The organism is Zymomonas mobilis (genome assembly GCF_006715975.1).
Lineage (GTDB): Bacteria > Pseudomonadota > Alphaproteobacteria > Sphingomonadales > Sphingomonadaceae > Zymomonas > Zymomonas mobilis_B.
Genome location: NZ_VFOF01000001.1, coordinates 183,014 through 240,684 on the forward strand (window position 1 = coordinate 183,014; position 57,671 = coordinate 240,684).

Sequence of the window (57,671 nt, forward strand, 5' to 3'; positions counted from 1 at the left end):
ACTGGAGCAACCTGCTGACCAGATGCGGACGCGGCCACCAGATTCCAGTTTCTTTTTGAGCGCTGGCCAGACTTGATTGACCAGATGTTCGAAATGATGCTTTTCCCGAAAAAAGCTGGTGTGGTTTGTGGTCAGTGCCGTAACCGCACGCGTTCTTTCTTCCTCATCCTGTTCAAGATAGGCGAGATAGTCTTTGAAACTCTGCATCCCGCAAGCGCGGACGCGTTTTGAAAGACGGGAATAGACCAGATTAGTTTTACTGGATTGTAGGGTAATACCAGCATTTTGATAAACAAGATCCCGAACATGCTCGAAATCTTTTTGCGTGTATTCGAATTCCCGTCTTTCTGGTGGCATAACGTTTTTAGTGTCTATTGATAATGTCACGCGGCCACCCCGAGAGAAGATGAGTGGAGGTCGTGGCGCCAACGGGCAACCAAGCTATCGACGTCCAAAATGAGGGCGACCCGTCCGTCACCCAGTATTGTTGCACCTGCCAGACCGGAAATTGCCTGATAATTGGCTTCCAGACTTTTTACGACGACTTGGCGTTGATCCAGAATTTGATCGACCATCAACACGGCTTGTCCGCCATCGGATTCGACCACGATCAGAACTGATTTGAAGGGATCACTTTCGGCTTTATCAACCGATAATTCCCGACCAATCGATTGAATCGGCACATAGGCACCGCGAACATTCAGCAGTTTTTCACGGGTACCAATGCCGCTGATCTCACCTTCATTGGGTTGAAGGCTCTCAACAATATGACCCAGTGGAATGACAAAGGTTTGGTCGCCGACTTTGACAATCATGCCATCCAGCACCGCCAAGGTAAGCGGCAAGCTGAGTGTGAAAATAGAGCCGAAACCCGGACGGGAGTTAATGCTGATCCGTCCGCCCAACGCCTGAACATTTTTACGGACAACATCCATACCGACACCACGACCGGAAACATTGGTCACCTTGGCAGCGGTTGAAAATCCCGGAGCAAAAATCAGATTGTCGATATCATCATCCGACAACGTTTGGTCAGCGGCGACGATGCCTTTTTCAATAGCTTTTTCTAAGATACGCGTCCGGTTCATCCCTCTACCATCGTCAGAAATACGGATGATGATCCGGCCTGAACGATGTTCAGCTGCCAAGGTGACAACACCTTCTTCGGATTTGCCTGCGGCAATACGTTCTTCGGGTGTTTCGAGACCGTGATCGACGGCGTTTCTGATCAAATGGGTTAACGGTTCACCGATGCGTTCGACCACCGTTTTGTCGACTTCGGTCATTTCACCTTCGACATCAAGGCGAACCTTTTTACCGGTTTCACCTTCCAATTCGCGAATAATTCGCGGTACTCGACTGAAAACAGTTTTCATCGGTTGGGCGCGAATGGACATGGCGCTGTCTTGCAATTCCCGCGTCAGATGATCGAGATCTGTCAATTCGGAAGAACTGGAAAGACCTTGATCTGTCAAACGCTGGGCAAGCATCGCCTGTGTGATAACCAACTCACCTACGAGATTCACAAGGCGATCGAGTTTATCAAGATCAACGCGAATGGTTTGCGCCATTGAGGGCGCGGCCGAACGAGGCGCTTGTGCTTTGGTAGGCGCTGCCTGTGGTATCGGCGCAGCGGGCTTTTTGGGTTCCGTCTGCGGCTTTACCGCTTCGACAGGCTTTTGAATTTTGGGTGCAGGCGCGGCTTTCGGCGCAGCTTTTGCTGCGGGCGCGGCCTTTTCACCTTTCGGATTTTCTATTTTGGCGAGCGCGTCTTTTTCAGACTGATCTGTAACCGGCTTTAGCACTGCCTTTTCAGGCATAGACGGCATTTTTTTGTTTTTGCCGCCTTCGCGGATGAGGACGACTTCTGAAATGTCACCCACAAATTCGAAAACAGAACGGATGTCTTCTTCTTCGACATCAGCAGGTAATCTTACCCACCAACCGAGATAGGATATCTCTGGCTCGATTTCTTCGAGAACAGGCAGCTTTTCATAATCGGTGGCCAGAATTTCAGCCCCGAGAGAATCCAATTCGCGCAGAAGCAATAACGGATCGCTACCATTATCGAAGGCATGACGGTCTGGTCTGAACCATAAGATCCATGCCTTTGGCTCGTCATCATTCGCGTCAGCGCTTTCCTTTGCCTCTGCGTCAGGCGCTGGAGCTTCTTTGGCTTCTTCAGGTTCTTTGCTGTCTTCGGATTCGGTTGGAGCATCCAATGAAGTCAGAAGATCATCAAAGTCGAAATCATCACTGCCGAGATCGGAAGAGACTTCTTCATTCGAGGCTTCTGGGGTTTCTTCTCCGGCAGCGGGTTCTTCGGCGGCTACGCTTTCTTGTCCACCACCATCTTCTCCCATGGCAGCAGTCAGGCGCGCCATTACGCCGGAATCGTCGGGCGTATCCCGTTCGCCACTGGCCGCCATGACATGATCGCTTAACATGTCGAAGGCTGCCATCAGAGTAGACAGCAAATCGGAGGTCAGGGTGAGCGCGCCATTTCTTAATTTATCAAGAAGCGTTTCATAATGATGCGCAAAACCGCGCAGCTGTTCAAAACCAAAAGCGCCGGCGCCGCCTTTGATGGAATGGACAGCCCGAAAAATTGTATTGATTGTTTCGTCATCTTGCACGCCTTCGCGGCAGAGTCCGAAACATGCTTCCATATTAGCGAGGCCTTCCTCGCATTCCTGAAAGAAAATATTTTGAATTTCGTCGAAACTCACGGTCTTATCCTCAGGTTAATGGTACGAAAAGCAAGGATTCGATGCCCAAAAGTCGAGCACCGTAACGAAGGGCTTCGCTAGGATTTTCTATCAGAAAAGGCAAACCTGCCTTTTCTGCGGTGAGACGGGCGCTTAGAAGAATTTGCAAACAAGCCTGTCCTACCATCTCAACAGGTTCACCATTGAGGTGAACCCATTTGTTTTGCTCCAGATCGGCTTTAATCTCGGTTGCGAGAGAAACGGCCTGTGCTGTATCAAGCTTTGTAGGCAATGCCTGCATTTCTTCTTCCTTACACTTTCGGTCTATCCGGAAATAACAGAAGACGGAATGTTGATAAATATTACGACAATAATGGTTTAAATTTTATTTAAAAACCAAAGGAATTTCCTGTAAGTCATAGCAGACGAGCAGAAAGAAAACCTTTTTTATCGCGCTAAGTATAACTTTCTGAATTACGCATGCGCCAACTGTCTTGCCGTGGCAGAAGAGCGCGCTACTTTTGATGAATCCAGCTCAAAACGGGCAACCTGATTAGAAAGATTATCTGATTCTTCCGCAAGACTACGGGCAGCGGCGGTGGCCTCTTCGACCATGGCAGCGTTCTGTTGCGTTACGGAATCCATCTCGCCGATGGCGATATTAATCTGTTGCAAGCGCTCTGATTGAGCATGGGCGGCTTCCGATATATTCTGGATCGACCGGCTGATTTCGGAAATACGAGAAATGATGCGCCCCAGTAAATCCCCAGCTTCCATGACAAGATGAACGCCTTCAGTGATCTGCTTGGCATTCGTCGTAATCAGGCCTTTCACATTATTGGCTGCGTCGGCAGAACGCTGAGCCAATGCCCGAACCTCGGCAGCAACCACCGAGAAGCCTTTACCGGCATCACCTGCGCGTGCAGCTTCGACACCGGCATTGAGGGCAAGAAGGTTGGTCTGGAATGAAATACCGTCAATCAATCCGATAATGGAAGCAATTTCATGGGCTTGCTTTTCAATGCCGCCCATGGCTTCGGTCGTGTTTTTGATGACGACGCCACCCTGTTCCGCATCCCGATTGATTTCGGTCATCAATTTATTGACATGGGCTGCGCTGGTTGCGGTTTCATTAATGCCTTTGGTGACATCATCCATCGTCCGTGAGGTTTCTTCTATGCTGGCCGCATGTTGTTCCGTCCGCTGTGCCAGATCATGGGAAGCGTCGCTGATTTCACGAGCGCCGGTGTTGATGCTGTTGCTGGATTCTGCAACCGTTCTAGTCATGTCCGCAAGAGAGTCTAAAGCCGAGTTGTAATTATTACGCAGGGCTTCATAAATAGACGGGAAGGCCGTCGTGATACGGGTAGCCAAATCGCCCCGTGCTAATCCGTTCAGGCGAGCCGCCAAAGTATCGGTGACGATACTCTGTCCCTTGGTGACTTCTTCAAGATTGATGGCGTTATTGCGGAACACATCCATTGCACGGGTGATGCGTCCGACGCAGTCCTTGTTATTGCGGTATAAGATCGGGCTGTTCAGATCGCCGGCAGCCAGTTGTTCCATACGGACAACGGTTTGCACATAGGGTTCGCTGATCGCTTTTCCGGTGAAATAAGAGAAAGCAACCGAAAGTAAGATACCCGCAGCAGCTGAGGCTATAGCGGCCGGATAGCTTGATAAGGTGACGAAACTGCCCAAAACAGCCAGTGCCATCAACAAAGAAATAAGCAGATGCCCTAAAACGATAAATTGGAATTTCACCTTGATAGGGGCTTGGGTAGAAAACCAATGCAGCATGGTATTTTATCCTGACCTTATTATGTAAGCAGCACCGGTCTCGGGGAATTTCAGAGCAAAATGGAATTTAATGCAGCGGAAACCGGACTAACTAGAACTTTCTGTATCTTGTAACGACTAAAATGGAGTAAAATTCATCTACCCATGAAAAATAAAATGTCTTATAACAATTTATTACTTTTTCTATTTTTGTAGATTGGCGTTAAGCACAGCCAATTGTGCTATTTTTATTTAAAATGAAATATTATATTAAATTTTGTAATAAAAAATGGGCAATTTTTGCTTCTAGCACAAAAGTATTTCGAAATACTTTCTAAATTTCTATCACAGACATTGATAATTTTAGTCGTTCAAAAAGTTTTATAAAAACAACGACCTGGAAGTATATTGCGTATTATGCGCAATAACGAACGTTTTTTGAGAAGGACTTAGGCCTGATAATGAGGAAGTTGTTCTCTTTCAGCCTGAACAACGCCATCAGCCGCGCGTAAAGCCGCCAAAATCCGCATCAAATGCTGAAGATCGCGCACTTCGAGTGTGACGTTGAAAACGTGGAAATTTTCATCTCTGTTCGCGAGAACCAGATTGATGATATTGGCTTTATGGGCACCGAAAATAGTTGCCACCACGCCCAAGGCACCTGCCTGATTTCGGACAATGACTTTGAGGCGAACCGTTGCCCCTTCTGCTTTGTCATTCCAGCGAAGATCCACCCAGTCTTCAGGGTTTGTTTCTGCCAGATGTGGGCAGTCGATAACATGGACTTCGATAGCGGCATGTGGCCGTCTTAAACCCACAATGCGATCCCCTGGGACAGGGTGACAGCATTCGGCCAGATCATAGGCCGCACCCGGAGTGAGACCTTGAATAGAAATGGCATGATTAACCAAGGGCGGAAGCGGTGCCATTTCGTCATGGATAGCCATGCCCGGCATTAAGGCTTCCATGACCTCGTTATCGGTAATGTTGCGAAGCGCAATGGCTTCGAAAAGATCGTCGGCTTCTTTCAAATTTAAGCGTGGTAATGCCGATTCCAAAGCATTTTCGGAAAGAGGAGAGGGTAATCTTCTGATAATGGTTTCGTAAAGTTGGCGACCCAATGTTAAGGTATCGCTGCGCTCTTTATGGCGGACAAACCGTCGGATAGAGGCGCGTGCTTTGCCGGTCGTGATAAAGTTGAGCCAGCCTATTTGCGGTGTTTGAGCCGCCGAGCGGAGAATTTCTACTTGGTCACCATTTTCGATGCGGGTGCCTAAAGGCACTACGCGGCCATTGATTTTAGCGCCAACGGTTTGGTCACCTAAATCAGTATGGACAGCATAAGCAAAATCAACAGGGGTCGCACCCAACGGAAGCTGAATCAGTTCGCCTGTCGGTGTGAAGGCGAAGATGCGATCTTTATACATCGCCATCTTAGTATGTTCGAGCAGTTCTTCCGGACTTTCGGCATTGTCCAAAATTTCTACAAGATCGCGAATCCAGCCGCTTTGCTGGAATTTATCCGGCACAGTTTTTTGTTTATACGCCCAATGTGCCGCAAGCCCATATTCGGCTTGTTCATGCATTCGTTGTGAGCGAATTTGAATCTCGATACGTAGATTTTCGTTATGGATAACCGCGGTATGGAGTGAGCTGTATCCGTTCCGTCGAGGTGTTGAAATATAGTCTTTGAAACGCCCCGGCACCATTGGCCATTTGCTATGTAATAAGCCTAAAGCGCGATAGCAGTCTTCGGTATTATCGACGATGACCCGAAAAGCCATAACATCCGATAATTGGTCGAAGCTGATATGGCGTTCTTCCAGTTTCTTCCAAATTGAATAGGGGTGTTTTTGGCGGCCTGATACTTTTGCTTTGATGCCCGCATTTGCGAGCACCTCTTGTATGCCATCTATGATGCGTTTGATCTGGCCGGTATCGCCCTTGTTTAGCTGTTCCAGCCTTTTGGTGATTGAGGCATAGGCTTCCGGTTCCAAAAACTGGAAGGAAAGGGTCTGCATTTCCCGCATGAATTCATACATGCCGATCCGTTCTGCCAACGGGGCATAGATATCCATGGTTTCACGCGCGATGCGACGCCGTTTTTCCTCTTTCGGAATGAAATGCAATGTCCGCATATTATGCAGACGGTCGGCCAATTTGACCAAAAGCACGCGAATATCATCCGACATGGCGAGCAAAAATTTACGTAAATTTTCGGCTGCCCGTTCGGTGACGGATTGTGCTTCTATTCGGGATAATTTGGTAACGCCATCGACAAGGCGGGCAACGGCTGAACCGAAAAGTTTTTCTAGTTCTTCGCTAGTAGCGACGGTGTCTTCGACAGTATCATGCAAGATAGCCGTGATGATGGTTTCCGCATCCATATGGATGTCGGTCAGGATTCCGGCCACCTCCAGAGGGTGACTCAAATAGGGATCGCCACTTGCACGCTTTTGGTTGCCATGAGCTTTCATGGCAAAAACATATGCACGGTTTATCAGCGCTTCATCAGCGTTAGGATCGTAGCTTAAAACCCGATCGACTAATTCATATTGTCTCAACACAAAGACAAAATTGCGGAGGATTTCAACATATTGCAAGCCTTCATTCGCATGAGAGGCATAATTTTTTTTAGGCTATCGGGATTTATGGCGTTTGGGCATCCCGCCAAGGCTTTCACCTTGGCAGGCGAATTATAACTTGTGCCTCAGAGGCAGAGTGAATGCCTCTGAGACGTGATCGTTATTACCGTTCAGCGTTGCGCCGCTGTGCATCAAATTTGATGCCTGCCATGGTTTCAGGCAGTTTCGTTTGAGCTAATTTGCTATTGTAATAAACGAAATATTTTTTCAGGGCTGGAGCATATTCCTGTCCGGCTGCTCCTAAGCGTTGGTCAGCTAAGGCTGCCACAGCTTCTACTTTCGCCGGATCAACCGAGGCCGGGTCAGCATTGCTTTTCAGGATTTCCAGCAATTCAGGTGCAATATCGACTGGACTATGCATCTCTGCGGTCTGTGTTTTTACCACTTTTGAATCATGGCTCCATTTCAGCATCTGAACGCCGACTACCGCGCATAACAGCACCACAGAAATAGCGATATGCATTAACGCTTTTTTCAGGCTGCCTTTACGGAAATAGAGCCAGTAAAAAAACATCAGCATGGCGATGATGAAATAAATGGCAAGAGCGCCCGCAATTATATTAGATACTTGTTCCACGAAAAGTACAACTCCTGCAAGAAAGAGGCCTGATCGATGAGATGTCTGGCCTGCGTTAAGAAACACTTGGAAAAAGATGGAGCCGGAAAGTTGGCTTTAATTCAGATCAATAAAATTTAGACCGAAAAATATGTCAGTTTTTACTGACGAAAATAAGAGAAGAGATTTTTACGGTGGCATACTATCGAGTATCGATATCCGTAAACTATATTCCGAGTCAATATGGTGAAAACACCCCGCCATTGGGGGATTATCTTAAAAATAGCCAAGAATTAGGGGTGGAAATATAATATTACGAAAAAGACATATTTTGATAAAGTGTTAATTTATCATTTTGGAAGAAGGTTGTTAAATAATGGCAAGAGAAAAAGGGAAAAGGCCTCCTTGTCGAAAGCCTTTTCCTTTGAAAGATTATAAATAATTCAGAATGCCACCTTCAACGCGCAAGGCTGCGCCAGTTGTAGCAGAGGCCAAAGGTGATGCCGCGTAAAGCACCATATTGGCAACTTCTTCGACGCTGGCAGCGCGTTCGATGATGGAAGACGACCGCACTTTTTTCGTGAAGGCGGCGGCGGCTTCTTCGTAAGAACAGCCCGTCTTTTTAACTTCGGGTTCCAGCATTTTTTTCAGACCATCGGAGAGGGTCGGCCCTGGTAAGACAGAGTTGACGGTCACGCCGGTGCCAGCCAAGGTTTTAGCAAGTCCACGAGCGATAGCGATCTGTGCGGCTTTGCTGAAGCCGTAATGCACCATTTCTGCTGGAATGTTGAAGCCAGATTCCGAGGAAATGAACAGCACCCGACCCCAGCCTTTTTTAGCCATGCCCTTGGCATAGGCGCGGGATAAACGGACACCCGACATCACATTAACGTCGAAGAAATTCTGCCAGCAGTCATCTTCGACATCGAAAAAGCCCCCTTGTGGGCTGAAGATACCGACATTGTTAACTAGAATATCGCAAGCTGGATGGGCTTTGATCAGGGCATCGCAGCCTTCTGCCTGTCCTAGGTCGCAGACAAAGCCGGTGACTTCGGCATCAGGGGCAGCTTTTTTGACTTCGGCAATCGCGTTATTAAGCTTTTCCTGATGACGGCCATTGACGATGACTTTTGCGCCCGCTTCGGCAAGGCGGATTGCAATGCCAAGACCGATACCTTCTGATGAGCCGGTGACGATGGCGGTTTTGCCTGAAAGGTCTATTTTAACCATGCATGTTATTCCTTTTATTTGAGGCCATTACGTCCAAAATCAAAAGAGGATCATGGGATGGAATGCCCCTCTTTTGTCATTTTTGGGCTGTCTTGAAATAGCAAAGGCATTTGATAAGGAAACGATTGGTCCGCAAAGGGTTTCCTTGGCTGGGTCGGTGATTATTCAGATGAAAAAAACGTTACATATCGGTTTTTTCGATTAGGGATGCTGTGACATCTTGTTCTTTACGCTGTTTTCTGTGGTTTTGCAGGGAAGGATGCAAAGCTGTGATCTGTTTTACCAAAAGGGAAATGCCGCATGGGTTTTGGCTAGATGCTTGTGCGATCAAAGCGGTTTCATTTGCCTGATAAGAAGCCTTGTTTTATAGGCTTTGACTATGATCCCGATACATGCACAACCGCCGATCCGTGACGATAGTTTTGCGGCTTTAATCACCCATGCTGCCAGCTTTTTCTATGGCGAAAGAATTGCGGTCGATTTCATTTATAGCCTGTCACGTATTTGCGAGTTTAAAACCTATTTTCGTGATTTCCTGACCAATGCGATCCAATTGGATGCCGCCGGTATTTTGTTGCTGTATCCGAAAGCGACAGAAGATAAGGAATTTGATCGGGCGTTCTCTTCTTTTATTGAAAAGGGGATATTGGTTCCTGCAGCAACAACCGATGGTTGGATTTTGCCGAAGCAAGCGAAATCAAGTGATGTGTTTGAGGCAATCGCTGCGCTGTTTGCTGTGAAAAAGAAATTCAGAAAGCGAGTAAAGTATTTTTTCAGCTTTGAGCTTCTTTTTTGCGAAGCCTATCGGGATAAAATTTTCTTTGCTTTGTTATTGCTGACAATCGAGCATGTTGACCGCAGCCGGAATGTTCAATTCATTGAAGAGATCGGTGATATTTTTAATAAAGACCTGAAAAATACCTTGCTGATTTTGGCTGAAAATCGCTCCTTCGGTTTTGAAAAACTGGCCGTTCCGGCAAAAATTATCTCTGCTTTTCCAGAGGTAATAGATAGCGCTGTTTTTGTTGCCGAAGATAAGGGCGAAAAATCTGTGGACGGCGGAGAAGATCAGGTCTTTTCAATTAAAAGTCGTAATATCAACCAGATATTGTTGACGATTGCCGGTTTGATATTGAGTGATATTCCGATAAAAATTATCTAGCTTTTAGCCTGATGATTTTGGGTCGCAATATTTAGAAAAACAGTCTGCAATCGGAAAAGATGGGTAGTGTCATCAGGAAATATCATTGGCTATTTGGTCGATTATTTTTATGGCTTCTCTCTATTTTAGGTTTTTCGGGTGATCGCTTTCCCGTTCTGGGCATGGCTATTCATTGTTGAAAATTACTGGCATTAAAAGCGATTATTCGCTGCGAAAAGGGTTTTTAAAATATGGTATCGGTCGGAACACAGTCCCATAATAGCGCCGGAAAGGCCGATAAGGATCAGTCCGCTGATAATATCCGCCATGACTGGCAATTGGATGAGGCCTTGGCGCTTTATAATCTGCCTCTTTTGGAATTGATCGGGCAGGCTAATGCTGTGCATCGCCGTTATCATGATGCTGGACGTCTCCAGAAAAATAGCCTTTTGAGCATTAAAACCGGTGGCTGTCCGGAAGATTGTGGCTATTGTTCGCAATCCGCCCATCACGATGTTGAATTGACCCGTGAAAAGCTGATGAATCCTACCGCTGTGGTGGCTTTGGCGGCCAAAGCCAAAAAAGCCGGTGCCGAGCGTTTTTGCATGGGTGCCGCATGGCGTAAGGTGCACGATGGCAAGGAATTTGATGCTGTTTTAGAAATGATCCGTGGTGTGCGGGCTTTGGATATGGAAGCCTGCGTTACCTTGGGTATGGTGAATGAAGATCAGGCCAAACGTTTGGCCGAAGCCGGATTAACGGCCTATAACCATAATTTGGATACGGGCCCTGAATATTATCCGAAGATTGTTTCGACCCATAGCTATCAAGACCGATTGGATACTCTGGCAAAAATCAGAGATGCAGGGATCGCCTTATGCACCGGCGGTATTATTGGTTTGGGAGAATCTGCCCGTGACCGTGTTGAAATGCTGATGGTTTTGGCCGCAATGGATCCTCATCCTGAAAGTGTGCCGGTGAATATGTTGGTACCGATTGAAGGCACACCTTTAGCCAAGGCTGAACCGGTAGATTCTTTGGAAATTGTCAGGATGATTGCAACTGCCCGCCTGATGATGCCACGTTCCATGGTGCGTTTGTCGGCTGGTCGGTCGGCATTAAGCCGCGAGACCCAGATATTATGTCTGGTAGCGGGAGCTAATTCGATTTTCTACGGGAATGTCCTGTTGACCACGCCCAATGCCGATATGGCAGCAGATGATGCTTTGTTAGAAGCTTTGGGCGTGACCGCAGAGTAATCTTGCCGCTTCTTTAAAAATAACCTCATGTCTTTTGACATGAGGTTAGGCATTCTGGCGGTTTAGGGTGCGAATTAAGCCTTGCTTACAGCATGGTGTCGTAAAGTAATTCACCGATATGGCTCAGCATAAAGGCCGAGATTGCAAAATAGGCGAATGAACCGATTGCAATACGGACAGTCGGGAATTCCGGATGATAGTTATCTTTCCGGTTAGCTATATAAAAAGCCAGCGTCAGGGCTGCTGATAAAAGCAGGATAACGGGCAGTAAAAGCGACAGAGAAAAGGCAGAAAGATTCAACATGATTCTCTCCTTTTTATTTTATAAGAAATAAACTAACATAATTTCAGCAAAAATAAATATAAAAAATTACTTTTTTACAAATATAAAAAATAATAAATTATATTGTGGTTCTATCGTTTTTTTTTGCGACCCTCCGCGCCTTAACAGTATGAAAAAACAGTGTTTCATATCTGTGTCCGATGGAGAGGTTACATCCAGTCAGGACGAAACTCTGGCGCGGGCCGAAGAAATCGAGATAGAAAAAGGTATTTTGCGGAATTTAAACGGCGATCAGCGGATGCTGATAATCAGGAAATCAAGCTATGCCAGATTTGTCATAGCCTGACGAAAAAGCCGTTTTGCAGTTACGGATAGAAACAGGTTTTAGTAAAAACAGAAATGGCAAATTGTAGATCCGTTTATAGTGATAAGAGACGGTTTAATTTCCGGATTAGAATAGAGAGGAAGGCCGTCAGGCATCAATCCATATGTTTGATGCCGATGCGCAGATAATCCCATCCGGTAAGTAAAGTTAAGGTAGCGGCTATCCAGAGGGACGTCAAGCCGAGGATGCTGACTAGCGGGGTGGTAGCCGTGGCACCGCTGAGAATGATTGCTCCAAAAGCGATGAGCTGGAAGGTCGTTTTCCATTTTGCTAGTTGGCTGACCGGTAAAGAAACATGCAGTTCGGCCAGAAATTCACGTAAGCCAGAAACCGCAATTTCCCTCAGCAAAATAATCAAGGCCGCCAATATGTGAAAACCGGCAATCAGTGGATGGCGAGAAATCAGCATCACGATAACCGAGGCAACCATGATTTTATCCGCAATCGGATCGAGAAAAACGCCGAGCTTTGAAACGGTGCCTTGCGCACGGGCAAGATAGCCATCGAAATAATCGGTAATCGCCATCAGGCAATATAATAGGAACGCGCAAACATAGCCCATCCAGCCCGGATTCCAGAGCAAAGCAACCAAAACCGGAACCGTAAAAATACGGGAAAGGGTCAGGACATTCGGCAATGTCAGCATGTCACGATCAGTTCCTGTAATAATGTAGCGGATATTTTTTTGCCGTCGGAAAAAATCCGGTGGCAAAGAACATCTGCTCATTTATGACATTCAATAGGGAAAAACAGACTTCAACGATCGGAGATTCCCGACATTTAGAGACTTATTTTCTCTTTCTCCCTGTTATTAGAATAACGCTTTTCAATAACCAAGGGGTAAACGCCGCTTTTCTTTTGTTAAGTTGAAAAAACAGGGCAGAAATAATTTTTCCCTGTAATCGGCCTAGCTGCCCCTTGGCTCTATTGGTGGCTTTCGTTATGAAAGGCAGCTTCTAGGACAACATGAGTTTTTTCCGGCATGAAAGCTTCTATCCGGCTTCTGAATAAACGCCGGTTCCTGCCGCTTTTCGTTACCCAGACTTTGGGAGCTTTTAACGATAACCTGTTCAGGACGGTGGTTGTTCTGGTTGCGACTTATGGGATTTATTCCAATCCCCAGATGGAAACCCGTTTTTCAGCGATCGCAACCGGCATTTTTATTATACCTTTTTTTCTGTTTTCGGCTTTGGCTGGTCAATTGGCCGATACCCATGACAAAGCGCGTATTATTCGTATCGTTAAAATAGCTGAAATCGGTATCATGATAACCGGTGCTATTGGTCTTTGGGGGCATTCTATCCCGTTAATGTTGATCGCTGTTTTTGCGATGGGGATTCATTCCACCTTTTCTGGCCCGATTAAATATGCGATTTTGCCGCAGCATCTGAAAGAAGACGAAGTATTGGGTGGCACCGGTCTTGTTGAGGCGGGTAGCTATCTGGCTATTTTGGGCGGAACTGTGGTTGCCGGTTTCGTGAATAGTGAAACCGCCGGTCTGGTTATTTTGTCGATGGCATTATTGGGGTGTTACGCATCGAAGCATATTCCCGAGGCGCAAGCCGAAAAAGAAGGGGAGCCGATCGATCATCATATCTTTCGTGCCTCTTTCCGTTTGATATCGGCAACGATGCATATTCCGCGTTTGTTTTTGGCGATTTGTTCGATCAGCTTTTTCTGGGCTATCGGATCGGTGCTGATTATCCAATTTCCGCCCTTGGTGAAAAATCTGTTTTATGCAGATAAGCAGGTTGCCAGTTTGTTTTTGGCGATTTTCTCCGTTGGGGTAGCTATTGGCTCCCTGCTGATTAACCGTCTGCTATGCGGTAAGGTATCTGCCCGTTATGCGCCCGGTTCGGTTCTTGCCATGGGCGCTTCGGTCTTGTGGTTTGATTGGGTTATCCAGCGTTGGCATAATATTCCCGTCCATCGTTTCTTCTCGGTTCCTGAATTTATTCACCAGCCCGGCGTAGAATTAGTTTTTATCGCCTTGTTAGCGGTGGCTATTACCGGCGGGATGTTTGTTGTGCCGTTATATGCTTTTTTGACGACGACGGTTGAGAAGGATCATACCGCCCGAACGGTTGCAGCCAATAATATTATGACTTCTGGTGCTATGGTTTTGGGTGGCTTTTCGGCGGCCGTTGCCAGTAATATCGGTTTTTCTACCTCCCAGATATTATGGGCTGTTGCGACGATGTGCTGTGTCGCCGCATGGTTGTCATGGAAGCTGCATTGCAGTTGTGATTAAGATTGAAGAGGATGTTTTAAGGATCGTGTTATTTTGATCCTGCGATATCGTGAAGCGTTATAAGGCAGAGGAAAGGATGAGGTTGATTATCATTCTTTCCTCTGCCTTTTTTATTCGGGCTCGGCTGAATTGGGCAGGGCGATATCAACTTCTTTTTTATGGGTAATACCCCATTGATACAGCATTTCGATTGGCTCGATAAAAATCTGTCCTAATTCGGTTAATCGATATTCAACGATCGGCGGCATCACCTGTTCGATATCACGTTGCACCCATTGACGTTGTTCCAGCTCTTTGAGTGTCTGGGTCATCATTTTTTTGGATAATCCCGGAATACTCCGCATCAATTGGGTTGGTCGGGCATGGCCACCGAGCAAATGAATAGTATGCAAAATCATAGTGATCCATTTCCCGCTGAATAATCGCAATAACCGTCGCGGCGCGCAGTCTTCTTCAAAAGGGGGCGTGCGATATTCTTCGGGAAGCGGCGACATCAACAGGGTAACCTTTTAGTGACCAAGGCACAAAATAGTGCCGGATTGCGGATATTTTCCAGAATAGACATCTTCCTGACAGAAGCTTGTTGAAAAGGAAATATCAATATGTCTCTTAAAGCTCTGGTCGTGGGATCAACGGGGGTTGTTGGTCAGAATTTAGCCAATCGATTGGTGGCAGAAGGCTGGACGGTTTATGGTTTGGCGCGGCATCCTTTTGATGCGGTGAGTGGCGTTTTGCCTGTTGCCGCCGATCTTTTGGATAAGGATGCTTTGAAAACGGCTTTGGCCGATATTTCGGTTTCCCATGTGTTTTTCTGCACATGGTCACGTCGTCCGACAGAAAAAGAGAATTGCATCGTCAACAGCCAGATGATGGCCAATGTCTTTCAGTCTTTACCGCATCCTGAAAATATCGAGCATAGCGCCCTTGTTACCGGCATGAAGCATTATCTCGGTTCTTTTGAAAGCTATGCCAAGGGGGCATTACCCGAGACGCCTTTCCGTGAAACCATGCCGCGTCTCGATGTCGAAAATTTTTATTATAATCAGGAAGATTTACTGTTCGACGCGGCCAAGCAATATGGATTTTCGTGGAGCGTTCACCGTCCCCATACCATTGTTGGCTATGCGGTCGGCAATGTCATGAACATTGCGACGACATTAGCGGTTTATGCCAGCATTTGTCGTGAGACCGGCCGTCCTTTTGTTTTTCCGGGGTCGCCTATGCAATGGCACGGTTTGACTGACGTAACGGATGCGCGTCAATTGGCGTCTCAGGTGCTTTGGGCATCGACCAGTGCTGCTGGACGCAATCAGGCCTTTAATGTGGTCAATGGCGATGTGTTCCGCTGGAAATGGTTATGGCCACAATTGGCAAAATGGTTCGGGATTGAGGCGGCGCCTTATCCTGAAAGAAGATCTTCCCTTGAGCAGGCATTATCGGGTGATGATGATTTGTGGCAGACCATAACCCGTCGTTACAATCTTCAAAATATCGGTTTTGGAAAATTGGTTTCAGCTTGGCATACTGATGCCGATTTGGGGCGTCCCATTGAATCGGTTACCGACATGAGCAAAAGTCGCCGCGCCGGATTTTTGGATTACCAATATACGCCGGATTCTTTCTTTGATGTGTTCGAGCGTTTGCGGGCTGAACATATTATTCCGTGATCAGGTCGTTTTGAATAGGCAGTCTTGTTTTTGCTTTAAGGGTGAAAGCAAGGCTGCCTTTTTTTGGCAAGGCATAGGGTTGTCGGAAAGGGCAAGGTAGTTTTTTGAATGGCCTTAATTCGATTTTTGCATGACGTTAATTTTATAACCTTTCGATGTATTTATCTTATTCCAAAGAAGGCTTTTTCTGCAAAAAGGCTGGAAGTCTTGGGTAGTTTTATGCCTTTTTTCTTTGATGAATAAATTTTGATGCGCTTTGATTATCTAAAATGAAGCACTGGTGGTCTAATCGCTCTTTTATCCTGATAAAACCGACCTATTTTGTCTAAAATCTCCTGTCTTTTTATGAAAAAACGCTATCGAAGAAGGAATGACGACTTTGATCAGGGATTGATTCGTCTCTTTTTGCGCCAATCATTTTAATGACGGTCTGTTTTTATTCACTGTCCGCTTTTTGGACAGAAAGCTAAAGGGTATGGCATGAAGTGTCGGACGATCATGACGGCTGTTAAAAATATGCGCTGTAATAAAAGAGATTATTTGAAAAAAAAGATCGCCTCTCTTCATAAAACTGCGTTGAAAACCGGCACGCTTTTAACTGCGTTTTCCTGTCTTGTGCCTTCCGTTGTTCAGGCAATCGAACCCGTGAATAATACGGTTGTGCAGACTTTGGCTCCGCCTGAAGAAGGCACATCGGTTATTGATTACCAAAAAATTGACCAGCGTTTGAATCGTTTGATGTCGTCCCAGACGATGGTTGGTTTGGGCGTTGTGATTATCGAAAATGGTAGAATCCGTTTTGTCCGTGGCTATGGCGTGAGAAAATCCGGTGGCCATGAGGTCGTTACCCCGAATACTGTTTTTAGATGGGCTTCTTTATCCAAAGGGGTCGCTTCAACTATGGTCAATTTATTGGCCGATCAGAAGCGTCTATCTTTGGATGACATTATTTCTCGTTATGGTACTACGCTCCGTTTACCCGATCATGCCGAACAGCAGGCCACTATCCGTATGTTATTATCCCAGCGATTGGGCTTGGTTCATAATGCCTATGATGATCGGTTAGAGCATGGTGAAGATCCGGCCAGTTTGCGGCAGATGTTGGATCAGTTGCATCTGAGTTGTTCTGTTGGGCAATGCTATGGCTATCAAAATGTTGCCTTTGATACTGCGCATGAAATTGTCGAGCGTGTAACGGGTATGAGTTATGCCCAAGCCGTTCGCCGTTATCTGTTTTTGCCATTGGGCATGTATTCGGCATCAATTGGCAGAAGTGCTTTAGTTAATTCGCTTGATTGGGCGGAACCGCATACGGGACAACATACCCGTGAGGTGAAAGAGAATTATTACCGTATCCCTGCCGCCGGTGGTGTGAATAGTTCCATTATCGATTTGGGTCGATGGGTTCGGGCGCAGATGGGTATGGAGCCGGAAACTTTGTCCCATTCATTATTGAACCGGATTCATCAGCCGCAGATCAATACCGGCACATGGAAAGGGGGCCCTGTTGATCACGCTATGGACGATGCCGCCTATGCCATGGCTTTTCGTGTTTACCACTATCGAGGACATTTGATGGTTGGGCATCGTGGGGCTGTTAGTGGATACCGTTCTTTGTTATTATTTGACCCTAAATTGAAATCTGGGGTCGCAGCTTTGTGGAATAGTGAAAGCCCACGCCCGACAGGGTTGCAATTGGAAGTTATGGATATGCTGTATCACCAGCCCTTCCATGATTGGATGGAGCTGGATACGCCAGATCTACCGCCCGTTGAGCATCACGTTTCGCGCCCTATATCAAAAGCAGAGCGGCTACGGATGGAACGCCATAACGCCAATGGGCATCATCCCGTTGTGGCAAAGAAAGCTGTTGGTAAAGACGCCCATAGCAAAAACGCGCATGCGGTCGCAGCAAAGTCAAAGCCGACAAAAGCGCCAGCCCATCCGGCGGCCGCACATAAAGCGGCAGCTAGCGACAAGAAAGCACATCCTGCCGTTGTGAAAAAAGCGGCGCCGAAACCGGCTGCAAAAGAGAAGGCTGCTCATAAAAAATAGGGGCGGTTAGATGGCTTTTGTGAGGGCAGATAGTCTGTGACCATGAGGGCGGCGATATTGCAATTATAACGAATAGCGTTAAAAAACGCCGCCAAAGGAATAATTATGACAAAAAATCCGCGCACTCTTTATGAAAAAATATGGGACGCTCATATTGTTGAGCGTCGTGAGGATGGTTCCGCCCTTGTTTATATCGACCGGCATCTCGTCCATGAGGTGACCAGTCCGCAAGCTTTTGAAGCTTTGCGTCAGGCTGGACGTCCGTTGCGTCGCCCAGATCGGACTTTGGCGGTGCCGGATCACAATGTTCCGACAACGGCGCGTGTTGATGGTGAAGGGCATTTGTTACCGATTGCTGATCCGCAATCCGCCAAGCAGTTAGAAGCACTGGCTAAAAATGCGCCGGAATTTGGTGTGCGTTATATTAGCGCTACCGATCCAGAGCAGGGCATTGTCCATGTGGTGGGCCCTGAGCAGGGATTTACCTTGCCTGGCACGACGTTGGTTTGTGGTGACAGCCATACGGCAGCGCATGGTGCTTTGGGAGCTTTGGCTTTTGGTATCGGAACCTCCGAAGTCGAACATGTCATGGCAACCCAGACTTTGATCCTGAATCCGGCAAAGACCATGGAAGTTCGGGTTGAAGGCAAGCTGTCCCCTGATGTGTCTGCAAAAGATCTGATCCTTCACATTATTCATGTTTTGGGCACCGCAGGCGGTACCGGATATGCCATTGAATATACCGGCGAAGCCATTCGCAATCTGTCGATTGAAGAGCGTCTGACCGTTTCCAATATGTCGATCGAAGCGGGCGCTCGCACAGGATTGATTGCGCCTGATGAGAAGACCTTTGCTTATCTGTTCGCGCGTCCCATGTCCCCCAAGGGAGATGATTGGGAAAAAGCGGTGCGTTGGTGGAAGTCTTTGGCAACTGATGAGGGGGCTGTCTATGACAAGACCGTCGTCATTCATGCCGATGAGGTTCAGCCTTCTGTGACATGGGGTACTAGCCCTGAAGATGTTGTGCCGATAACTGGCGTTGTGCCTGATCCGGCTTCTTTCCCTGATCCGGCCAAACAGGCTGCTGCCCGTCGTTCTTTGGAATATATGGGTTTGGAACCTGGCCAAAAAATGGATGGTTTGGCTGTTGAAAATGTTTTCATCGGTAGTTGCACCAACAGCCGGATTGAAGATTTGAGAGCGGCTGCTTCGGTTGTCTGGGGACGGCATGTTGCCGATAACGTCAAGCAGGCTTTGGTTGTGCCTGGTTCTGGTTTGGTAAAACGTCAGGCCGAGGCTGAAGGCTTGGATGAAGTCTTTAAAGCGGCTGGTTTTGAATGGCGTGAGCCGGGCTGTTCCATGTGTTTGGCCATGAACCCCGATAAGGTGCCCGCTGGTGAGCGCTGTGCCTCGACGTCGAACCGTAACTTTGTTGGGCGGCAAGGCCCCGGTGCCAGAACCCATCTGGTTTCACCCGCTATGGCGGCGGCCGCCGCCGTTACCGGACATCTGACTGACCTGCGTCATCTTGCGCCGGTTAAAATGGGAGAAACGGCATGAAAGCTGTCAAAATAGTCGAAGGCCGTGCCTATCCGTTAGGCGAAAGCAATATTGATACGGATATCATTATTCCGGCTCATTATCTGAAAACGACTGACCGTAAAGGTTTGGCAAAGGGTGCGTTTGAAAGCATTCGGGCAAAAGAAGGCAATGTCTTTGATGATCCCGAATATAAAGGCGCGCCAATCCTGATCGCGGGTGATAATTTCGGTTGTGGTTCCAGTCGTGAACATGCTGCTTGGGCGATCAATGAAATGGGCATTGAAGCGGTTATTGCGCCGCGTTTTTCGGATATTTTTTCCGGTAATGCCTTCAAAAATGGTTTGTTGACGGTTGTTTTGCCGGAAGCCGATGTCGAGCGTTTATTAGAAGTTGCAAAAACCGACCCGATTACGCTTGATCTCGAAAATCAGGTAGTGACGACCCCTTTTCAGGATCGTTTTCATTTTGAGATTGATCCTTTCCGCAAGCGTTGCTTGTTGGAAGGCTTGGATGAAATCGGTTTGACCCTGAAAGATCAGGATAAGATCAGCCAATATGAAGATGTATTGGCGAGTGATCGCCCTTGGGTCTAAGCATCTGGCGAATTTAGTTTCGATGATTTTTTAAGAAACAGCCCGTTTTTTAGCGGGCTGTTTCTTTGTGGATAAAGCCACTGCGCAAGGATGGTTTTCTTTTGCTTCGGAGCAAAATTAGATTTGCTTGCGGTTTTTTAGAATTCTTTCGGCAAGCTGGTAATCGGAGAGTTTATCGACGTCGATTCCGGCTTCTGGCTGGGAGAGAACAACTGGATTGATGGTAAGGCCAAGTTTGTTGCCAACTTGGTTGAGCGCTTTTTTGAAGCTGATGCTGCGCGTGATGGCTCTGATCGCGAGGCAAAGACCGAAATGGCGGATGAGCTGCCATGCTTTTTTACGGTTTTGTTCGATTTCTGCCCATTGCTGTAAAGCGGCTTTAACTTTGTCATTGGCCATCGCGAAGAGATTGGCGCCGCTATAGGCATCGTCTGAAAAGCAGAGCCATGTTCTACGGTTTTCAGGATAGCTTTTTAACAGATTGCTACGGGAGACGACCCCGACGCTTAAGTCGCTTTCTTGGGCTTTTGATAGAAATTCAGCCACCATTTCTTTAGTCAATAATGGATGGTCGGCGGTGGTTACCAAAAGCGGCCATGTAATGTTTTTCTTATCGATCAGGCTAATAATGCTGTTAGCGATGCCGCTACCGGAGACAGCGGTTGTTATCCGGTCCTCCTTGGCCATCCATGTGCAGTCGCCCGTCAGCAAAGCATTCGGGTCTTGCGCCATGACCACGATATGGCCGATCGTCGGTGCTTGAGTATTTTCTTCTGGTGAAAGCGCCAGAAGCGTTTTGGCAACCCGTGAAAGCATGGCTTCACCATCAATCGGGGTTAGTGCTTTCCATTCCTGTTGAAACTGTGCCGCAAGCGGATCAATGCCGGGGCGTTGTCCTGCCAGAATGAGTGCTGTCCATGCTTGTCCGGTCATATGATTTTCAGCTTTTATCTAAGGAATGGAAAAGAGCGTTGCACCGAGAGAGTGAAAAACGCCAATCTAGGCCGGTGAAATCAGGTTGAGGCCGATAACCCCGATTAAAATCAGCGCGATACATCCGATCTGTCTGATATCAAGCGTTTCGTGAAAAATCCATTGGCTGATGATTGTCATCACTGCCAATCCGCCGCCTGCCCAGACGGCATAAACGATGCCCATCGGAAGAGTTTTAAAGACGAAGGAAACGATCGTAAAGCAGATGAAATAACCAACGCAGGCCGTTACCAGCCACCATGGTTTATCAATACCATTTGCCAATCGTAAAGCTGTGGTGGCGGCTACTTCGAAAAAGACAGCAATAGCCAGCCCTGTCCAGCCTGTGAACATGATAGTCTCCTGAGAATATGGGCGGAAAGAATAGCGGGAAATGAGGTTTGAGTAAGCTGTTTTGTTAAACAAGCATTTTGTTTTTGATGATGGCTTGGAATGGAATAGTCGCTTTTTTGATCCTGTGTGAAGAAAAAACAGCCATTGTAAAGTTGATCGGATTTCTTTCTCTTTGAAAAATTATAGTAAATGAAGCAAAGCCTTCACCGGCAGCGGAAAGCGCTTGTTTTATTTTTGAATGTATAAATAAAGCATTTTTATAGAATAGCTTTGTAAAGATTGGCAGCTACTTGTGACCCGTGATGATATTCGAAAAGAGATCCCTTCTTTGGCGATTGTGGTGCCATGTTATAATGAAAGTGAAGCCTTTTCTTATTGCTTATCTCAATTGGGGCAATGCCTGTCTGATTTGATAGAAGAGAAGAAAATACAGCCGAACAGTTCTATTTTGTTTGTGGATGACGGTAGCCGTGACGATACATGGGATCAGATAAAGGCCGCAGTGCATGAAATTTCTTTTGTGCGTGGATTGAAATTATCCCGCAACAGAGGTCATCAAATCGCTTTAATGGCGGGGTTATCCCATGCAAAAACAGATATTACCGTCAGTATAGATGCCGATCTACAGGATGATATTCGCTGCATTCCGGTGATGGTCGAAAAATATATGCAAGGCAATGATATTGTTTATGGCGTGAGGAATGACCGCTCTAGCGATAGTTTCTTTAAACGAATGACGGCCAATAGCTTTTATTGGTTTATGGCTAAAATGGGCGTGCAACAGGTCGCTAATCATGCAGATTTTCGCCTTCTTAGCCGCCGTGCTTTGCAGGGGCTTTTGGCTTACAATGAGCAGAATTTATATATTCGCGGCATTGTTCCCCTTGTTGGCTATCCTTCTGATAAAGTTTTCTATTCGCGCAGTAGTCGCATTGCTGGTGAATCGAAATATCCATTTCGCAAGATGCTGGCCTTGGCGATTGAAGGTATTACTTCGTTAACGGTTGCCCCATTGCGGTTGATTTCTGTCTTGGGCTTTGCGGCTTGTTTTCTTTCCCTTTTGGGAAGCGTTTATGCTGTTTTTAGAAAATTTTGTGGTGAAGCTATCGAAGGATGGGCTTCGGTTGAAATTTCAATCTTTTTCTTAGGAGGCGTGCAGTTGCTTTGCCTTGGGGTGATTGGCGAATATATCGGTAAAATCTATATGGAAGTGAAACGGCGACCCAAATTTTTAATTCAGGAAGAAATTGGAAATTCTGACAAATCATAGCGCCTGTGACTGGGGCTATTGTTTTTTGAATGTTAGGGTGAAGGAAAAAGCCTTTGATGAGGCAAAAATCGAGAGTTTATTTTCTCTTATTGATCATTTTTGCATTGGGAAGTTTTGATGCGGTTGTTTTATGGATCGCTATCCATCCCCGCGTTTCCTCGGCATATCGTGGTTATTATCTTGAAAATACTTTGAGTGAAGAAGATTTTATCCGTCAGATGACAAAGGCGCATCCCGAAGGTTCTTCGCCAACAGATACACCCGATTCCAAACTGTGAAATCGGGTGTTTTTTTTGATTATATGAGCAGATGGGTATGGTGAAGCCAAAGCCCCATGCCCAAGAAATTGAATATCGCACAGAGAATCAAGACCAAAGTCAGTTTTTTTCTTTCGAGTTGCATAGCTTGGAAGGCTAAAAATTCGATAACCAGTGGATTAGAGAAAATATAACGCTCTACTGAAGTGAGGCCTGAACAGCATACAAGGATCAAAGTGCCTGCTGTTACCAGCATATTGAGCCGCCATTTTCTTGCACGCATCTTCCACAAGAGAAAAAGCGACATGAAGAAATAAAACAGAAAAATAATCTTGTTTTTATGGTGAATGTAATAGCTGATATTAAAGCTAGAGAATATGCCTGTTTTACCCCATGCTTTTTCAGCATGTGCAAAGGCAAGGCCATCTCCGGTGAGATGATATAAATAGAGAATAAAAAGAGATAAGCCTGCGCCGCCAGCGACAATAGTCAAAGGGCATAGTATATTTTCATTTGAGAAAATGTCTTTTTTCGACAGCAGGTTATTTTTCACATTGTCGAAAAATTTTGACAGCGACATGATGCAAGTAACAATAAAGCCTGTCGGTCGGCTAAAGCTAAGTAAAAATGATGAAATAGACGATAATAATAAATTATTATTGTAAGATCCTATTATTAATAAAATAAGAAAAAATCCATATGTGGATTCTGAATATTGAGAATGATACCATATGTTAAAAGGGTAAATCAGAAAAAATAGAGAAAATAAGAACGGGCTTATGCTGCCTATTCTTTGTAAAATATCTTTGTAGCTTAACGTTATTACAGCAGGCCACAAGAAAAGATTGATGATTAAGCCAGACCATTCAAAACTTAGATGCGAAAAATTGGCAAAAACTTTCGTTGCCCAAGGATAAAGGGGGAAAAATGCCCAATCGGCTTGGGCCAGCCTATTTTGATCATAAAGGCGGGGAAGGGCGCTGTAATTATAGGAGACAATTTCTTTATACCAGAAGCAGTCCCATTGGCAGGTGGCTGTTGCAAAAGAACTATGTGTGGGCGCTAATAAGCTGACCAATATTGTGTAAAAGATATTCAACAGAAAAACAGAAACAAACAAGGCGAATGTGTTTCTGTGTAAATATTTTTTAATGGCTTCAAGGGAAGATGACATAAATTAAGATACCTTATGTCTTTCATATAAATGTATTTGGAATTTACATCGAATAGCCATCGGGATGACGTATGCGCCAGTTTAAGGCGCTTTCTATAATATCATCCAGTTTAGAATATTGAGGCTGCCATCCGGTTTCTTTGCGCAATGTTGTGGAATCGGCGACCAAAATAGCCGGATCGCCTTTCCTGCGAGCGGCTGGATTCCATGGGATTTTTTTACCGCTTGCGCGTTCGACGCTTTCGATAACTTCCATGTTAGAATAGCCGCGTCCATTCCCGATATTATAGGTCACACTTCTGCGATCGAGTTGTTCAAGTACCCTGATATGGGCATCAGCAAGATCCATGACATGGACATAATCGCGGATACAGGTTCCGTCCTTTGTCGGATAATCTGTCCCGAATAATTCTAAGGCGGGTCTTCGCCCTAAAGCGGCATCAATAGTCAACGGGATTAGATGTGTTTCTGGGCGGTGATCTTCTCCGGCTCTTCCCAGCATATCTGCACCCGCCGCATTAAAATAGCGAAGGCGGGCGCTATGTAGGCCATAGAGTGTATCAGCCCAGTGTAAGACCCGTTCAATGATGAACTTACTTTCTCCGTAGGGTGATCCTGGATGAATCTCGGTTGCTTCGTGAATAGGGGTTGTTTGTGTATTGCCGCCGAACAGAGCGGCGGTTGATGAAAAAACAATCTTTTTCACGCCATTTTCTGCGCAAGCTTGAATGAGATTAACGGCTATACAGTAGTTATGTCTTAGATAATGAAACGGGTTTTTTATGCTGTCTCCGACGACGGAGAGAGCTGCAAAATGGAGCACACCATCCCAATGCTCTCGAGCGACAATTTCATATGTGGCTTCATAATTATTTAGATCGATTTGGTAGAAAGGAACGCCTGTAGGGATGGCTGCGCGGTGGCCGGTACTGAGATCATCTATGACGGTTACTTCGTGACCGCTATCAAGCAGTGCCAAAACAACATGGCTTCCGACAAAACCTGCTCCACCTGTGACGAGATAGCGCATAAAAGACTGTAACCTTTAAAGTAACAATGAAGAACCAATGAAATATTTGAAGGGAAGCTATCGGATGAATAGCCTTCTCTAATTATCCCGCTGCTATCAATTTTAAGGGGTTTTTAATAGCGTTTTGGTCGATTTGAAACCGATGATTAAGTGCTTTAGGAAATAAATTGTCTATTGAGGATGCTTTTGTTGATAATCATTATTTCGTTGTGGTTATGTTTTGAAGTCTATCGAGATATTGGTGCTTTATCCCCGCCCTGTGATGATGGGCGGGGATAGGCAGTTTAAATTCACTCAATGCGGGGTAGAATTAGCCTTCCAGTTGTTCGGCTAATTCGAGCCAGCGCATTTCGGCTTCTTCTTTTTCGGCTTTCAAGACTGCGATTTTATCGCTGAGCTTTGAAAATTCTTCAGGGTTCCGGCTGTATAAAGTTGGATCTGCCAGAGTGGTTTCATGGCTCTGGATTGTTTGCTCCATCTTTTCGATTTCAGCAGGGAGAAGGTCGTAAGCTCTTTGATCTTTATAGCTTAGTTTTACCTTGCCGGATTTTGGTGGGATGACCGCCTTTGTTGCCGTTTTTTCTTCGGCTTGGGGGGATGCTTTTCTGGTCGAGGCCAATCGGTCGGCGCGTTGTTTTTGCCAATCGGTATAGCCACCGGCCACGACATCAATAATGCCTGAGCCGTCCATGCCAAGAGTCATTGTTGCGACATTATCGAGAAATGCCCGATCATGGCTGACCAGAAGGACGGTGCCGCTATAATTGCTGATGACTTCTTGAAGTAGGTCGATCGTTTCAAGATCGAGATCATTGGTCGGTTCATCGAGAATAAGCAGGTTTGAGCGTTGCGCGAATTCGCGCGCCATCAAGAGCCGTGACCGTTCACCACCGGAGAGGGTCGAGACCTTGGCATCCAAGAGGGACGGGTCGAAAAGGAAATCTTTGAGATAACCGACGACATGCTTTTTCTGGTCGCCGATTTCGATCCATTCGCCACCATGCGCGATAACATCACGCAATGTTTTTTCAGGCGAGAGGGATGCCCGTTGTTGGTCGATAATGACCGCTTCCAAGGTGTCTGCTCGTTTGATGCTGCCGCTGTCTGGTTCGATTTCACCCATCAGGATTTTTAACAGGGTCGTTTTACCTGCCCCATTGGCACCGACAATACCAATCCGGTCGCCGCGCCGTATCCGGAGCGAGAAGTCTTTGATGACTTCGCGATCGCCGAAGCTTTTACTGATATGTTTGGCTTCAATGACGATTTTTGTACGGACGTCATTAGTATCAAGCGCTAATTTGGCCGTGCCTTCCATGCCGGTCATATTCTTGCGCTCTGCCCGCATTTCGACGAGTTTCGTCAATCGGCCTTGGTTCCGTTTCCGTCTGGCCGTGACGCCGCGTAGCAACCAATGCTCTTCGATTTTGAGCTTGGCATCCAGTTTTTCAGCTGCCCGTAATTCTTCGGCCTGAATTCTTTCCATCCATGCGTCAAAGCCACCGAAGCCAATTTCTGCCCGACGGATATCGCCGCGATCAAGCCACAGACATTGCCGCGTAAGGCGGGTTAAGAAGGCGCGATCATGACTGATAACGACAAAGGCACCTTTGAAGCGGTTCAGCCAGCTTTCCAGAAATTCGATAGCCGCAAGATCGAGATGGTTGGTCGGTTCATCCATCAAAAGCAGATCGGGTTCCATCGCCAAGGCGCGGGCAATAGCTGCCCGACGTTGTTCCCCACCGGAAGCAGATTGGGCATTACGGGCGAGGTCGACCCCGAGTTGATCTGCGATGGCTTCGATTTGGTAGCGAGGCGGGGCGTTATCCCCTGAAAAAGCATAGTCGCCCAAGGTTTCGAAGCCTTCGAAAGAGGGCGCTTGTTCCAGTAAGACCAGCTTTAATCCAGGTTGAATGCTGCGGCGGCCTTCATCCGGTTCAATAACGCCTGCCAATAATTTGAGCAGGGTCGTTTTACCCGCCCCGTTCCGGCCAATAAGCGCCAGACGATCACGAGGTTGGATATTGATATCAAGATGACGGAAGAGATATCCGGCGCCTTGGTTAACGCCGAGATTTTCAAAAGAGAGTAAAGGTGGAGCCATAGGTCGGTTATATAAAGGCAAAAAAGCCTGCCGTCATCCTTTATGCGGGCTGGCCTTGGGGACGGGCAAAATGATATTGTCTTTGTTATTTTTTAATAGAACGCAATATAGATAGAAAGTGTTAAGCATTTCCCGTTAATCGATAGGGATTATATCGCGGATAGATATTCATTCATTATTCAAAACTATCTCTTTATTAAAGAAGAATGCTTAAAATGAAATCTGCCACAGTTTTTTGCCTGTGGGCTGTTTTTTCCGGTGGCGTTATTTTGTCACCTGCAACAGCTCAGCAAAGAAAAGATCGGGATGTTGCACTGGCAGCTATCCGTAACGGTCAGATATTGTCATTGCATCAAATCGAAGAGAAAATCCTGCCCCGAATGAATGGATGCCGTTATTTGGGCCCTGAATTACATGATAACACGATTTATCGCCTGAAATTCATTCGCAATAATACGGTCATTTGGGTCGATGTCGATGGCCAGAGTGGCGAGGTGTTAAGTCGCACCGATTCCGATGGTGGTGATAGCGATTCCGATCAGCCTTATATGGGTGATCCTAGAAGGTAGTTGTTTATTCTATTCTGATTTTTGCCCTTTGGGGGCGATAATGGATGTAATCGTTTTATGGCATCCAGAAACACCTTTTTCCGATGAAATACGAAAAACGTCTCGAGCTTTTATTAGCTCAATTGGATCGCGATATATTTTGCTAGAATGGCGATTATTATTAGAGCACATGAAGTAATAAAGAAGGTTAATACAGGATGTTTTGTACCTGATAAATTCTTTAGTGTCGGTACCATTGTCAAATAACCAAGTACTATCATGGCAATGAAGCGAGGTGACCAAAAATGAGTTGATTCTTTTGTGGCTGTATTAACGATATTCATCAATAGCATGAAAATTAATGCCTGGTTTAATGGATATCTCTTATTTCGTGATTTGTGCTGTTGCCAAGATTTTTCCATTTTAAACTCCCCCTTCTGATTATGTTTTAAGATTGAGTTGCTGCCACTTAGTTCTAAGTTTTTAGTATAAGAATTAATAAATATAATGTAATTTATTAAAATGTTTTATTTTTGGTTATATTATTAATTTATAGTGATAATCTATGCGGGTAAATATAACCTACTGTAAAATATTCAAAGCGGTAAGAGAAATATAAAAGATATCGGTCTGTCGCGATATTGGATGTATTTAATCACCAATAGGAAAATGCCTTTAAAAGAAAGATGAGCTTTCTGTTCTGGAAAACAGCTTTCCTTTAAATCTTGGTTGATTACATAGCCCGTATTTCTGTTTTGAAATATTATGATTGATGTATAATTTTTTTGTCTGTTTTGAATTTGAATTATTTGCTCTGTCTATCTGAAATAACATCCATAGCTGTGTATTTTCTGGTTATTCCTCAGTATTTTAGGTGGCGTATTGCCGCATAAAGGATAATATGAACGGGCTATTTTTCGTTGCCTGATAGGAGCGGATCTCCTGACTGTCAGCAATCCGGACATTTTTCAGATCGGTAAAGCAATGTGGCTACAAAAAATTGATCTTAAAGACCCGTTGGTCGCAGCAGACATTTTGTCGTCCCGCCCGGGTTTTGCTTTTCTTGATAGTGCTATGCATCAGGAAAAATTGGGACGATATTCTTATGTCGCCGCCGATCCTTTTGCGCAATTAACGGTATATGGCAATCAAGCTTATTGGAATGGTTTGCCTGAAAAAGGCGATCCTTTGGATGTCTTGCAGCGCTATTTAATGCAATTTGCTTTTGATGAGACGGTCGAAAGGCATTTCCCGTTTCAAGGCGGCTGCATTGGCTATGTCGGATATGATTATGGTCGTTGCCTTGAGGTGATTAAGGACTATCCTGAAAAACAGGATAAAGAACCCGATATCAGTTTTTGTTTTTATGATGTTGTGCTGGCCTTTGATCATGTGACGGGTGAAAGCTATCTGTTTTCGTCTGGATTTCCTGAGAAAAAACCGGAAAAGCGCGCTGTTCGCGCTAAAAAGCGCCTGAACCAGTTTTATGACTGGTTATTTTCGCCATCAAACAAGACGCCTGTAGTTGAAAAACCGGTGATACCGTCTTTGAAATGGCAATCGAATTTCACCAAAGAACGTTATTGTCAGGCGATAGAAACCGTTAAAAATTATATTCGCCAAGGCGATATTTATCAGGCCAATATTGCCCAAAGCTTTTCAACCGAAATTCCTGATGATTTTCAGGCATGGCCTTTCTATCGCCAGTTGCGGCATATCAATCCGGCAACCTTTGGGGCTTATTTGTCTTGGGGTGATGAAGTGATTGCTTCGGCTTCACCGGAGCGCTTTGTTTTGTTGCAGGATAATCATGTTGAAACGCGTCCCATTAAAGGGACGTCCCGTCGGTCATCTGATCCCGAAGAAGATAGGTTGGCCGCCGAAGAATTGCTGCATTCCGACAAAGACCGTGCCGAAAATATCATGATTGTCGATTTGCTGCGGAATGATTTGTCACGCGTCTGCACCGCAGATTCTGTCGATGTCACAGGTCTTTGCCGTTTAGAAAGCTATGCCGGTGTGCATCACTTGGTTTCGGTTGTGACCGGAGAATTGCGGCCTGAAAATTCAGCGAGCGATCTTTTAAGAGCCTGTTTCCCCGGTGGATCGATTACGGGTGCACCGAAAATTCGGGCAATGGAAATCATTGCGGAAATCGAAAAGTTGGCACGAGGCGTTTATTGCGGTTCAATCGGCTACATCGATTTTGGCGGTAATCTCGATTTCAACATTGCGATAAGAACCGTCACCTTATCGCATAATAAAGCTGTTTTCCAAGTAGGCGGTGGCATCACTCTGCTGTCCGATCCCGAAGCCGAATATACGGAGACCCTGACGAAGGCCGCTAAAATTTTTGAAAGTTTTGGCACCTCTGTTTCTGAAATAGCCTGACAAGGAAAGGGGTTATTCGATGCTTTTGATGATTGATAATTACGACTCTTTTGTTGTTAATCTGGCGCGATATTGTGAAAGGCTGGGGCGGGAAGTCCGATTATTCCGCCATGATAAAATTACGCTGGATGATATCGAGCAGATGGCACCTAAGGCGATTATTCTTTCGCCGGGGCCTTGTTCGCCGGAAGAAGCCGGTATTTCTTTAGAGGTTCTTCGGCAATTTTCCGGGCAAATACCGATTTTGGGTGTTTGTCTTGGTCATCAATGTATTGGAACCGCTTTTGGTGGCGTGATTGCTCGCGCTCGTTATCCCTTACATGGACATGCGGTAGAAATTAGCCATGTGGGAGAACGTCTGTTCAAGGATATTCCTGATCCCTTCAAAGCGGCGCGCTATAATTCGTTGATTATCCAGAAAACCGAAGAGATGGAAAAGCATCTGACAATTGATGCGGTATCGCCCGAAGGTGAGATTATGGCTTTATCGCATAAAAGCCACCCAACCTATGGGATACAATTTCATCCTGAATCTATTCTGACCGAATATGGCAATTCTATTTTAGCCAATTTTTTTGATCTGGAGGAGGCATTCTATGCCCGTATGGCTAAACGGCGCATTAGCGCATAATGCCACCGCAGAATTTAACCTGAATGATAAAGGGTTACTTCTGGGATATGGAATTTTCGACACGGCTTTGGTGATTAATGAGAAAGTCGCTTATCGCCCAGCGCATCTTGAGAAATTAGCAGCAAGCTGTGCCGCCCTTTCTTTGCCGGTCGATCCTACGCGTTTTAGCGATATTATGGACGAAGCCGTTCGTGACCTTGATTTGGGCGTGTTGCGTATAACCGTGACCGGAGGCGTGGGACCAAGGGGGATGGCCTTTAGCCCAGAAGCCCAGCCCAATATTATTGTTTCCGCTGCCCCGCTTGCACCGACGGTATTTTGTCCTGAAATTCGGCTGACTTTGACGCCTGTGCGCCGGAACGAGACGTCTTTTACAGCACGTATCAAAACCCTGAATTATCTTGATGCTATTATGGCCGTGACCGAAGCCCATAATAAAGGTTTCGAAGATGCGCTGTTTTTAAATATGGCGGGTCATGTTGCCTGTGGCAGCACTGGCAATATTTTTATGGTCCGCGATGGCGGTTTGATTACCCCGCCCATTAGTGACGGCATTTTAGCGGGTGTTATGCGCGCCAATGTTATCCGTTTGGCAAAGGCGCGTAATATTCCAGTTGAAGAACGTTCAATCTCTTATAGCGAGCTGTTGGAAGCGGATGATGTGTTTTTAACCAATAGTTTGCGGGTGGTGAGTCAGGTCACCCAGATCGGGGATGTCATGATACCTCGTCGATCAAGTGCGTTGATTGCTTTGCTTGAATCGCTTGTTTTTGAAGAGATCAATTATTGCAGAGGAAAAGAGATAGATTAGTTATATATTACAATTTTAGATAATATATTTCTTTATTTTATCTTTTTTGAAAATTTTAATTATTTTTTCCTAAAAGAAAGTGATAGGTGGAATTATCTTCTTTCTTAATATTACCTTTGGGTAAATTTTAAACTTTACCTTTTTGTAAACTTTGTGGTAAAAGCTTTTCAGGGATAAGGAATCAGCGTTTTATGCTCTCAATTTCGCAATCAACCGGTTATGCTGTTCTTGCGCTATCTGCGATCCATGCAGATGGCGAAAAGCTCACCATGGCTCGTGACATTGCCGAAAAAGCGAATATTCCGCGCCCTTATCTGACAAAGATTTTAGGTCGCTTGCAAGATGCCGGACTTATTACCGCCAAGCGTGGACAGAATGGTGGTTTACGTTTGAACCGTCCGCCGGAATCTATTTCTGTTTTAGAAATTGTGAGGGCTATTGACGGTCAAGACTGGGGCTGTGGCTGTTTTTTGGGCTTGCCGGGATGTTCGGATGAGCATCCTTGCCCGATGCATAGCTTTTGGCTGAAAACCCGTCCGGTTATTGAGCAGCAGTTGGAAAATCTGACCTTGGATAAAGCCAGACATTTTGCCGATGCTGGCTGGAAATTCCGCTCTGACAAAAGCTGAAGATCCGTTTTCCTGACCTCGAATCTTTTCTGCATTGATGGGTAGGTTACGAAGAGGTTAATGCCATGCTATGTTTTCAGTGTGAACAAACGCACAGCGGCACCGGCTGTGTTATTCGGGGTGTATGTAGTAAAACACCCGAAGTCGCAGCTATTCAGGATTTGCTGATTCTGGCGTCTTCCGGTCTGGCTTATGTCGCCAAAAAATTGCCTGACAGCTATGAAGTCGAGCAGAAAAAAGCGGCTTCTATGATTACGCAAGCGTTGTTTTCAACGGTAACCAATGTCAATTTCGATGCCGATATTTTATGCGACGCACTTTATCATTTGGTTGATTTCCGTGACGCATTAAAAGCCAAGCTTCCAGAAAATATTGATCTTCCTTTGGCGGCTACGCTCGATTTTTCCCATGATCGCGAGGCCTTAGTCAAGCAGGGGGAGTTCTATGGCATTGAAAGTCGTCAAAAAGCCCTTGGTCAGGATATCAGCGGTCTACAGGAACTTCTGACCTATGGCATGAAAGGCATGGCGGCCTATGCCCATCACGCAGCCGTTCTTGATTATCGAGATGCCGATGTCGATAATTTCCTGTTGGAAGGGATGGCAGCCTTAACCGACCATGATTTAGATGCGAATGCTTTATTAGCCGTCGTGATGCGTTGTGGTGAGGCTTCTTATAAAACGCTGGCTTTATTGGATAATGCCAATACTTCCTCCTTTGGGCATCCGGTGCCGACCACGGTTAAAATGGGCCCATCCAAGGGCAAGGCTATTTTGGTGTCTGGGCATGACTTGCTCGATATGAAAGAGCTGTTGGAGCAAACCAAAGATACCGGTATAAAAATATATACCCATGGCGAGATGTTGCCTGCCCATGGTTATCCCGAATTGAATAAATATCCCCATCTGGCTGGTCATTATGGTGGCGCATGGATGCGGCAACGGCAGGAATTTATCAATTTCCCAGGCCCGATTGTCATGACCACCAATTGTTTGATGGAACCGAGAAAAGAATATGCGGGTCGTGTCTTTACCCGTGACTTGGTTGGTTGGCCCGGTTTGAGCCATCTTCCCGATCGTGATTTCTCGAAGGTCATTGAGGCGGCGCTTGAAAGCGAAGGCTTTACCGAAGATCAGGATAGCCGTTCCCATATCACCGGATTTGGTCATCAGACGGTTTTGAATTCTGCCGATGTTGTCGTTTCCGCAATCAAAAAGGGCGATATCAAGCATTTCATGCTGGTCGGCGGTTGCGACGGTATCAAGAGCGGTCGCCATTATTTTACCGATATTGCCGAAAAAGCACCAAAAGATTGGGTTATCCTGACATTGGGTTGTGGTAAATTCCGCGTGACTGATCTTGATCTCGGTGAAATTGGTGGATTGCCCCGCCTTTTGGATATGGGGCAGTGCAATGATAGCTATTCAGCTATTCGTGTGGCGTTGGCCTTGGCAGATGTCTTTGAGACTGATGTGAACAGCTTGCCCTTGTCACTTGTATTGTCATGGTATGAGCAAAAAGCGGTCTGTGTTTTATTGGCGCTTTTGCATTTGGGCGTGAAGGGTATCCGTTTAGGCCCGACGCTTCCGGCTTTCATCACGCCGAATATTCTGAAAATTTTGGTAGATAACTTCGATATTAAGCCAATCGGAGCTTCTGCTGAAGATGACTTGCAGGAAATTATGGCTGCCAAAGCCGCTTGATACGATCTGTTTTGGATTTGCAATAAAGGAAGAGGGGAGCCAAGGCTTCCCTCTTCTGTATGGGACGTTTGTGCGGGCTGTTTTAAGAAATGCGATTATAGACGCTGCGCAAATTTTAGCGTGAATGCTGGGGTATTTTTCTTATGGTAGCGTGTTCTTGAATGAAATTTGCGTCGTAGAAGCTTAAATTCAGTTATATAAAGGCATTATCTTAAAAAACTTGTTTCCTGATAAAAGGTTATTTCTGTAATCCTCTCGGGAATCATTTGGGAGGCCAGAAAATGAAAACCGAAATTCCATATTACAATCCTGAATTAAGTTATGAAGATAACTATAAAGAGGGCCCTTTTGGCTATTTCGCAGACATTGTTGAAAAGCCCAATCCTGATTTTGTGGTTCCGGTAAAAGAGACGGTTTCTTTTCTGGGTTGTCCGGTTGATTTACCTTTCGGTATTCCAGCAGGCCCGTTGTTGAATAGCCGCTATATCAAGGCGGCCTTCCATGCAGGTTTTGATCTTTGTGTTTACAAGACGGTCAGAACGCAAGAGCATAAAAGTCACCCTTTGCCGAATGTTCTGGCCATTCATCCCGAAGACGGATTGAGTGCCGATTGTGAACCCGTATTGGCCGACACCCGTTATACGCAGCCTTTATCCATTACCAATTCCTTTGGTGTGCCTTCCTTTAATCCAGAAATCTGGCAGCCGGATATGGAAGAGGCCGTAAAGAGCGCTTCTGCTCATCAGGTTATGATCGGTAGTTTCCAAGGCACGCGCGGCAAGGGCAAAATCGAGGAAGATTACGCCTTGGCTGCCCGTATGGTCGCAGAAACGGGTGCTCCTGTTTTGGAAGCGAATTTGAGTTGCCCCAATGAAGGGGTAAATAGTCTTTTATGTTTTGATGCGGCGTTGGTTCAGAAGATTGTTGAAGCCATTAAAAATGCCGTGCCGGATCGTCCTTTGCTGATTAAAACCGCTTATTTTAAAGACAATAAAAAGCTGGAAGAGCTGGTCGATAAGGTTGGTCATTTGGTCAATGGATTTAGCACCATCAATACTTTGAGTGCGCGTCCGTTGGATGAAAAAGGTCAGCCAGCTTTGTCTGCCAATCGTCCCGAAGGCGGCGTCTGTGGTGATGCTATCCGTTGGGCAGGTTCGGAAATGGTGCAGCGTTTGGCAAAGTTCCGTCAGGAAAAAGATCTCGATTATGCCATTGTCGGGGTTGGCGGCGTGAATAAGCCAGAGCATTACAAAGCCTATATCGAGGCAGGCGCCAACGCTGTGATGACGGCTACTGGATCTATGTGGAATCCGCATTTGGCAGAAGAAACCAAGAAGTTTTTGGCATAAGTGAGAAATTCAGCTTTGGCCTTGAGTAAGGCTTTAGCCGTTTATTTCACGTGAAACAAAGGAGGCAGTGCCGTAAAGGGGCTGCCTTTGTTGTGTAGGGTCTTCTATGATTTTATTCAGGATAGGATGTAAGCCTAGGTCGTTTTTAGTCGGTTTGATGTTTTAGAGAAGTCAGGGCAAGAATGGCGCTTATTTTGTCTTGAAAAAGTGATTGCAGGAATAGCCATGAGGGGCGTCTTTCCTGTATGATTTGGAAATGGATGACTTTTTCAATTCTGTAGAGAAGCCTTCGGTTTTTGATGGCGAAGGGCAACCTGTGACCAAAGATAGACCTTTGGCAGATATTTTGCGTCCTAAGCAGTTGAACGACGTTATCGGGCAAGAACATGTTACCGGAAAAAACGGTATTATTGGCCGGATGGTCGCAGCGGGACGATTGTCATCCATGATTTTATGGGGCCCGCCCGGAACCGGAAAAACCAGCATTGCCCGATTATTGGCAGAGCAGGTTGATATGCGCTTCGAGATGGCTTCAGCCATTTTTTCGGGTGTCGCCGATCTCAAAAAGATTTTTCATCAGGCCGAAAATAACCGGAGAGCAGGGCATCAGACCTTGCTTTTTATTGATGAGATTCATCGTTTTAATAAAGGCCAGCAAGACAGCTTTTTGCCTTATATTGAAGGCGGCACTTTTGTTTTAGTCGGGGCAACGACTGAAAATCCGTCTTTTGCTTTGAATGCCGCGTTATTGTCCCGTGCCCAAGTCGTGACGTTAAATCGTCTGGATGAAAAGGCTTTGGCATTGTTGTTGAAAAGGGCAGAACAGAGTTCTGGTTGTTCTTTGCCTGTCGATAAAGATGCCAGAAAAGCTTTGATCGCTTCGGCGGATGGGGATGGGCGATTTTTGCTTAATCAGGCTGAAATTTTGTTTTCGATGAAGCTTGAAAACAAATTATCGACCTCAGATTTGGCGCAGATTCTGCAAAAGAGAATGGCGATTTATGACAAGGATCGTGACGGCCATTATAATTTAATATCGGCGCTTCATAAATCTGTTCGGGGGTCAGACCCACAGGCTGCGCTTTATTATTTATCGCGGATGTTGGTGGCCGGAGAAGACCCGCTCTATCTGTTGCGTCGTCTGACCCGTATGGCCAATGAAGAAGTCGGTTTGGCTGATCCCCGTGCGATGGAGCAATGTATTGCGGCAAAGGAAACTTATCAGCTTTTAGGGGCACCTGAAGGGGAATTGGCGATTGCCCAAGCTTGTGTCTATGTCGCGACTGCCCCGAAATCGAATGCGATTTATAAAGCCTATAATCAGGCGATGAAGCTGGCCAAAGAAAGTGGGTCAGTGATGCCGCCATCGAATATTTTGAATGCCCCCACCGATTTGATGAAAAAACAAGGCTATGGGGAAGGGTATCATTATGACCATGATATGCCGGATGCCTTTTCTGGCGATAATTACTGGCCAGATAAATTGCCAAAGGTAGAGCTTTATACGCCAACCATGCGTGGGCATGAGAAACGGATTGCCGAGCGATTGGCCTATTGGGATGAGCTGCGGAAAAAGAGAAAGTCATCGAAGTAAAAGATAACGGGAAGAATTTATCCGTTTTTTGAAGAAATCAGAGCCGCTTTAAGATGGGGATATGATGTATGCTGTAAATTAAAGCTTGGGTTTTACGGAACAAAAATGGCTAAATTTACTTATAACTCTTAATAGATAAGGCTTTTGTCGAGTGCATTTTTTGGCAGAGGCTCTCAAAAATTAAGGGGTGCTTATTATGTCCCATGAAAAGTTGGAAGTGTCTGTCGGAATAAGACATCGTATGGCCGCGGAAATTATGGATCATATGAATTATATGGTCGATGATCCTGAACAGCCTTCCATCAAGCCGACCAATGCGATCGAGCATATCTTTTTATATGAAGATAGCGGGTCGGTCATTGCCGAGATTCCTTTAATCTTTAAGGGAGAGGCGGGGCGCGTGCTTTTTGATGTATCGAATAACCGACTTCTCCATAGCGATATCAAGCATAGCCAGTTGAAAGAGATCATTGCTCATAAGCTGCCTGATTTCAGAGAAGAGCTTTTGGAATATTTTAGCGAAAACTGATGCGTTATTTGAGCTGGAAGTTGGGCAAGGCCTTTAAGAGGTTGTCTGGCTTCCGGTAGGCTGCGTTTAATGTCGCGATAGTGATTTTGGTAGGCTCGTTTCGTTTTTCGAAAAAGACAGCCGAAATGTTTCACGTGAAATAGAAATCGCGTGACCTTTGTAAAAGATTTGTATGAAGGCGCGTGGTTGGTAAGCGTTGAGCGGGGTTTGTAGATTATTGCCGTCTGATATCGATTTATAGCAGGGCGCTTGTATAGGTTATCTGCTCATCTGTTTTGTAGTCGGGCTGTAATCATTATACAGCCCATTTGGGGATGTTAGGAAGCTGTTCCTGTTGTCCAGCCTAGCGTTGGAAGCGTAATGCTGCGCCGTCCTCCGAAGTCCGTTCTGATCGTGATGATGCCTTTATCTTCCATATAGCCGATCAGGCGTCTTGCGCGTCCCGATGAGCGCGTACCGTAGATGCGGGCAATCATATCATCATCAGGGCAGGGCGCGTTGTCCTTCGCGGTTTTTGCCAAGAAGAGAAAGACCGCTTGAATATCCTCTTCCAGAATAGCGGCGGTTTTGAGTGCCGGTTGCCAAAGGTCATCTTCTAGATCGTCGCTGGTCAGACCTGCTTTTGCCATAGCCAGTCTTTTAGTGAAGGCGGTTAAGTCTAATGGCGGCGTTGATAGGCCATGCATCCGGCAGCCGATCGTAAATTCAGGATAAAGCAGATTGGGCTGGCGATAGGCATTTTCTTCTTCTGCGACGATGCTAGAAAGCAATGCGTCGATCAGCGCTTCTTTCTGGCTGTTATCCACCGGATTTTCGGCGGCCTGTTCAGCGGCGATCTTTGCCTCCTCTTCCTTTTCTTTTTGCAGCAAATCCATCAGCTGACTGGATGAAGGGGGCGGTGGTGGTTCAGGAGAGGCCAAGGGTAACGCGGGCTCTTCTGGTTCCGAAAAGAGAAGGTCTTCGGGATTGCCGTGTTTGCTATCCGGAAGCGGCATCAGTTTGAAACCGCCAGTTCGGCTTTTGGTTTCGACTTCACCAATTTTGACCGCGACAGGGCGGCGGCAAAGCGCAGGACCTAACGCCAAAAAATGACCGCGTTCGAGATCGCGGATGCTTTCTGCTTGTCTTCTGTCCATACCGAGAAGGTCGGCTGCCCGTGCCATGTCGATATCGAGGAAGGTGCGTCCCATTAAAAAATTGGAGGCTTCTGCGGCGACATTCTTAGCAAGCTTGGCTAGTCGTTGCGTGGCGATAACACCGGCAAGACCGCGTTTTCGACCACGACACATCAGGTTCGTCATGGCGGCCAGTGACAAGCGGCGTGCATCATCAGAGACTTCACCTGCTTGGGCAGGGGCAAATATTTGGGCTTCATCAACGACGACAATAGCCGGATACCAATGATCGCGCGGGGCATCGAATAGCGTTGCCAGAAACCATGCTGCGCATTTCATTTGATTATCGACGTCCAGCCCTTCGAGATTAAGGACAACTGAAACGCGATGTTCCCGAATACGCTGTGCCAGAACGCGGATTTCGGCTTCATTATAGGCAGCTGCCTCAACCGCGACATGATTAAATCGGTCTGCCAAAGTGACGAAGTCGCCTTCGGGATCAATGACGATCTGTTGAACGAAACGGGCGCTTTTTTCTAGCATCCGTCTCAGCAGATGGGATTTACCGGAACCGGAGTTGCCCTGAACCAGCAATCTTGTCGCCAGCAATTCTTCGAGATCCATCGGGACAACCTGTCCTTTTGAATCTTTTCCCATGTCGATCATCACAGTCATGCGGCATCTTTGAGCAAGGCTTGTCCTTTTCTGCAAGGGCAGATCGGTAAAAAACAGATGAATGAAGCAATAAATGAGGAAAGGATCAGAACCTTTCCTTATTTATGGTCGGTAGAATGAAGATTAATTGGCTACGGCGGCAATTTTGCCATCTACGGCACGACGGGCATCTTCTGGTGCGAGAGCCACCAATACGCCACGTTGTCCGCCATTGATAAAGATTTTTTCAGCCTGAAAAGCGGATTCATCGAAAATAACCGGAACGCGTTTTTTCTGACCGAAAGGGCTGATGCCGCCAACATGATAGCCCGTCATCCGTTCGGCATCGACGGGTTTAATCATATTGGCAGATTTCCCCCCTGCGGCGGCAGCCAGTTTTTTCATTGAAACTTCGTGATTGACCTGCACGACAACGCAGACCGGCTTGCCATCGACTTCGGTCATCAGGGTTTTGTAAACGATCTCGGCTGGTTGCTGGAGCGCTTCTGCGGCCTGTAATCCAGCGGCTTGCGCATTAGGATCATATTCATAAGGATGAACGGTAAAAGCAATGCCTGCCTTTGCAAGAAAAGCCGTTCCACGTGTTTTCTTAGTCATATTTTCAAATAACCTGTTCTCTTTTTATCGAAAAGAGCTGAAATGAAAATCAGAAAATCCTGAATAAATAGGGCGGTATCCCGCTGTGAAGCTATTCAGAATTTTGGTCTATCGATAGATAATAGAGCGGTTTTGATCTTATATCAAACAAGGCCATGTCGATATGGTGAATGACAGAGAAAAACGGGATTGGGTAAAGGTATGAGATCGGCCATCTGAATACATCAAAGGCGTATTATTGCTCGACCCAGAAGATGGCTTTGGGTTTTGTGAGGATGTTTAAATTTTTAGGGAATGAAGCTGCTGTGTGAGTGGTTATTGTCAGCAGCCAAAAGAAAATCTGGAGGCCCGAGCCGGAATCGAACCGGCGTGCGAGGATTTGCAGTCCCCTACGTCACCACTCCGCCATCGAGCCACCTCAAGCGCAAATGCTCGGATTTTTGGCTTTCGTCAACCATAATTTTCAAAAAAATGTATAATATTTTTTTAAAAATTATATGAAATTTTCAATAAGTATTTGTTTTTAAACGTTTTTGTGATAAAGCTGCATATCTTAATGCTTTTAGCCATAGCCCATATACTTGTGACGTTTTTTAGTTAAATTTTAGGCCAGCTGTCTCAAATGTAAATTGTTGGTTGCCAGATTCATAAAATGGCGCTTCTATAATCATTTTTTTAGAATTTTTTATTTGTTTCAAAAATGAGTTTGCAGATTCAATAAAAGATACATTACTTTCTCCATCAGCAGAACTTGAGCATGAAAATTTTTGAATGGGTTTATTGTCAAATTTTACTGAAAAAAATGTTCTTGAGAAGGAATTACAGAGTATTTGTCCGGAATCTACTGAAAATAATATGTTTAACCCGTCTTGAGGTCTTCTTCTGATCATAATATGAGCATAGGATGTACCATATGGAAATGAAAAATCTACATTATTTATACTAGTGATTGATGCGAAATGAGAGATGGTTCCACGCATTTCATCTTTATTTTCACTGTAAACCCATGGTGAAGATTCTATTTTTTATCATTAGAATTTTGTGTAACTTCTACTTTATTAGAATTTCCTGTGTTTTTTTCTGAAACGCTTTCATCTTTTTTAGATGCTGCTTCTCTGTTGCTTATAAAAGCTCCATACAAAAAGAATATACCGATAGTAGCTGCTAGGAATTGACCTCTGCTTACGCCTTTAATGTAAGGAAAAAGTATACCTGCAAAACAGAATAAAATAATTATTGTGAAAATAAAATGAGTCATGATGAATCTCAAAAGTTACTCTTTGAGTATCATATAAAAATATTTAAATAAATAAATGGAATTTTCGATATTTTGATTTTTTGTTGGCATTACTTCCGCACACTTAATTTTTTAAAGTTAAATGTTATTAACAAAAGGCTTTTGAAAAAGTTTGAATTTCTAATCCCTGCGCATACACAGGATATAAATGCATGGGTTCAGGCTTTAAAAAAATAGCCCATATGCGACATGACATACGGGCTATTCTTTAGAGTTATGAGATAAAATTTTTTGAAACAGGTTTATCCGTTATTGTCGGACGCAGGTGCCTGTTTTTGAAGATTTGTGAAATAGGATAGCGGTATAGACCGCAAGCGATGATTCAGGACATAGGCCAATCGGACACCCGCTTTTTTCAGCTGAAGCGTTGCCACTTTTTGTGCCGCAGAGTCATAGCCTGAAGAGACCGGAATAGGTGGCCGTGACGCATCGCATCCGGCAGGGGGATGGAAGCTGTAGGCGTAGCGTTTACCTAGCTGGAAGCTTTCCATTGCCCATTGTTTGCTATTGCCGAGAGCCCAAGATTTTTTATCTGCGGGCGTAATGTCTTTGGCGAGGCTGTCTGCTAGATGCTGGGGATCTGGGTCAATTTCTTTGACCACATAGGTATCCCAATAGCTGTGAAGATTGAGCGATTTGGTATTGTTGACTGTGATTTTGACACAGTTACCACCGCGATCATCATGGTCAGCAGCATGTAAGGGCTGATGCAAGTCACCGACGAAATGGAGCACATATTTCAGCGCCAAGACCCGATCGGCAACCGAGGTGTCTTTGCTGGAAAGCTGTCTTTCGAAGCGATCGAGCTGGCTGATTACACAAGGTTGCGCCCCGCCATTGCTGGCTGGGTTAGCTCGGTCAGCAGCGGCTGAACAAGCGGAGACAACATTGGGATGGTCGATTTCGATATCGATGAAATGCCAAGGTTCAGTTTCACCATGACCCGCCGAACGCCATTTATCCGCCCATGTGGCACGGGACATTAAATCCGGTTGCGTCAAAGTGTCTTGATCCATGGCGAGCAGGGCATCGACCTTTTTACGGGTGGTTGGGGTCATGTATTTCCATGCCAAAGCCGCAATGGCTTCATGGCCTTCCATGCCCCAAGCATGTGCCGTTTGTGGCAAAGCCAGCATAGCGGTGATCGCTATGCTGGCTCCCTGAAACCATTTTCGTGTCTTAAATTGGATTGTCATCAGGAATTAATTATCCATATGCTATCAAATTATTAGAACCCGGTGCTGATCGAGAACATTGCCGAGAACGGCGATGCGATACCATAAGTAGGTGATGATCCTTTGATGGTCTGACCATCGACCGACTTCACGTAATTCGCATTGGTCGTAATACCAGAAGCGTAGTTCAGATAATGTTTGTTGGCGATGTTCGAAATATTGAACTTGATGGTCGGGCTTTTCAGACCACCCCAGCTCTTGAAGCGGTAACCACCACCGACATTCATGCGGACATAAGAGGGAACCTCTTCGTCGTTCATGAAGGTCGAGTATTGCGAACCGACATATTTCAAGCTGAAGTTACCAAAGATATGACCATTATCGTAGTCTAAACCAAAGCCAACCTGATATCTTGGCGTTTGCGGTGCAAATTTGCCCTTTGTCGGCAGAACAGCAGAAACGCCAGAAGCCGAAGCGAACAGATTACTTTTGGTGCGGGCATTAATATATTCACCAGAAACATACGGGCGGATATTATAGATAGCGCGCGTTCCGATTTCGAAATCGACACCATTGGTTGTCTGGTTACCACCATTGATATTCGTTGAATAATAAGAGGTGGGGTTGTTCGGATCGATAACGGTCTGTGAGAACAGACGGTTATGGAAGTCGTAATGGAAATAGGTAAGAGACGTATTGATCAGCTTACCCTGATAACGCCAACCGAATTCTTCCGAGATCGTCGTTTCCGGTTTTAATCCCGTGGAGGCTTTATTGCTGTAGCCGCTGCCTGCATAATAGGCACCCGAGTCATAAAGCGAGGTGTTCATCGGGGCGCGGAAATTGGTCGCAACCGAGAAGAACAACTGATGTTCGCTATTGATTTTGAAACGGACAGAACCCGTTGGTAATACCGAGCGATAGGTCTGGTTAATTTTCTCACCCGTTGATGTATCGGGAAGATAGTTGCGACCGTCTCTTTTGATGATCGAATATTTGACACCGGCGTCGATGGTCAATCGATTGTTCAAAAGCGAGATACTGTCACCGATAAAGGGCGTGTTAACCATCGTGCGGGTCATCGTATCGCGGTATTCTGCGGTCTTGCCATTGGCTAAGACAACGCTGGCACCGCCACCCCATTTATCCTTGGGAGAGCCATCATCGTTAAGTAAAGTGTAAGGCGCTGTTTGGCGTTGGGTCGAGTATTCAAACCAGTAACCGACCATCAAGCGGTTAATACCAGAAGTCCAAGTCCACTTCGTTACCGCACCAGGGCGATAGGTTTTTGTAATGGACGGTTCGTAAAGCAGCGTCTGACCATAATTTTGTCCATTGACGGTTCCGCTCATCGTTTGGGAACCATAGGACATTTTGTTCATGTCCTGCCAATAGGCACCACCGCCGTTACCGTTACCATACCAGAAGTAAGGCGTTTCGGTCAGCACCATATTATGTCCGAGGTTGATCCGCGTTGGTGCACTGACATAAAGATTGGTGAAGGGGTTAGGATGTAATTTATAGTAAGTCGTATTGGCTTTTGTATTGCCGGTATAAACCGAGCTGTAAACCGTATTGGCTGTGCCGGAAACAGGGCCACCCATGACACCCGTGCCATATTGTTTCCAAGAAGCCATGTTCACGCTGGGCGTGTTATAGTTGTCGAGGTTATTGCCGACGACGACAAGAGAAGCGCGGTTATCCTTGCCCCATTCCTTGACGACCTTCATTTCGCCGTGAAGTTTCTTTTCCGTACCGGGACCTCGCCATAAATCTTCATGGGTATCCGAGAAGGAGAAATAGGCGCGCGTGCCAGAGTTACCAATTTCACCGGTATCGAAACGGGCAAAACCACGGAAGGTATTATACGAACCGTAGGTGAAGTTGGCGCGACCACCCATTTTTTTGGTCGGGTCGATCATATACATGTTGACGACACCACCAGCGGCGCTGATCGTCGGGCTGTCAAGATCGGCTGAACCCTGAGCCACTTGAATGGTGGACAAGTTTTCAGAGTCAACGATTTCCTGCGGATAAACCGCGTAGCTGCCAATATCGTTGAGCGGGAAACCTTCCAAGGTGTAACCCATGGAAGCTTCGTTCATACCACGAACCGACGTATGACCACCCGTCAAACCCATCGGATCGGAGTCCGCCGTATTCACACCCGGCAACAAAGCGATCAACTGCATCGGGTTAAGACCCGGTGTCTGTTTTTCGATATAGTCACGGGTAATGGTGGATTTGGATTTCGGTGCGTCTTCTTTGATCATCAGACCGCCGCCGATGCCACGTCTGGTAACACCATCAGCATAAGAACGACCGACAACCACGATGCTTTTTTCATCCGTTGGCGCCGTCTGGCCAATCATGCTTGGACGGTTTTTATCTTCGTCAGGCGTGCTGTCGGAGACAACGTGATGATGACCGGAGGTGCTTTTGTCAGCGGCTGGCTGAGATGACACCGTATTTTGCGCCATAGCGCCCGAGACACAGAGGGACGAATATAAAATCACCCAATGTAATCTGGACTGCCGAAATGACAAAAAAGGCTTCGTTTTATTCGGCGAAAGATTTTTCATCCCGTCCCCCCTCAAGATATATTCCCCAATCCTGCTAAGATAAAATGATGACTGTATTGTTACAGTGAAAAGTTTGATAATTGCTCGTTAAGAGCGGTCATATAGAAGAAAAGCTACAATATTATGTCAGTCCATTGGGTGGTCTTTCATATTGAATATAGCTTTTCGATGGAGCGTTGATGGTGGGATATGCTGCTCATATTCTGCCAAATGACAGGCCATATTCCGGCGGTACTGCCTGAAAAAAGAGCTTTCCCCTTGCTTTCATCTCCATCTTTCAAAATGGAAAATTACAACAACGCTTTTCCCCCCGTTTAATAAAATATTAGCCGCCTAATATTGGAATTAGCGGCCTGCCTGTTCGATTTTGCATTGCAGATCATCGGGTGCACCGGCTGATGAGCGGGCTTTGTCGAGTTCTTTCTTTGCAAGTTCGAGATCATGTCTGAAACGTTCATCGCCATGTAGAGCGGCGACTTCACCAGAGGCCAGAATATAGCCTGCCTGCACATCGCTGACCCAATGGGCGCCGCAGACGATGCGGCTGCTGCCGTAAATTTGACCCCGTTGCAGAATACTGCCCGCATGGTCTGGCATTAATTCAGCGAGAATAAGCGCAACCGTCCAGCCCATCGTGGTATGGCCTGAAGGATAGGAGCCTTGTTTGCCCAGTCCTTCACGGTCTTTTTCTGTGCAGATGGGTGAATCATTCCCGACGAAAGGCCGTTTCCGGTTCCAGTTATTCTTGGTGACACCGATATCGTCATATTCGGTATGCAAAGCACGCTTTAATACACCAGCCAAAAGAGGCAGTTTGCCGGGTTCAAGCTTTATACCGGCGGCACAGGCATAGTCATTCAGAATAGCGGCAAGCCGAGTATCGGCATCTTGGGTTGCCAATGCCCAGCGGGGACCGCCTTTTAATTGGCGGGTCGTTTGAAAAACTTGATCATCATGCGCTTGTTGTAAGCTACCGGCTGCGGGCGGTGGCGGAAGATAAAGGAGTGGATCGCTGTGGAATTTATACGTTGCTTTTGGTTCGGTATTGCCTGTTTTCGCAAATGAACTTTGGGATAGACCACCTGCCATAACTGCAGAGGTTAGCGCGATCATACACATGAACCGCGGGACTTTTATCATGACGTCTATCTTTCCTAAGATTAAATTATGGCAGATGAGTTTTGAAAACAGCGTTTATTACCCTTAGAAATAAACAATTATCCAGTTCAAGAATTTTATTCTATTTCTAAGGATTTAATTAAAATTATAAAATACCCTGTGGCTATAATAATACAATTACGTGTTGTGCGGATCTATTGTTTGGAAGCCATAAGTTTCATAATGGGGAATGACCTTACCATTTTTGACTTTGACGACCATGAAGCCTTCCGGTGTGCCATAGCGAGTACCATGCCACCAGTTACCGCAGACCGAACCACCGGTAATGTAAGGCACGCCATGCCATTCGATCCGTTCAACAACATGGGTATGCCCCTGAAATACGCCGATGACATTGTAATGGTCGAATAATTCCAGAATATCCGCAGCATTGATGACGGATAAGGAATGATGCTTCATTTTATTGAGGGGGATCGACGCGTAATCAATCGCGTTCATGATCGGAATATGGCTGGATACGATAATCGGAGTGCCAGCTGGTTGGGCTGCGAGGTCACGGGATAACCAGTTGAATTGCGCTGGATCAATGCGCCCTTCATAAGAACGGTCTTCGGTAATGCCGATTGAATCCAGAATGACAAAATGGACGCCTTTGTGGTCAAAGGAATAATAGATCTGTCCGAAATTATCTTCGAAGTATTTTTTACCGTAAAATGGATCGGTGGGCTGCGCACCGCTTTCTTTATAAATGCCAAAGCAGTCATGGTTGCCCATGGTATGATGAACCGGCATTCTCAGATCATCGGCCGTTTTGTGATAAAGATCAGCCAACATGGATGCGCGACCCGCATTAACACCGAGAGCATCGAAAACATGATCGCCACCGTGAATGGCGAAATCAGCCGGAAAGCTGCGCGCTTTTATGAACGCTTCATGGCAGCCTTGGGCACCGTTCAATTCGGGTTCGAGATGGGTGTCGGTGATAAACAGAAAAGAGAAAGATTCGTGGTCACGTAATGGGGGGCGATTGGGAACACCAGCATGAAGGCGGGTCGTTGTGGTCGCAGCTGCCGCCAAAGTTGCGCCGGCAGAGAGTGACAGGAAGGAACGGCGGTTAAAATGAAGCATAGAATCTACCTTATTTCCTGATTGACCCGCAAAGATGCCGGTTTTTTATTATCTTGAATAATTTGGGAGAAATATTTGCCCGATATGCCGGTTCTGGCGATTAGATCGCCCGTAATGCCGTTGGCACAAAGCTTTTCCATCCTACTTGTTCAAGCCCCCCGCTCCAAGAAAGATTTTATGCGATTAGAATAGAAACATGACCGTATTATTACAGCCTGTCGTTTCTTTAATACTAATTTTTGAAAAGAATGTAAGAATTTTTAGCGGCGATGGCTTGTCAGACGATAACTAATTGTCTTTGTTGTGGATTATGCACCACAAGCAGGTTTTAAGTTAAAGATATTTGACGATTTTAGCGGCCGTCACAATAGGGGCATTTGTTACAATCAGGGCTGTTTTTTCTAGAGCGGGTTTTTGCGATCTGCGAAAGAGCCTTTATAGAAATGATAGGGCGGAATGCTTTAAAAAATATAGTTGTGGTGATGTTGTCTTTGCCAATTTAAAATATGGTTGTGTGATTTTCATTTGATTTTGTAAAATATGCGGTGGTCATGAAAAGAATAGTTTTCTTGCTTGTTATTGTTTTTTCTTTTGTGTCCATCCGAACTCAAATGCAGATAAAAAAAGTCTAAAAATATTTTGTGAAAAATACGCGATTGCGCATCCCAATCCATTGTATCGTCATGTAAGAGCCGTACCTTTGATGGCAGTTTTGAAACCGGATGAGGCCGCAAAGAAGGGTGATCCAGCAGCGCAGATGGCGTTGGGGAGAGCCTATGCCCGTGGCGACATTGTTCTTAAAAATAATGTGAAAGCTGTCTCTTGGTATCAGAAAGCTGCCGATCAAGGGTATGCCGATGGGCAGTTAGCGATGGGCGATGCTTATTATCATGGGCGAGGTGTGCTGCAAGATGATCAGCAATCGACATTTTGGTATCAGAAGGCTGCAGCGCAAAATAACGCCGAAGCCGAAACCCGTTTGGGCTTTGCCTATCATCAGGGGCGCGGTGTACCTAAAAATGAGGTGACTTCTTTTTCTTGGTTTCAGAAGGCGGCCAATCAAGGCTTTCCCCTTGCTCAAGGGATGGTTGGTATTGCTTATTATTATGGTAGTGGCGTGCCTAAAAATAAGGCACAGGCCATGTTCTGGTATAAAAAGGCCGCTGATCAGGGCGATATGATGGCCGAATATCTTTTGGGAATGGCTTATTTGAAAGGGGACTTTGTCGCGCAAAATAAGTCATTAGCAGCTTTTTGGTTAGAAAAGGCGGCTGATCAAGGAGACAGCCATGCACAAAAAGCCCTTCAAATATTAAGGTAAAATTAGCCTAATAAGAGCAAATTCTAAAAAATATTACAATAATATTTTTCTAATTTGGAAAATTATAAGTGTATTTTGAATAATATGACGGTTGCTGCTATATAATTGTTATTCCACCTTTTTTCTAAAATATATGGTTACAATGAAAAGAATAGTTTTTTTAACGGCAGCACTTCTTCCGGTTTTTGCCCAGCCTGTTCATGCGCGGATGACGGTCGGGCATGTCGTAAAAATGACCCGCGATGGTCTTAAATCGCCACTCCAAAAGGCCGCAGAACGAGGCGATGCCAAAGCGCAATATAGTTTGGGCGATGCCTATTCAAAGGGGCAAAACGTCTCTAAAAGTGATGAACAAGCCGTGTTTTGGTATCAGAAATCAGCGGATCAAGGCTATGCGCCTGCTCAAGCTGCTTTAGGATATGCCTATTCAATTGGGGCGGGGGGTACCCATGATGAAGCGCGCGCGGTCTCTTTGTTTCAAAAAGCGGCCGATCAGGGCAATGCGGCGGCGCAATATAATCTAGGCATTGCGTATTCAAATGGCCAAGGCGTGCCTCATAGTGATGAACAGGCAGTCTCTTGGTATCAAAAATCTGCCAATCAAGGCTATGCCCCAGCGCAATTCAATTTGGGCGCAGCTTATTATCATGGTGAGGGCGTAACCCAGAGTTATGAGCAGGCTGTGACTTGGTATCAAAAGGCGGCAGAGCAGGGTGATAGCAAAGCGCAAACAGCGTTGGGTGTTGCATATATTACCGGCCGTGGCGTTCCGAAAAGCAAAGAAAAGGCGTTATTGTGGATTCAGAAATCGGCTGATCAGGGAGATGTTACTGCCCAGAAAATTCTGCCTGCATTAAAGAAGTAGATTTTTAGGTAGTCTTTATCGTGCAAGCATAACGGGGGTGTGGATGTTGATAAAATTTTGTCGATATCCGCCCCTTTTTATTTAAGTCGCGGAAGCTCTAAAAAAACGTGTTTTATCGAAGAATCCTCTTTACCTTTCCTTTTCAAATATAGAGTTTTTATGAAAAAAATCCTGCTGTTGTCGGTTGCCTTTTTGTCTGTTTCTGTTGCTTCTGCCCAAGCAGAGAAGCCCGATAACGCGCCTGTTACATCCCATAGTGATGATGACGGAATGCTTCCGATGAAGAAGGCGGCTGAAGCCGGTGATGTTGCCGCTCAATCTAATTTGGGTTTGGCATATTATTGTGGAGCAGGGGTAAATAAAGACGATGCGTTAGCGGCATTTTGGTATCAGAAAGCCGCAGAAAAAGGGTTAGAGTCGGCCCAGTATAATTTGGGTAATCTGTATGCCACCGGAGAAGGTGTTGCCCAAAATGACGAGCGGGCGGCCTATTGGTATCAGAAGGCGGCCGAGCAAGGCGTTGACGAAGCGCAGTATAATCTAGCGCTGGCCTATGAAAGTGGCAAAGGCGTTGAACAAAGTAATGCCTTAGCGGCCTTTTGGTTGATGAAAGCGGCCAATAAATCATTCAAAGCAAAAACCCATTTGGGATTGGCTTATCAGGCAGGGATTATTGTTCCTCGTGATGATAAAAAAGCGATCGCCCTGTTTTTGAAGGCCAACCGTCAGGCTTATTATGCTGCTGCCCAAATGGCTTTGGGTAATACCTATCGTAACGGTATCGGGGTAAAGCAGGATGATCGGAAAGCCTTCGCTTGGTATCAGAAAGCTGCTGAGCAGGGCGATAGTAAAGCGCAAGATGCTTTGGGTGGCGCCTATGTTATGGGATGGGGAGTGCCTCAGAATTATGAGCATGGCGTATACTGGTTTCGTAAGGCCGCGGAGCAAGGCTTTAGCGAGGCACAATATAATTTAGCCTTTGCCTATGCGCATGGTTCAGGTGTGCCTAAAGATGGTAAGCAATCCTTGTTTTGGTATCAAAAAGCTGCCGAGCAGGGGGATGCTAACTCAGAATACAATGTCGGGCTTGCCTATCGAAAAGGCGAAGATGTGCCGCAGGATTTCGAAAAAGCCGCCTATTGGTATCAGAAAGCCGCAGAAAAAGGTCACGCCAGAGCGCAGTTAAATTTAGGATTTGCCTATCATAATGGTCGGGGGTTGCCCTTGGATTATGCGAAGGCCGTTTTTTGGTACCGTAAAGCGGCAGAGCAAGGAGATGGCAAAGCGGAATATAATTTGGGCGTTGCTTATTATAATGGAGAAGGTGAGCCGAAAGATATCGACCAAACCGTTTTTTGGATAGAAAAAGCCGCTAATCGAGGCGAGGCCGCTGCCCAATATAATTTAGGTGTTTTCTATCTTAAAGGCGAAGGGGTGCCAAAAGATAAGGAAAAGGCGAATTTTTGGTTTGAGAAAGCCGCCGCCAATGGGGATGCCGATGCACGGAATTGGCTCCAAAATTCAAAATCTTAGATTCCGTTGGAATAGTGAGTGTTTGTCTTTTGCAACAAGGTAGAATGATTTCTGTTTTGGGCAAAAAGGGCTGTTTAATATTGGATTCAGCTTCTTAAATTAAGTTGAAATAAAATGGTTCAGCCTTTTTGATAGATGGGCAGTCGCTATGAAAAAAATTCTGTTTTTTACAGCTATCTTTTTGCCTTTTATGGCTAGTCCTGTCCCAGCGCAGACAGGGCCGGCATCCAAAATATCTAGTGGCAGTGGCTTTCAGTCTCTTGAAAAAAGAGCTTTTGCTGGAAATGCCAAAGGGCAGACAGATTTAGGCACGGCTTATTATAACGGTCACGGCGTGACGCAGGATTATAAGCAGGCCATACTCTGGTACCAAAAGGCCGCCAGCCAAGGTTACCCAGTGGCGCAATTCTATTTAGGAAATGCCTACCTTCACGGTATCGGTCTGCAGCAAAGTGATGAGCGTGCTGCTTTTTGGTATCAAAAATCCGCTAATCAGGGTTTTGCTGAAGCGCAGTATAACTTGGCGCTTGCTTACTATAATGGTCGAGGCGTTGCCCAAAATTATGATCAGGCGGCTTTCTGGTATCAGAGGGCGGCTAATCAAGGTTCTGCACCGGCTCAATTTTATTTGGGTGACATGTACCGAAATGGCGCTGGCCTGCCGGAAGATGATCAACAGGCTATATTTTGGTATCAAAAGGCTGCCGATCAGGGCTTTGCCGAGGCGCAATATCATTTGGGATTGGCCTATCGTGATGGCACAGCTGTAAAGAAAAATGAGCAGCAAGCCGTTTTTTGGTATCAGAAAGCGGCCAATCAGGGGCATCCGGCGGCCGAGCTTAATTTAGGTGTCTCTTATCTTAAAGGTAAAGGTGTTACGAAAGATAAGGAGAAGGCCGCTTTTTGGTTAGAAAAAGCTGCCGATCAAGGGGACAGCAATGCCCAAGATTTGCTGCAAATGATGAATAAATAAGTTTTATCAAATTGATAGTGAGGCGACCGGCTGGGTAGATTTAAGCAATCTATCCAGCTTTTTTGTTTTTATTTAAGAAAAGATTCTAATCGGATGTGTTAGTAAAATTTAAAGGCGAGTTGTGAATAATTTTTAAATATAAATAATTATATGGTTATTGTAGAATATTTATCGATTATTTTAGAAATTACGTGGCCATTATGAAAAGAATATTATTTGTATCGGCGTTTTTGTTTTTTATCGCTAATCCTGTTCATGCAGAAGATAAGCAAGATGGAAAAGAATCCAGCGCGCTTTCTATGCCCGCTATTTTAAATGCGGTGGCCGCGGGCAATGCAATGGGGCAAACCGCATTAGCTGAGGCATATGCCTTTGGTGTTGGTGTCCCAAAGGACGAGAAGAAAGCGGCCTTTTGGTATGAGAAAGCTGCTGAGCAAGGCATTGACGAAGCGCAGTATAATTTAGGTCTTCTTTATAGCGAGGGCGTCGGTGTACCACGTGATTCCGAGAAAGCTATTTTTTGGTGGCAGAAGGCGGCTGATCAAAATTTTGCTCCAGCCCAATATAATCTGGGTGTATCTTATCATGACGGTGACGGCGTGCCACAAGATGATAAGCAAGCCGCCCTATGGTACCAGAAAGCGGCCGATCAAGGCGATGCTGATGGCCAATTTGCTCTAGGATTTACTTATACTAATCCTGAAACAGGGCTATTAGATTATAAAAAAGCGGCTTTTTGGTTCCAGAAAGCCGCGGATCAGGGCCTTGCCGATGCGCAATATGATTTAGGTATTGCATATTCGAATGGCCAAGGCGTGCCACAGGATTTTGAAAAAGCCAAATTTTGGTGGCAGAAGGCTGCCGAAAATGGAAATGTAGATGCGCAAAAAGCGCTTCAGAAATTGAATAAATAGTTATTTAGAGGCTTAAAAAGCTGGATGGTGAGCTGGGTAGGTAATCTGTCCAGCTTTTTTTGTTCTTATTTAGAAAAAAACTTCTGATTGGAAATATTAGTAAAATTACAAAACGAATTGTTAATAATTTTCAAATATAAATTATTCTGTGATTATTGCGGAATAATTATCGATTATTTTAAAAATTACGTGGCCATTATGAAAAGAATATTATTTGCATCGGTGTTTTTGTTTTTTACCGCTAATCCTGTTCATGCAGAAGATAAGCAAAATGGAAAAGCATCCAGCACGATTTCTATGCCCGCTATTCTAAAAGCGGTGGACGCAGGTAATGCAAAGGGGCAAGCTGCATTAGCTGAGATTTATGCCTCTGGTATTGGTGTCCCAAAGGACGAGCAGAAAGCGGCGTTTTGGTATGAGAAAGCTGCTGAGCAAGGTATTGACGAAGCGCAGTATAATTTAGGCATTCTTTATAGCGAGGGCGTCGGCGTACCACGTGATTTCGAGAAAGCTACTTTTTGGTGGCAGAAGGCGGCTGATCAAAATTTTGCACCCGCCCAATATAATTTGGGCGTATCTTATCATCAAGGTCGCGGCGTGCCAAAAGATGATAAGCAAGCAGCCCTGTGGTACCAGAAAGCCGCCGAGCAGAATTTTGCACCCGCTCAATTGAGCTTTGGAAAATTTTTTTATTTTGGCGTAGCTGTGCCGCAGAATTATGAAAAAGCCCTTTTTTGGTATCAGAAAGCCGCAGATCAAGGGTATGCCGAGGCACAATTCGTTTTAGGGGTCTCTTATTCTAATAACCAGAAGCTGTTAGATTACAAAAAATCAATATTTTGGTATGAGAAGGCGGCTGCGCAGGATGTTGTGAAAGCGCAATATAATTTAGCCGCTCTTTATGAAAAAGGCGTTGCCGTCCCTCAAGATTACGAAAAAGCTGCCTCTTGGTTTCAGAAAGGTGCCGATCAAAATTTTGCGCCGTCTCAACTTGCCCTTGGTAAGCTTTATTATTTCGGCAAAGCTGTGCCACAGAATTATGAAAAAGCAGTCTTCTGGTTCCAAAAAGCGGCTGATCAAGGCGATGCCGATGGCCAATTTGCTCTAGGATCTATTTATGCCAGCTCTCAAACTGGGCTGTTGGATTATAAAAAAGCGGTGTTTTGGTTCGAAAAAGCCGCCGAGCAGGGCATAGTTGGTGCTCAATACAATTTAGCCAATCTTTATGATCAAGGTGTTGCTGGATCACAAAATTCTGAGAAAGCGGCTTTTTGGTATGAAAAGGCGGCAGAGCAAGGCTTTGCCGATGCTCAGTATAATTTGGGTGTTCATTATGGCAAAGGCGAAGGCGTGCCACAAAATATCGAAAAAGCTACATTCTGGTGGCAAAAGGCCGCCGAAAAGGGAAATGTAGATGCGCAGCAAGCGCTTCAAAAATTGAATAAATAGTTTTTTAGGGGCTTATAGAGCGGGATGATGTGCCGGGTGGAGGCACGCGATCTATCCCGCTTTTGAAAGATACAAATGGAGTTGAATAATTTCATTTATTGGATGGAATATTTGCTTCCAATAAAACTATTGCCATGATCGCTGTTTGATCGTTATGCGATTTTTTTTATAAATTATACGGTGATCATGAAAAGAGTATTATTCGCAGCAGTGTCTTTATCTTTCATCGCTCATCCTTTTTATGCTGTGGCAGTAGGACAGGTTGCCGAAGGATCCAATCGCCCTTCGATAGCCGCATTGCAGAAAAAAGCAGAAGCTGGAGATGTTAAGGCGCAATCTGCCTTGGGGGAGGCTTACAGTTTTGGTCAAGGCGTTCCACAAAGCGATGAAAAGGCCGCTTTTTGGTATCAAAAGGCTGCAAAGAAAGGCTATGCACCTGCTCAATTCCATTTAGGTAATTTTTATCACAATGGTGATGGTCTCCCGAAAAGTAATGAGCAGGCTATTTTTTGGTGGCAGAAGGCGGCAGAGCAAGGTGAAGCCAAAGCGCAATTTAACGTAGCTATTGCTTATCATACTGGCCAAGCTGTGCCGAAGAGTGATGAGCGTTTTATTTTTTGGATGGAGCAGGCTGCTAATCAAGGCGCTGTCATGGCACAAATGGTGCTGGGAACGGCCTATGCCAATGGTCAAGGCGCAGCAAAAGACAAAAAGAAGGCTGCTTATTGGTATCAGAAGGCGGCTGATAACGGAAATACCGACGCACAAAAAATGCTGAAAGCATTGAATGATCAGCATTAGAGCTTAGGGTTTTAAGATGTCTTGGACTGGGCGTGTTTTGTTCTGCCCAGTCTTTTTATTGTGTAAATTACATTATGTTCTGAGATAAGATCTACAAAAAAGATAATTTCGAGTTGTGTTAAGATAATTGATTTATGAAATAAAAATAATTTTTAAATATAATTGTTATTATAGATAGAATATAATATTTTTTAAGTAATTTTTACAATTTGTGCGGTTATCATGATCATTATTATTTCTTTCGTTGCAACGCTTTTATTGGCGATGTTTTTTGGACAAAAGAAGCAGAAAAAACCAGATATATTTACATACCATTCTGTTTCTGAAGTGCAGAATGCGGCTGAAGCCAATGATGCTGAAGCGCAATATAATTTAGGCCTTGCCCATTATACAGGTTCTGAAGTTCGACAGGATTATAAAAAAGCCCTATCTTTGTGGGAACAATCGGCTGAGCAAGGCTATGCTGATGCTCAGTTTATTTTGGGTGCGGCTTATCAAAGCGGTGAAATTGTGCCGCAAAATTATGAAAAAGCTGCCTTCTGGCTTAAAAAAGCAGCAGAGCAAGGCAATATTATGGCTCAGTGTAATTTAGGCGTTTTTTATAACAATGGTGCGGGTGTGCCGCAAAGTGATGAAAAGTCAGCTTTTTGGTATTTGAAAGCGGCCGAACAAGGTGAACCGAGATCTCAATTCAATTTTGGTGTTGCCTGTTATAATGGGGCTGGGGTGCCACAGGATTATGAGAGAGCCGTTTATTGGTATAAAAAGGCTGCCGATCAGGGCAATCACTTTGCTCAATATAATTTAGGTCTTTGCTATGGCAAAGGTTTGGGTGTGCCAGAAAATCGAGAAAAAGCATTATTCTGGATTCAGCAGGCTGCCAATAACGGGGATGTCCAGGCAAAAAGTGCCCTTCGACAAGGAATTATCTGAAGCGCGGATATTCAAATATTTATAGTGGTTGGTAGAGTTTTTTGGGCATTGTTTAATGGTTATTTTTCTGCCGTCTAAACATTTTAGATAAATATTATCATTTCTGCCGTAAATTAGTTGTTCGATCTTTTTATAATTATGTGGTTTTCACGAAAAGAATATTATGGGCAGCAGCATTTTGGCCTTTGGTTGTTAATCCTGTTCAAGCGGCAGAGGAAACGCAGACAAGTCAGATAGAGCAGGTATCCAGTGATAATTCTATAGTTGAAATCCAGAAGGCTGCCGAGGCAGATGATGCCAAGGCTCAGCTAAGGTTAGCTGCGTTTTATTCCTTAGGTCAGAATGTCCCTCAGGATTATAAGATGGCGGCGTTTTGGTATCAGAAAGCGGCTGATTAAGGGTATGCTTTTGCTCAAAATAATTTAGGGAATGCCTATGCTTATGGTGCCGGTGTTTCCCAAAATTATGGGAAAATGGTATTCTGGTATCAGAAATCTGCGGATCAAGGTAATGCGGATGCTCAATTAAAGCTAGGTTTTGCGTATTACCTTGGTCAAGGCGTGCTAAAAGATGAAAGAGTAGCGAGATTCTGGATTCAGCAGGCGGCAGATAAAGGTAATACCGACGCACAAAAAGCATTGCCAATAATGTTTCGTTAGTTTTTACCAGCGGATTCGCTCCATTATTTCGTCTTCATTATCGGGATTAGGTGCGTTTTATCTGTTGATTGAAATTTGGGGGTGAGGTGATCTCGCCCGTTAGACCCCGACCGCCTTTAAAAGATGGGTAACCAAAGGGCGATAGCCGTCACCGAATAACCTTAGATGGATCAGAGCTGGCCATAATTTATAGATATTCAGCCTTTCCTTATAGCCCGGGGTGAGGGCATGATAGGTTTCATAGGCTTCGTAAAAAGAGCCGCTTGCCCGATCGAAAAGATTGATCATTGCAATATCGACTTCGGCATCGCCGTAATAGCAGCAGGGGTCAATCAGACCTGAAATACGGCCATCATCCACCAAGATATTACCATCCCACAAATCACCATGGAGCAAGGCGGCTCTGGGCGTCATGGGCAGGCGTTGCGGTAAATCTTCGATCAGCTCTTCCAAGCGATCAACCAGATCGGGGGATATATGCGGAAGATGCGGGCGGAGGCGATATTCACCCCAGAAATCAGGCCAGCTCCGCATCCATTTATTCACCATCGGGATGCCGCCGATCCCGTAATCTTTTTGCCAGCCGTAAAGGGCACCTTCGGTCGTATGGAGCAAGGCCAAAACCTTGCCAAGGTCATCCCATGCGTGATGCAGCACATCACGGTTACGTAGCCATTCTATGACCAGCAGATTTTCGTCGGTGGCAAAGACCTGTGGGGCGGGAGCGCCGCTTTGGCTGATAGCCGCCAGCATATCGGCTTCTATCTGAGGGAAGGGGCTGTTTTTGGCGACAGCATGGCTGCCATCTTCTAGCCATAGGCGGGTAACTTGGGATAAATCCCCGCCATGTAACCGTTCTTCTCTGACCAAGGGTTTTCCAATCAGAAGGGCTGCCTCATCGGCAACGGAGATGGAAGAACGGTCATTCATGAGATTACCTTCACAACAGCTATTTTAAATAGATCAAAGATTTTTCGGTTATCTGTTTCGCTTTAAGCTTTATTCCGGCTTTTTAGGTAATCAAGCAAGGCTTTTGCGCCGGTAGAGACATCTTGCCATGTTTTTTCAAAATCACTGGCATTCCCACGAAAGGGG

The 57,671-nt window shown here is 45.6% G+C and carries 54 protein-coding genes, 1 tRNA gene and 1 pseudogene (2 of these 56 running past the window's edge); 29 read left to right on the plus strand and 27 right to left on the minus strand.

From position 1 onward, the window contains the following. From FBY58_RS00810 to FBY58_RS00840, 7 genes are all read right to left on the minus strand, one after another. Window positions 1–387, minus strand: partial view of a protein-glutamate O-methyltransferase CheR gene (locus tag FBY58_RS00810; protein WP_141919011.1) — the start only. 486 nt of this gene lie to the left of the window's left edge; only the first 387 of its 873 coding nucleotides appear in the window; the start codon lies at window positions 385–387; the stop codon falls past the left edge of the window. Beyond that, the gene (locus FBY58_RS00815) at window positions 384–2,729 is read right to left on the minus strand and encodes a chemotaxis protein CheA (RefSeq protein ID WP_141919013.1); all 2,346 of its coding nucleotides are present in this window, start codon (window positions 2,727–2,729) and stop codon (window positions 384–386) included. Before FBY58_RS00815 ends, FBY58_RS00810 begins: the two co-directional genes overlap by 4 nt. A 10-nt stretch (window positions 2,730–2,739) precedes the next feature. Further along, window positions 2,740–3,009 (minus strand): STAS domain-containing protein, encoded by a 270-nt coding sequence (locus FBY58_RS00820; RefSeq protein WP_141919015.1) that lies wholly within the window; start codon window positions 3,007–3,009, stop codon window positions 2,740–2,742. 173 nt (window positions 3,010–3,182) lie between these two features. Next, a complete protein-coding gene (locus tag FBY58_RS00825) occupies window positions 3,183–4,508 on the minus strand; it encodes a methyl-accepting chemotaxis protein (RefSeq protein ID WP_141919017.1) in 1,326 nt (441 codons plus the stop codon). A 428-nt stretch (window positions 4,509–4,936) separates the two neighbouring features. Further along, window positions 4,937–7,054: a bifunctional (p)ppGpp synthetase/guanosine-3',5'-bis(diphosphate) 3'-pyrophosphohydrolase gene (locus tag FBY58_RS00830; protein WP_141920575.1), complete on the minus strand. Its 2,118-nt coding sequence runs from the start codon at window positions 7,052–7,054 to the stop codon at window positions 4,937–4,939. 181 nt (window positions 7,055–7,235) lie between these two features. Continuing rightward, complete coding sequence (locus FBY58_RS00835; protein WP_141919019.1) at window positions 7,236–7,709, minus strand: hypothetical protein; 474 nt, start codon at window positions 7,707–7,709, stop codon at window positions 7,236–7,238. 411 nt (window positions 7,710–8,120) lie between these two features. Continuing rightward, entirely contained in the window at window positions 8,121–8,918 is a 798-nt protein-coding gene (locus FBY58_RS00840; RefSeq protein ID WP_141919021.1) for an SDR family NAD(P)-dependent oxidoreductase, read from the minus strand. Between the two features lie 379 nt (window positions 8,919–9,297). Between FBY58_RS00840 and FBY58_RS00845 the strand changes: the two genes are divergently transcribed. After that, complete coding sequence (locus FBY58_RS00845; protein ID WP_141919023.1) at window positions 9,298–10,080, plus strand: hypothetical protein; 783 nt, start codon at window positions 9,298–9,300, stop codon at window positions 10,078–10,080. Between the two features lie 230 nt (window positions 10,081–10,310). Continuing rightward, entirely contained in the window at window positions 10,311–11,318 is a 1,008-nt protein-coding gene (gene bioB, locus FBY58_RS00850) for a biotin synthase BioB (RefSeq protein WP_141919025.1), read from the plus strand. A gap of 85 nt (window positions 11,319–11,403) precedes the next feature. Here the strand turns inward: bioB and FBY58_RS00855 are convergent, their stop codons facing one another. Both FBY58_RS00855 and pgsA read right to left on the minus strand, forming a co-directional pair. Then, entirely contained in the window at window positions 11,404–11,622 is a 219-nt protein-coding gene (locus FBY58_RS00855; protein ID WP_141919027.1) for a hypothetical protein, read from the minus strand. A gap of 458 nt (window positions 11,623–12,080) precedes the next feature. Then, window positions 12,081–12,632 (minus strand): CDP-diacylglycerol--glycerol-3-phosphate 3-phosphatidyltransferase, encoded by a 552-nt coding sequence (pgsA, locus tag FBY58_RS00860; protein ID WP_141920576.1) that lies wholly within the window; start codon window positions 12,630–12,632, stop codon window positions 12,081–12,083. Between the two features lie 336 nt (window positions 12,633–12,968). Here pgsA and FBY58_RS00865 point away from each other — a divergent pair, with 336 nt between their 5' ends. Beyond that, window positions 12,969–14,237: an MFS transporter gene (locus FBY58_RS00865; protein ID WP_141919029.1), complete on the plus strand. Its 1,269-nt coding sequence runs from the start codon at window positions 12,969–12,971 to the stop codon at window positions 14,235–14,237. 110 nt (window positions 14,238–14,347) lie between these two features. Here FBY58_RS00865 and FBY58_RS00870 read toward each other — a convergent pair whose 3' ends face one another. Then, window positions 14,348–14,734 carry a helix-turn-helix domain-containing protein gene (locus FBY58_RS00870; protein WP_141919031.1) on the minus strand — a complete coding sequence of 129 codons (387 nt, stop codon included), beginning with the start codon at window positions 14,732–14,734 and terminating at the stop codon, window positions 14,348–14,350. Window positions 14,735–14,839: 105 nt separating this feature from the next. On the opposite strand from FBY58_RS00870, the gene FBY58_RS00875 reads away from it, so the two are divergent. The 4 genes from FBY58_RS00875 to leuD all read left to right on the plus strand — a co-directional run bounded on the left by FBY58_RS00875 (window position 14,840) and on the right by leuD (window position 20,094). Beyond that, entirely contained in the window at window positions 14,840–15,904 is a 1,065-nt protein-coding gene (locus tag FBY58_RS00875) for an SDR family oxidoreductase (RefSeq protein WP_141919033.1), read from the plus strand. Window positions 15,905–16,384: 480 nt separating this feature from the next. Continuing rightward, complete coding sequence (locus tag FBY58_RS00880; RefSeq protein WP_141919035.1) at window positions 16,385–17,959, plus strand: serine hydrolase; 1,575 nt, start codon at window positions 16,385–16,387, stop codon at window positions 17,957–17,959. 105 nt (window positions 17,960–18,064) lie between these two features. Continuing rightward, complete coding sequence (gene leuC / locus FBY58_RS00885) at window positions 18,065–19,519, plus strand: 3-isopropylmalate dehydratase large subunit (protein ID WP_141919037.1); 1,455 nt, start codon at window positions 18,065–18,067, stop codon at window positions 19,517–19,519. Beyond that, window positions 19,516–20,094, plus strand: coding sequence for a 3-isopropylmalate dehydratase small subunit (leuD, locus tag FBY58_RS00890; RefSeq protein WP_141919039.1), 579 nt, complete (start codon window positions 19,516–19,518; stop codon window positions 20,092–20,094). The genes leuC and leuD overlap by 4 nt, the downstream gene beginning before the upstream one ends. Window positions 20,095–20,211: 117 nt before the next feature. Here the strand turns inward: leuD and FBY58_RS00895 are convergent, their stop codons facing one another. Both FBY58_RS00895 and FBY58_RS00900 read right to left on the minus strand, forming a co-directional pair. Further along, window positions 20,212–21,027 (minus strand): nucleotidyltransferase family protein, encoded by an 816-nt coding sequence (locus tag FBY58_RS00895; RefSeq protein WP_141919041.1) that lies wholly within the window; start codon window positions 21,025–21,027, stop codon window positions 20,212–20,214. A gap of 66 nt (window positions 21,028–21,093) precedes the next feature. Further along, on the minus strand, window positions 21,094–21,420 hold the full coding sequence (locus tag FBY58_RS00900) for a multidrug efflux SMR transporter (RefSeq protein WP_141919044.1): 327 nt from the start codon (window positions 21,418–21,420) through the stop codon (window positions 21,094–21,096). A 292-nt stretch (window positions 21,421–21,712) separates the two neighbouring features. Between FBY58_RS00900 and FBY58_RS00905 the strand changes: the two genes are divergently transcribed. Next, entirely contained in the window at window positions 21,713–22,690 is a 978-nt protein-coding gene (locus FBY58_RS00905; protein WP_141919046.1) for a glycosyltransferase family 2 protein, read from the plus strand. Between the two features lie 56 nt (window positions 22,691–22,746). After that, window positions 22,747–22,968: a hypothetical protein gene (locus tag FBY58_RS00910; protein WP_141919048.1), complete on the plus strand. Its 222-nt coding sequence runs from the start codon at window positions 22,747–22,749 to the stop codon at window positions 22,966–22,968. A gap of 19 nt (window positions 22,969–22,987) precedes the next feature. Here the strand turns inward: FBY58_RS00910 and FBY58_RS00915 are convergent, their stop codons facing one another. From FBY58_RS00915 to FBY58_RS00925, 3 genes are all read right to left on the minus strand, one after another. Further along, window positions 22,988–24,121 (minus strand): hypothetical protein, encoded by a 1,134-nt coding sequence (locus FBY58_RS00915; protein ID WP_141919050.1) that lies wholly within the window; start codon window positions 24,119–24,121, stop codon window positions 22,988–22,990. A gap of 43 nt (window positions 24,122–24,164) precedes the next feature. Continuing rightward, on the minus strand, window positions 24,165–25,151 hold the full coding sequence (gene galE, locus FBY58_RS00920; protein ID WP_141919052.1) for a UDP-glucose 4-epimerase GalE: 987 nt from the start codon (window positions 25,149–25,151) through the stop codon (window positions 24,165–24,167). A 310-nt stretch (window positions 25,152–25,461) separates the two neighbouring features. After that, window positions 25,462–27,255, minus strand: coding sequence for an ABC-F family ATP-binding cassette domain-containing protein (locus FBY58_RS00925; RefSeq protein ID WP_141919054.1), 1,794 nt, complete (start codon window positions 27,253–27,255; stop codon window positions 25,462–25,464). A gap of 215 nt (window positions 27,256–27,470) precedes the next feature. On the opposite strand from FBY58_RS00925, the gene FBY58_RS00930 reads away from it, so the two are divergent. The 9 genes from FBY58_RS00930 to FBY58_RS00970 all read left to right on the plus strand — a co-directional run bounded on the left by FBY58_RS00930 (window position 27,471) and on the right by FBY58_RS00970 (window position 37,440). Next, a complete protein-coding gene (locus FBY58_RS00930) occupies window positions 27,471–27,824 on the plus strand; it encodes a PepSY domain-containing protein (protein ID WP_141919056.1) in 354 nt (117 codons plus the stop codon). Window positions 27,825–28,787: 963 nt separating this feature from the next. Then, a complete protein-coding gene (pabB, locus tag FBY58_RS00935) occupies window positions 28,788–30,194 on the plus strand; it encodes an aminodeoxychorismate synthase component I (protein WP_141919058.1) in 1,407 nt (468 codons plus the stop codon). A gap of 19 nt (window positions 30,195–30,213) precedes the next feature. Further along, a complete protein-coding gene (locus FBY58_RS00940) occupies window positions 30,214–30,825 on the plus strand; it encodes an aminodeoxychorismate/anthranilate synthase component II (RefSeq protein ID WP_141919060.1) in 612 nt (203 codons plus the stop codon). Then, window positions 30,791–31,636 carry an aminotransferase class IV gene (locus FBY58_RS00945; protein WP_141919062.1) on the plus strand — a complete coding sequence of 282 codons (846 nt, stop codon included), beginning with the start codon at window positions 30,791–30,793 and terminating at the stop codon, window positions 31,634–31,636. Before FBY58_RS00940 ends, FBY58_RS00945 begins: the two co-directional genes overlap by 35 nt. A gap of 191 nt (window positions 31,637–31,827) precedes the next feature. Beyond that, window positions 31,828–32,265 (plus strand): Rrf2 family transcriptional regulator, encoded by a 438-nt coding sequence (locus tag FBY58_RS00950; protein WP_141919064.1) that lies wholly within the window; start codon window positions 31,828–31,830, stop codon window positions 32,263–32,265. A 65-nt stretch (window positions 32,266–32,330) separates the two neighbouring features. Further along, window positions 32,331–33,968 carry a hydroxylamine reductase gene (gene hcp / locus FBY58_RS00955; RefSeq protein ID WP_141919067.1) on the plus strand — a complete coding sequence of 546 codons (1,638 nt, stop codon included), beginning with the start codon at window positions 32,331–32,333 and terminating at the stop codon, window positions 33,966–33,968. Window positions 33,969–34,249: 281 nt separating this feature from the next. Then, window positions 34,250–35,317 (plus strand): tRNA-dihydrouridine synthase, encoded by a 1,068-nt coding sequence (locus FBY58_RS00960; RefSeq protein WP_141919069.1) that lies wholly within the window; start codon window positions 34,250–34,252, stop codon window positions 35,315–35,317. Between the two features lie 256 nt (window positions 35,318–35,573). Beyond that, the gene (locus FBY58_RS00965; RefSeq protein WP_141919071.1) at window positions 35,574–36,911 is read left to right on the plus strand and encodes a replication-associated recombination protein A; all 1,338 of its coding nucleotides are present in this window, start codon (window positions 35,574–35,576) and stop codon (window positions 36,909–36,911) included. 196 nt (window positions 36,912–37,107) lie between these two features. Further along, complete coding sequence (locus FBY58_RS00970) at window positions 37,108–37,440, plus strand: hypothetical protein (protein ID WP_185738160.1); 333 nt, start codon at window positions 37,108–37,110, stop codon at window positions 37,438–37,440. A gap of 317 nt (window positions 37,441–37,757) precedes the next feature. On the opposite strand, the gene FBY58_RS00975 is transcribed toward FBY58_RS00970, so the two are convergent. From FBY58_RS00975 to FBY58_RS09420, 10 genes are all read right to left on the minus strand, one after another. Further along, the gene (locus tag FBY58_RS00975) at window positions 37,758–39,230 is read right to left on the minus strand and encodes an ATP-binding protein (protein ID WP_185738161.1); all 1,473 of its coding nucleotides are present in this window, start codon (window positions 39,228–39,230) and stop codon (window positions 37,758–37,760) included. A gap of 123 nt (window positions 39,231–39,353) precedes the next feature. Then, a complete protein-coding gene (gene ybaK / locus FBY58_RS00980; protein ID WP_141919075.1) occupies window positions 39,354–39,827 on the minus strand; it encodes a Cys-tRNA(Pro) deacylase in 474 nt (157 codons plus the stop codon). A 341-nt stretch (window positions 39,828–40,168) separates the two neighbouring features. Beyond that, window positions 40,169–40,242, minus strand: a tRNA-Cys gene (locus tag FBY58_RS00985). Between the two features lie 178 nt (window positions 40,243–40,420). Beyond that, the gene (locus tag FBY58_RS00990) at window positions 40,421–40,807 is read right to left on the minus strand and encodes a hypothetical protein (protein WP_141919077.1); all 387 of its coding nucleotides are present in this window, start codon (window positions 40,805–40,807) and stop codon (window positions 40,421–40,423) included. A 38-nt stretch (window positions 40,808–40,845) separates the two neighbouring features. Continuing rightward, window positions 40,846–41,085 (minus strand): hypothetical protein, encoded by a 240-nt coding sequence (locus tag FBY58_RS00995; protein ID WP_141919079.1) that lies wholly within the window; start codon window positions 41,083–41,085, stop codon window positions 40,846–40,848. A 281-nt stretch (window positions 41,086–41,366) separates the two neighbouring features. After that, the gene (locus FBY58_RS01000; protein WP_141919081.1) at window positions 41,367–42,320 is read right to left on the minus strand and encodes a S1/P1 nuclease; all 954 of its coding nucleotides are present in this window, start codon (window positions 42,318–42,320) and stop codon (window positions 41,367–41,369) included. A 32-nt stretch (window positions 42,321–42,352) separates the two neighbouring features. Then, window positions 42,353–44,881, minus strand: coding sequence for a TonB-dependent receptor (locus FBY58_RS01005; RefSeq protein ID WP_141919083.1), 2,529 nt, complete (start codon window positions 44,879–44,881; stop codon window positions 42,353–42,355). Between the two features lie 345 nt (window positions 44,882–45,226). After that, window positions 45,227–46,021 carry a phosphatase PAP2 family protein gene (locus FBY58_RS01010; protein WP_141919085.1) on the minus strand — a complete coding sequence of 265 codons (795 nt, stop codon included), beginning with the start codon at window positions 46,019–46,021 and terminating at the stop codon, window positions 45,227–45,229. 156 nt (window positions 46,022–46,177) lie between these two features. Continuing rightward, complete coding sequence (locus FBY58_RS01015) at window positions 46,178–47,128, minus strand: metallophosphoesterase (RefSeq protein WP_141919086.1); 951 nt, start codon at window positions 47,126–47,128, stop codon at window positions 46,178–46,180. Between the two features lie 5 nt (window positions 47,129–47,133). Next, complete coding sequence (locus FBY58_RS09420) at window positions 47,134–47,268, minus strand: hypothetical protein (protein ID WP_260431997.1); 135 nt, start codon at window positions 47,266–47,268, stop codon at window positions 47,134–47,136. A 563-nt stretch (window positions 47,269–47,831) separates the two neighbouring features. Between FBY58_RS09420 and FBY58_RS01020 the strand changes: the two genes are divergently transcribed. The 11 genes and pseudogenes from FBY58_RS01020 to FBY58_RS09435 all read left to right on the plus strand — a co-directional run bounded on the left by FBY58_RS01020 (window position 47,832) and on the right by FBY58_RS09435 (window position 56,576). Continuing rightward, window positions 47,832–48,449 carry a tetratricopeptide repeat protein gene (locus FBY58_RS01020; RefSeq protein WP_141919088.1) on the plus strand — a complete coding sequence of 206 codons (618 nt, stop codon included), beginning with the start codon at window positions 47,832–47,834 and terminating at the stop codon, window positions 48,447–48,449. A gap of 142 nt (window positions 48,450–48,591) precedes the next feature. Next, window positions 48,592–49,314 carry a tetratricopeptide repeat protein gene (locus FBY58_RS01025; protein WP_141919090.1) on the plus strand — a complete coding sequence of 241 codons (723 nt, stop codon included), beginning with the start codon at window positions 48,592–48,594 and terminating at the stop codon, window positions 49,312–49,314. 159 nt (window positions 49,315–49,473) lie between these two features. Then, window positions 49,474–50,847 carry an SEL1-like repeat protein gene (locus FBY58_RS01030; RefSeq protein ID WP_141919091.1) on the plus strand — a complete coding sequence of 458 codons (1,374 nt, stop codon included), beginning with the start codon at window positions 49,474–49,476 and terminating at the stop codon, window positions 50,845–50,847. A gap of 148 nt (window positions 50,848–50,995) precedes the next feature. Then, the gene (locus FBY58_RS01035) at window positions 50,996–51,820 is read left to right on the plus strand and encodes a tetratricopeptide repeat protein (RefSeq protein WP_141919092.1); all 825 of its coding nucleotides are present in this window, start codon (window positions 50,996–50,998) and stop codon (window positions 51,818–51,820) included. Between the two features lie 200 nt (window positions 51,821–52,020). Beyond that, window positions 52,021–52,734, plus strand: coding sequence for a tetratricopeptide repeat protein (locus FBY58_RS01040; protein ID WP_141919093.1), 714 nt, complete (start codon window positions 52,021–52,023; stop codon window positions 52,732–52,734). A gap of 222 nt (window positions 52,735–52,956) precedes the next feature. After that, entirely contained in the window at window positions 52,957–54,183 is a 1,227-nt protein-coding gene (locus tag FBY58_RS01045) for a tetratricopeptide repeat protein (protein WP_260431998.1), read from the plus strand. Between the two features lie 186 nt (window positions 54,184–54,369). Further along, window positions 54,370–54,984 carry a tetratricopeptide repeat protein gene (locus FBY58_RS01050; protein WP_141919095.1) on the plus strand — a complete coding sequence of 205 codons (615 nt, stop codon included), beginning with the start codon at window positions 54,370–54,372 and terminating at the stop codon, window positions 54,982–54,984. A 222-nt stretch (window positions 54,985–55,206) separates the two neighbouring features. After that, entirely contained in the window at window positions 55,207–55,917 is a 711-nt protein-coding gene (locus tag FBY58_RS01055) for a tetratricopeptide repeat protein (protein ID WP_141919096.1), read from the plus strand. Window positions 55,918–56,057: 140 nt separating this feature from the next. Further along, entirely contained in the window at window positions 56,058–56,315 is a 258-nt protein-coding gene (locus FBY58_RS09425; RefSeq protein ID WP_260431999.1) for an SEL1-like repeat protein, read from the plus strand. A 21-nt stretch (window positions 56,316–56,336) separates the two neighbouring features. Next, window positions 56,337–56,417: pseudogene (locus tag FBY58_RS09430) on the plus strand (sel1 repeat family protein); the annotation flags it as partial. Next, the gene (locus FBY58_RS09435; protein ID WP_260432171.1) at window positions 56,391–56,576 is read left to right on the plus strand and encodes a tetratricopeptide repeat protein; all 186 of its coding nucleotides are present in this window, start codon (window positions 56,391–56,393) and stop codon (window positions 56,574–56,576) included. The pseudogene FBY58_RS09430 and the gene FBY58_RS09435, both read left to right, overlap by 27 nt. A 99-nt stretch (window positions 56,577–56,675) precedes the next feature. Here the strand turns inward: FBY58_RS09435 and FBY58_RS01065 are convergent, their stop codons facing one another. Together FBY58_RS01065 and FBY58_RS01070 are read right to left on the minus strand one after the other, a co-directional pair. Further along, complete coding sequence (locus FBY58_RS01065; RefSeq protein WP_141919097.1) at window positions 56,676–57,506, minus strand: fructosamine kinase family protein; 831 nt, start codon at window positions 57,504–57,506, stop codon at window positions 56,676–56,678. Window positions 57,507–57,568: 62 nt separating this feature from the next. After that, window positions 57,569–57,671: the final stretch of a low molecular weight protein-tyrosine-phosphatase gene (locus FBY58_RS01070; protein WP_141919098.1), read on the minus strand. It continues 371 nt past the right edge of the window; 103 of the gene's 474 nt are visible here — the last part of the coding sequence; the start codon falls outside the window, past its right edge; the stop codon is at window positions 57,569–57,571.

What these genes read in the sequence shown, in the direction of transcription:
- FBY58_RS00975 (WP_185738161.1), bottom strand. Translation starts at nt 39,230, where the DNA reads ATGACTGTGATGATCGACATGGGAAAAGATTCAAAAGGACAGGTTGTC.
- FBY58_RS00820 (WP_141919015.1), bottom strand. Translation starts at nt 3,009, where the DNA reads ATGCAGGCATTGCCTACAAAGCTTGATACAGCACAGGCCGTTTCTCTC.
- FBY58_RS01040 (WP_141919093.1), top strand. Translation starts at nt 52,021, where the DNA reads ATGAAAAGAATATTATTTGTATCGGCGTTTTTGTTTTTTATCGCTAAT.
- FBY58_RS00865 (WP_141919029.1), top strand. Translation starts at nt 12,969, where the DNA reads ATGAAAGCTTCTATCCGGCTTCTGAATAAACGCCGGTTCCTGCCGCTT.
- FBY58_RS00925 (WP_141919054.1), bottom strand. Translation starts at nt 27,255, where the DNA reads ATGGCTCCACCTTTACTCTCTTTTGAAAATCTCGGCGTTAACCAAGGC.
- FBY58_RS00945 (WP_141919062.1), top strand. Translation starts at nt 30,791, where the DNA reads ATGCCCGTATGGCTAAACGGCGCATTAGCGCATAATGCCACCGCAGAA.
- leuD (WP_141919039.1), top strand. Translation starts at nt 19,516, where the DNA reads ATGAAAGCTGTCAAAATAGTCGAAGGCCGTGCCTATCCGTTAGGCGAA.
- FBY58_RS00900 (WP_141919044.1), bottom strand. Translation starts at nt 21,420, where the DNA reads ATGTTCACAGGCTGGACAGGGCTGGCTATTGCTGTCTTTTTCGAAGTA.
- FBY58_RS00910 (WP_141919048.1), top strand. Translation starts at nt 22,747, where the DNA reads ATGAGGCAAAAATCGAGAGTTTATTTTCTCTTATTGATCATTTTTGCA.
- hcp (WP_141919067.1), top strand. Translation starts at nt 32,331, where the DNA reads ATGCTATGTTTTCAGTGTGAACAAACGCACAGCGGCACCGGCTGTGTT.
- FBY58_RS01055 (WP_141919096.1), top strand. Translation starts at nt 55,207, where the DNA reads ATGATCATTATTATTTCTTTCGTTGCAACGCTTTTATTGGCGATGTTT.
- FBY58_RS00845 (WP_141919023.1), top strand. Translation starts at nt 9,298, where the DNA reads ATGATCCCGATACATGCACAACCGCCGATCCGTGACGATAGTTTTGCG.
- FBY58_RS00960 (WP_141919069.1), top strand. Translation starts at nt 34,250, where the DNA reads ATGAAAACCGAAATTCCATATTACAATCCTGAATTAAGTTATGAAGAT.
- FBY58_RS00940 (WP_141919060.1), top strand. Translation starts at nt 30,214, where the DNA reads ATGCTTTTGATGATTGATAATTACGACTCTTTTGTTGTTAATCTGGCG.
- pgsA (WP_141920576.1), bottom strand. Translation starts at nt 12,632, where the DNA reads ATGCTGACATTGCCGAATGTCCTGACCCTTTCCCGTATTTTTACGGTT.
- FBY58_RS01065 (WP_141919097.1), bottom strand. Translation starts at nt 57,506, where the DNA reads ATGAATGACCGTTCTTCCATCTCCGTTGCCGATGAGGCAGCCCTTCTG.
- leuC (WP_141919037.1), top strand. Translation starts at nt 18,065, where the DNA reads ATGACAAAAAATCCGCGCACTCTTTATGAAAAAATATGGGACGCTCAT.
- FBY58_RS00930 (WP_141919056.1), top strand. Translation starts at nt 27,471, where the DNA reads ATGAAATCTGCCACAGTTTTTTGCCTGTGGGCTGTTTTTTCCGGTGGC.
- FBY58_RS00915 (WP_141919050.1), bottom strand. Translation starts at nt 24,121, where the DNA reads ATGTCATCTTCCCTTGAAGCCATTAAAAAATATTTACACAGAAACACA.
- FBY58_RS00825 (WP_141919017.1), bottom strand. Translation starts at nt 4,508, where the DNA reads ATGCTGCATTGGTTTTCTACCCAAGCCCCTATCAAGGTGAAATTCCAA.
- FBY58_RS01025 (WP_141919090.1), top strand. Translation starts at nt 48,592, where the DNA reads ATGAAAAGAATAGTTTTTTTAACGGCAGCACTTCTTCCGGTTTTTGCC.
- bioB (WP_141919025.1), top strand. Translation starts at nt 10,311, where the DNA reads ATGGTATCGGTCGGAACACAGTCCCATAATAGCGCCGGAAAGGCCGAT.
- FBY58_RS00855 (WP_141919027.1), bottom strand. Translation starts at nt 11,622, where the DNA reads ATGTTGAATCTTTCTGCCTTTTCTCTGTCGCTTTTACTGCCCGTTATC.
- galE (WP_141919052.1), bottom strand. Translation starts at nt 25,151, where the DNA reads ATGCGCTATCTCGTCACAGGTGGAGCAGGTTTTGTCGGAAGCCATGTT.
- FBY58_RS01035 (WP_141919092.1), top strand. Translation starts at nt 50,996, where the DNA reads ATGAAAAAAATTCTGTTTTTTACAGCTATCTTTTTGCCTTTTATGGCT.
- FBY58_RS01030 (WP_141919091.1), top strand. Translation starts at nt 49,474, where the DNA reads ATGAAAAAAATCCTGCTGTTGTCGGTTGCCTTTTTGTCTGTTTCTGTT.
- ybaK (WP_141919075.1), bottom strand. Translation starts at nt 39,827, where the DNA reads ATGACTAAGAAAACACGTGGAACGGCTTTTCTTGCAAAGGCAGGCATT.
- FBY58_RS01015 (WP_141919086.1), bottom strand. Translation starts at nt 47,128, where the DNA reads ATGCTTCATTTTAACCGCCGTTCCTTCCTGTCACTCTCTGCCGGCGCA.
- FBY58_RS09435 (WP_260432171.1), top strand. Translation starts at nt 56,391, where the DNA reads ATGGTATTCTGGTATCAGAAATCTGCGGATCAAGGTAATGCGGATGCT.
- FBY58_RS01050 (WP_141919095.1), top strand. Translation starts at nt 54,370, where the DNA reads ATGAAAAGAGTATTATTCGCAGCAGTGTCTTTATCTTTCATCGCTCAT.
- FBY58_RS00875 (WP_141919033.1), top strand. Translation starts at nt 14,840, where the DNA reads ATGTCTCTTAAAGCTCTGGTCGTGGGATCAACGGGGGTTGTTGGTCAG.
- pabB (WP_141919058.1), top strand. Translation starts at nt 28,788, where the DNA reads ATGTGGCTACAAAAAATTGATCTTAAAGACCCGTTGGTCGCAGCAGAC.
- FBY58_RS01005 (WP_141919083.1), bottom strand. Translation starts at nt 44,881, where the DNA reads ATGAAAAATCTTTCGCCGAATAAAACGAAGCCTTTTTTGTCATTTCGG.
- FBY58_RS00970 (WP_185738160.1), top strand. Translation starts at nt 37,108, where the DNA reads ATGTCCCATGAAAAGTTGGAAGTGTCTGTCGGAATAAGACATCGTATG.
- FBY58_RS01010 (WP_141919085.1), bottom strand. Translation starts at nt 46,021, where the DNA reads ATGATAAAAGTCCCGCGGTTCATGTGTATGATCGCGCTAACCTCTGCA.
- FBY58_RS01020 (WP_141919088.1), top strand. Translation starts at nt 47,832, where the DNA reads ATGGCAGTTTTGAAACCGGATGAGGCCGCAAAGAAGGGTGATCCAGCA.
- FBY58_RS00995 (WP_141919079.1), bottom strand. Translation starts at nt 41,085, where the DNA reads ATGACTCATTTTATTTTCACAATAATTATTTTATTCTGTTTTGCAGGT.
- FBY58_RS00880 (WP_141919035.1), top strand. Translation starts at nt 16,385, where the DNA reads ATGAAGTGTCGGACGATCATGACGGCTGTTAAAAATATGCGCTGTAAT.
- FBY58_RS09420 (WP_260431997.1), bottom strand. Translation starts at nt 47,268, where the DNA reads ATGGAAAAGCTTTGTGCCAACGGCATTACGGGCGATCTAATCGCCAGA.
- FBY58_RS00840 (WP_141919021.1), bottom strand. Translation starts at nt 8,918, where the DNA reads ATGGTTAAAATAGACCTTTCAGGCAAAACCGCCATCGTCACCGGCTCA.
- FBY58_RS00990 (WP_141919077.1), bottom strand. Translation starts at nt 40,807, where the DNA reads ATGCGTGGAACCATCTCTCATTTCGCATCAATCACTAGTATAAATAAT.
- FBY58_RS00895 (WP_141919041.1), bottom strand. Translation starts at nt 21,027, where the DNA reads ATGACCGGACAAGCATGGACAGCACTCATTCTGGCAGGACAACGCCCC.
- FBY58_RS00950 (WP_141919064.1), top strand. Translation starts at nt 31,828, where the DNA reads ATGCTCTCAATTTCGCAATCAACCGGTTATGCTGTTCTTGCGCTATCT.
- FBY58_RS01000 (WP_141919081.1), bottom strand. Translation starts at nt 42,320, where the DNA reads ATGACAATCCAATTTAAGACACGAAAATGGTTTCAGGGAGCCAGCATA.
- FBY58_RS00965 (WP_141919071.1), top strand. Translation starts at nt 35,574, where the DNA reads ATGGATGACTTTTTCAATTCTGTAGAGAAGCCTTCGGTTTTTGATGGC.